Raw genomic sequence first — 57,671 nt, 5'->3', positions numbered from 1 at the left:
TCGTTCAGCACCGCCCGGCTGGGTCGGCTCTGGCAGGTCCTCACCCCGCTGACCAACGCCGCCGTCTACTACCTGATCTTCGGGGTGGTGCTGGGCACCAGCAGGGACGTGCAGAACTTCATCGCCTACCTCTGCACCGGACTGTTCGTGTTCATCTTCACACAGTCCGTGGTGAGCTCCGGGGTCTCGGCGATCACCGGCAACCTCGGCCTGATCAGGGCACTGCACTTCCCCCGGGCCTGCCTGCCGATCGCGATCACACTGACCCAGTTCCAGCAGCTCCTCGCGTCCATCGTCGTGCTGGCCGCCATCGTGTTGGTCGACGGCGAACCGCTGACCTTCGAATGGCTGCTGGTCGTGCCGGCGGTGGTCCTACAGTCGATCTTCAACGCCGGTTTGGCGATGGCGATGGCCCGGCTCGGCTCGAAGATCACCGACGTGAAGCAGATCGTCCCGTTCGTGATGCGCACCTGGATGTACGGCTCGGGCGTGCTCTACAGCGTTGCCTACTTCGAGAAGCACCTGCCGGAGGCGGTGGCCTGGCTGGTCCAGCTCAACCCGCTGCTGGTCTACATCGAGCTGATGCGGCACTCACTGATGGAGACGGCACCGGTCACCGCGCCGGCGACCCAGAGCTGGCTCCTCGCCGTCGGCTGGGCGGTCGTCGCCGGTGTCCTCGGATTCGTCTACTTCTGGCGGGGCGAAAGGGAGTATGGCCGTGGCTGAGTCAACGAACGTGCGGATCGACGCTTCGGCGTCCACCGCCGCCGACGGTTCCCGGATTCCCACCGTCGTCGTCGACGACGTACACGTGACCTACCGGGTGTACGGCGCCGGCGCGGGCGGCAGCGGCAATCCGGTCGCCGCACTGAAGCGGATGGTGACCGGCGGCAAGCCCGCCGCGATCCGCGAAGTGCACGCGGTCAAGGGCGTCAGCTTCACCGCGTACCGGGGAGAGGCCATCGGGCTGCTCGGCAGCAACGGCTCCGGCAAGTCGACCATGCTGCGGGCGATCGCCGGGCTGCTGCCCACCAGCCGGGGTGCGATCTACACCCAGGGCCAGCCCTCGCTGCTCGGGGTGAACGCGGCCCTGCTCAACGACCTCTCCGGGGAACGCAACGTCATGCTCGGCTGCTTGGCGATGGGTATGACCCCGGCCCAGGTGCGCGAACTCACCCCGGGAATCATCACGTTCTCCGGCATCAACGAGCGCGGTGACTTCGCCTCGCTGCCCATGCGGACGTACTCGTCCGGAATGGCCGCCCGGCTCCGGTTCTCCATCGCCGCCGCGAAGAAGCACGACGTACTGCTGATCGACGAGGCGCTCGCCACCGGTGACGCGCGGTTCCGGCGGCGCAGCGAGCGGCGGGTCCGGGAACTGCGCGCCGGGGCCGGCACGGTGTTCCTGGTGAGCCACAGCATCGGCTCGATCCGGGACACCTGTGAACGGTCGATCTGGCTGGAGTCAGGGCTGATCCGGGCGGACGGGCCGACCGCCGATGTGATCGCCGAGTACGAGAGCTTCATGAACCAGAAGTGACGCCCGGACCGTTCCGGGCGGCGATCGTCCGGCTCGCGCGAGTTACCCGGGCCGACCGCCCGCGCGCTAGGGTCCTAGAGGTCGTCGGCTCCGGTCGACCTCCCACCGGCCGGCCCGGAGGTCGACCGGTGGGACGGGTGGGGTGGCGGACGGTGACCGGTCCCGGCGGGCTGCGGTCAGCGCGCACCAGCCGGACGGCGACCGCTCCGGAGGTATCGGCATTCGACAGTTCCAGTCAGTGAGGATCGGCAATGGCACCTGACCCGGCGACGAAGCCGGACGCCGGCCCGGCCGTAGGCCCTCGCCCCGACGTCCGGGCGCCCTGGCGCCCGACCCGGACCGTGGCGGTGGTGCTGGCCGGGGGCACCGGGACCCGGGTCGGACTCGGCATTCCCAAGCAGCTCCTCAAGATCGCCGGCAAGCCGATCCTCGAACACACCATCACGGTCTTCGAGTCCGCGCCCGAGATCGACGAGATCATCGTGCTGATGGCACCCGGTTTCCTGGGCGAGGCGCGGCAGATCGTGGACAAGGCCCGCTTCCGCAAGGTCAGTCAGGTGATCGAGGGCGGTGACACCCGCAACGCCACCACCCGGCTGGCGCTGGCCGCGATCGGGCCGGACGACTGCAACGTCCTCTTCCACGACGCGGTCCGGCCGCTGCTGAGCCCCCGGATCGTCCGGGAGTGCGTCAACGCGCTCTGGACGCACTCCGCCGTCGACGTGGCGATCCCGTCCGCCGACACGATCATCCAGGTGGACGACGACGACTGCATCACCGACATCCCGGTACGGTCCCGGCTGCGCCGGGGGCAGACGCCGCAGGCGTTCCGGTCCAGCACCATCCGGGCCGCGTACGCGCTGGCCGCGCAGGACCCGGAGTTCAGCGCCACCGACGACTGCGGGGTGGTACTGCGCTACCTGCCCGAGGTGCCGATCAAGGTCATCGAGGGCTCGGACGAGAACATCAAGGTGACCCACCCGGTCGACGTACACCTGGCGGACAAGCTCTTCCAGCTCGCCGCCGCCCAGGCGCCCCGGCTGCGCGACGAGCGGGCGTACGTCGAGGAGTTGAGCGGCCGCACGGTGGTGGTCTTCGGCGGCAGCCACGGCATCGGAGCGCGGCTGGCCGAGGTCGCCCGGAGCTACGGCGCGGACGTGTTCCCGGTCAGCCGGTCGAGCACCGGCACCCACGTGGAGCGGGGCGAGGACGTCGCCGCCGCGTTGCGTGGCGCGTTCGAGGCGACGGGCCGGATCGACCACGTGGTGGTGACCGCCGGGGTGCTCCGGATGGGTGCGCTCGCCGAGATGGACGAGGCGACCATCGCGCACATGCTCCAGGTCAACCTGGTCGCCCCGGTGGACATCGCCCGGCAGGCGCTGCCCTACCTGCGGCAGACCCGGGGCCAACTGCTGCTCTACACCTCCAGCTCCTACACCCGGGGCCGGGCCCGGTACGCCCTCTACTCCGCCACCAAGGCCGCCGTGGTCAACCTCACCCAGGCGCTCGCGGACGAGTGGTCCGAGTTCGGCGTACGGGTGAACTGCGTCAACCCGGAGCGGACCGCGACCCCGATGCGGACCCGGGCGTTCGGGGAGGAGCCGGAGCACACCCTGCTGGCGGCCGACACGGTGGCCCGGGTCTCACTGGACGTGCTGCTCTCCGGGCTGACCGGCCAGGTGGTCGACGTCCGCCGCTCCCCCGGCGACCCGGCCGCCGAGCCCACCACCGGCCAGCCCACCGAGCCGAACGGGCAGCCGGGCAAGCGGAACGGCACCGCTCCGGACGGGCAGCCGGGCGAGCCGAGCGGCACCGCTCCGGACGGTTCGGGCCAGGACCCCGGGCTCGGCCGGATCGGCCGGCAACGCTCCACCGAACTGGTGCCGCCGCCCCGGGTCGGCACCGCCTAGCCCGGCCCCGCACGTCGGGGCACCATCCGGCGATCCGCCTCACGGAAGGAAGCGCATGCGTGGCGATCTGGTCAGGAAACTGACCGTCCGGTGTCTGAGTGCCGGCCTGGCCGTGCTGTCCTTCCTGGTCCTCGCCCTCACCTCGGCCGAGCTGCCGGGCCTCGCCCTGGCGGTGGCCGGTGCGGGCGCGGTCTGGCTGGAGCGCCGGATCAACCCGCGCGCCGACCTGGTCGCCGAGCCGGTTCTGCTGATCGCCGGGGTCCTGGTCGGATACGCCCACCAGGTGCCGGAGGCCCGGCTGAACTGGGTGGCGCTGGCGCTCACCGGAGCGGCTCTGCTCGGGCTGACCCTGGCCGAGCGGCCGCTGCGGGACGCCGCCGAGCTGGAGGTCCGCTCGGCCAACCTCGGCGTACGGTCGTCGCCACTGCTGGTCGCCGACCGGCTCGGCCCGGCGGTGCTGGTCCTACTGGTCGCACTCGCCGGCAGCGCGGCGCTGACCCTGCCGGTCTGGCCCGTCCTGGTGCTCACCGTGCTGGTCGGCGCGGCCGCCGCGATCGGTGCGGTCGGGCCGATCGCGCTGCGCCGGCTGCGGCCCTCCGGCGGGCAGAGTGCGGTCACCCAGGCGCTCCGCCGGCACCGGCCGGAGTTCCTGCTCTACTTCTCCGCGCCGCCCGGCTCGGAATACCAGGTCATGATGTGGCTGCCGTACCTGGAGCGGATCGGCCGGCCGTTCATGGTGCTGCTGCGGGAGCCGAACTTCCTGCCGACGATCTCGGCCGCGACCACGGCGCCGGTGGTGGTCTGCCCGACGCCGCGCTCGATCGACGAGGCGATCGTGCCGAGTCTGCGGGTGGCGTTCTACGTCAACCACGGCGCCAAGAACAGCCACTGCATCCGGTTCGCGCACCTCACGCACATCCAGTTGCACCACGGCGACAGCGACAAGGCGCCGAGCGCCAACCCGGTCTCCGCGATCTTCGACCGGATCTTCGTGGCCGGACAGGCGGCGATCGACCGGTACGCCCGCAACGGCGTGACGATTCCCCGGGAGAAGTTCGCCATCGTCGGCCGGCCACAGGTGGAGTCGATCGCGGTCAGTCGGGAGCCGATCCGGGACCGGGCCGACAAGGTGGTGCTCTACACGCCGACCTGGACCGGGCACAACGCCGACGTCGACCACTGCTCGCTGCCGGTCGGCGAGACCCTGGTCCGCCGGCTGCTGGACCGGGGCGTGACGGTGATCCTGCGGGCCCACCCCTACACCTCGCAGAATCCCGCGTCGGCCCGGCAGCTCGCCCGGATCGAGCAGCTCCTCGCCGAGCACCGGGCCAGCACGGGACGGCGGCACGTCTTCGGCGCCGAGGCGGCGAAGAAGATGAGCCTGGTCGACTGCGTCAACGCCTCCGACGCGCTGGTCTCGGACGTCTCTGCGGTGATCTCCGACTACCTCTACTCCGGCAAGCCGTACGCGGTCACCGACCGGGTCGGCGAGGGTGACCGGTTCGTCGCGGGGTTCCCGCTGGCCGGCTCGGGCTACGTGCTGGACTCGCAGATGTCCAATCTGGACGACGTACTGGACCGGCTGCTGGACAGCGATCCGCTGGCCGAGACCCGGTGGCGGACCCGTACCCGCTATCTCGGCGACTTCCCGGAGCAGCGGTACGCCGACGGGTTCCTCGACGAGGCCCGCCGGCAGTTGGACGGCGCCGCCACGCGGTCCGTGCCGTCGCCGCGCCCCGCGCCGGTCTCCTGAGCACGGTCGGCGGCTGTGCCATGATGCGCCGGTGACGATGATCAGGACCAGCCACGACCGGAACGAGTTGGCCGGCCTGCTGCGCCGCGACCCCCACCTGCACGCGTACGAACTCGGCGACCTCGACGACTTCTACTGGCCGTACACCACCTGGTACCGGCGCGACGATGCGGTGGCGCTGCTCTACCAGGGTGGACCCACTCCGGTGCTGCTGGCGCTGCACCGCTCTCCGGCGGTGCTCACCGAACTGCTCACCGGCCTCCTCCCGCTGCTGCCCCGGCACTTCGAGGCGCACCTCTCCCCCGGTGGCGCGGCGGTGCTGGCCCGGGAGTACCCGGTCAGGTCGCGCGGGGCGCACCTGAAGATGGCGCTCACCGACCCGGACCGGCTGGCCCGGGTGGCGCCCGGCGGCGAGGTGCTCACCGAGGCCGACGTACCGGAACTGACCGCGTTCTACCGGGCGGCGTATCCGGGCAACTGGTTCGACCCCCGGATGGTCGAGACCGGCCACTACGTGGGGATGCGCCGGGGCGGCGAACTGGTCGCCGTCGCCGGGGTGCACGTCTGGTCGCCGCGATACCGGGTCGGCGCGCTGGGCAACGTGGCGACGGCTCCGGCGTACCGGGGGCAGGGGCTGGCCAGCACGGTGGTGGCGACGCTCTGCCGGCGGCTGCTGGAGACCGTCGACACGGTGGCGCTGAACGTCGTCGCGGAGAACACCGCCGCGTACAAGCTGTACGACCGGCTCGGCTTCACCCCGGTCGCCGAGTACACCGAGTACGTCGTCGGCGAGCGGGCACCCGCACCCGGCGCGGACGACCGTCCTCTTTGAACCAGGTCACCACCACGTCCTCCGGGGAGGCGCCGCACCGGCCCGAACCGGTCCGACCCTTGTCAACGGTCGGCACCCCGGGCACCATGTCAACGTTCTCGAAAGCCGCCAGTCCGCCAGGCGTGGCGGACCTGCTCTCCGCCCGGTCCGTACGCCTGCCGTCCACCCCTTGCTTTCGCCAGCCGATCTGTCGCCGAGGAGGCGCCGGTGCTTGAGGAGTTCATGGGCATTCCCGCCCACCCCTTCCTGGTCCATGCCGCGGTGGTGTTCGTGCCACTGCTCGCGTTGGCCGCGGTCGGGTACGCGTTCGTTCCGTTCGTCCGACCGCACCTGCGCTGGGTGCTGGGACTGCTCGCGGTCGCCACCCCGCTGGCCGCGCTGATGGCCAAGCTCTCCGGTGACCGGTTCCTCGCCCGGCTGGAGTCCCGTAACCGGGTCAGCCCGGAGTACGTGCCGCGGCTGGCGGAGCACCAGGACCTCGGCACCAACACCCTGTACGCGACGATCGCGCTCGGGGTGCTGACCCTCGCGCTGGTCTTCCTGGTCAAGCCACGGGCCACCGCCGCACCGGTGACCGCCGGGACCGAGGGGAGCGGCGGGGACGGCCCGGCCGCCGCTGCTGCCAAGGGGTCGCCGGTGCTGACCCTGGTGCTCGGGGTGCTGTCCCTGGCGGCAGCCGGGATCACCCTGTACTACGTGTTCCGCACCGGCGACACGGGCGCCCAGGCGGTGTGGCAGGGCCAGTGATTCCCGCCTGAGCACGGGCACGCACGGCCGACGACACGACGACGCCGGCCCGCTCCACACCCCCGGTCGGCACGGGTCGTCCGGGTGGGTGGGTCGGGCCGGCGTCTCGTCGGGCCGGCGTCTCGTCGGGCCGGCGTCTCGTCGGGCCGGCGTCTCGTCGGTGCTACCGGCGGGCGGGGCGGGTCAGGACGAGTAGCCCCGGGTGGCCGCCCAGTTCGCCAGGTCGATGGTGGTCATCCAGTAGTTGCTGTCCTCGCCCGGGATGGCCGGGTCGGCGATCTTCACCGTACGGCCGTCGTCGCGGTAGCCGACCACGGTCAGGTAGTGCCCGCCGGGGTAGCTGTGCCAGCCGCCGTCGAGGTCGGTTGCCGAGCCGGCGATGTTGACGACCACGGCGTACCCGCTGGTGACGGCGTGCACGACGTCCGCCTGGAGCCGGTCCATCTGCGCCGGGGTGGCCGCACCGCCGGGGATGGCGGTGGTGCGGTAGAAGTCGGTCCCGGTGATCTTGTTGAGCACCCGGGTGGTGTCCTCGGCCGAGTTGGTGCCGCTCATCGTGGTGCCGAGGTCGGCGGCGACGGCGTCCTGGCTCGGCTGCTTGTCCCGGACGGTCAGCGCGATCCGGGTGGCGGCCGGGCCGCAGTACCAGCCGTTGATCTGGGCCTGGAACTGGTAGTCCAGCAGCTTCGACTCCGGCGGCGCCGGTGGCTTGCTCGGGGTGCTGGCCGGGGCCGCCTTCGCCGCCTTGGTGGCCGGCGCGGTGGTCGCCGGCTGCGCCGGGGTCGCCGGGGCGGTCGTCTCCGGCGCGGTGGTCTCCGGGGCGGTGGTGACAGCCGCTCCGGCCTGCCCCGCCGCCGGGATGCCGAGTTCGGCGACGGCGACGGCCGAGGTCTCCGGGGCCTCGGCCGAGCCGGTCGAGGTCAGGACGACCCCGGTGGACGCGGCAGCGGCGAGCACCGCGGCCGAGGCGAGCGCGAGCCGGTTGCGCCGGCCCGACATGGCGGTCCGGAACCGCCCGTTAATTGCGTGCTTCAACGTTATCCTCCAGGGGAAATGCGCGTCACCGCTACCGGGGGGCAAGGAATGACGCGGCGTTTCAGTCGCTGCCGGAATGTGACGCGAAATCGCACGGAATCGCACGGGACGAAATCGTCCGGGAGAGGCCCGCCGACGCATTCGGCGGAACGGGCCGACGGTACGGACGGACCGCCGGTTGCGCCGGCCGGTGGGAGCGCCGCTATCGGCGTACCGGCGGAATCAGCGCCACCACGATCCGTCGCGACCGGCCGGCGGCCTCACCGGGACCGCGACCAGTTGGCCGGCGGACCCGGCAGCGCCCGCGCGTCGACGACTTCCGCGTCACAGACCGCTATCGGGCCAGGTTCAGGTGCCGGCCTGGGGTCGGCCGGTCCGGGTTGGGACGGTCGCGGCGACCGGGAGCGGAGCCGCGACGCAGCGAGGGATCTGGGGGGACGGGCCGGGGCCCGGGTGGTGCGGCACGAACAGCTACTCCTTCCGACACCGCCTACCGGGTTAGCTGACGGATTCGGGCGGGAAGGCCGCCCTACCACGGGCCAGCGGCTCGCGGATTCACCCCAGATAACTGTGGGTCCCCGGTTCGTTACAGAACGACTCGGCGGGTCTGCTCCGGTGTCACCCAGATGGCGACCAAGGGGCCGGACCAGATCCGCCGAGATTACTGGCCGCCTTCCGCCGTTGCCAACCCCACTGAACAGCGAAAACAGCGTTTGAGAGCGCGATCGGGACGACCGGCGACCGGGCCCGGGGCGATGGACGGTCGCACAGATAAACCGGCATGATCATGTACGCGTACGGTATGACGGAAATGACCGGCTTGACGCGGTGGTCCGAGCATGGGACGAGGACTCCAGGAGGCTCCTTCCGATGACAACGGTGCACGAAGCGACCTACGACCTGCTCCGTTCCCTCGGCCTCACCACCCTCTTCGGCAACCCCGGCTCCACCGAGGAGCCATTCCTGAAGAACTTTCCGGCCGACTTCGCCTACGTTCTGGCCCTCCAGGAGGCCTCCGCGGTCGCGATGGCGGACGGCTACGCCCAGGTCACCGGCCGGCCGGTGCACGTCAACCTGCACACCGCACCCGGCACCGGAAACGGAATGGGCAGCCTCGTCACCGCCTGGCACAACAAGACACCCATGATCGTTACCGCCGGCCAGCAGACCCGGACGATGAATTTGTCCGAGCCGATGCTGACGAACGTGCGCCCGACCCAACTGCCAGAGCCGTACGTCAAATGGAGTCACGAGCCGCTGCGTGCGCAGGACATTCCCGAGGCGTTCATGCGGGCGCTCGCCACCGCCGTACAGCCGCCGGCCGGGCCGGTGTACCTCTCCCTGCCGCTGGACGACTGGGACGAGCCAGCCAACGGCACCGCGCAGGTACGCCGGGTGAGCACCCGGGTCGCGCCCGATCCGGCGGAACTGGATCGGTTCGCCGAGATCCTGGCGGCGAGCCGGAACCCCATGCTGGTGATCGGATCCGCGGTCGACCGCAGCGGCGGCTGGGCCGAGGCGGTCGCCCTCGCCGAGCGGAGCCGGGCACCGGTCTGGCAGCCGCCGTTCGCGGACCGGGTCGGCTTCCCCCAGGATCATCCCCAGTTCCAGGGACTGCTGCCGCCGGCGATCGGGCCGCTGGCCGAGAAACTTGTCGGCCACGACACCGTACTGGTGGTCGGTGCCCCGGTGTTCCGTTACTACCCGTACGTCCCCGGCCGGCGGGGTTATCTGCCGGATGGCACCCGGCTGCTGCACGTCACCGACGACCCGGCCGAGGCGGCCCGGGCACCGGTCGGCGACAGCCTGGTCGGCGACGTCACGCTGGCCTGCGCCGGGCTGGCCGAGCGGCTGCCGCCGAGCGACCGGCCGATGCCACCGCCCCGGGCCGGCGCGCCGGACGGGGCCGCCGGCACCCCGCTGAGCCCGGAGGCGCTCTTCGGCGCGCTCGCCGCAGAGTGGCCGGCGGACGGGATCGTGGTCCCCGAATCCCCCTCCAACCTCAGCGTGCTGCACCGGCAACTCACCATCACCCGACCAGGCTCATACTTCAAGATGGCCAGCGGCGGCCTGGGCTTCGGGCTGCCGGCGGCGGTCGGCATCGCGCTCGCCCAGCGCGACACCCGGCAGCACCGGCCGGTGGTGGCGGTGATCGGGGACGGCTCGTTCCAGTACTCGCCGCAGGCGCTCTGGACCGCCGCGCAGCACCGGCTGCCGGTCGTCTTCGTGGTACCGGTCAACCAGGAGTACGGCGTGCTGAAGGCCTTCGCCGAACTGGAGGACGCGCCGGGGGTACCCGGACTGGAACTCCCCGGTCTGGACATCCCCGGCATCGCCCGTGGCTACGGCTGCACCGCCCACCAGGTGGAGTCGGTGGACGAGTTCCGGGCGGCGTTCCGGTCCGCGCTCGGCACGGAGAGCCCGACCGTGCTGGCCGTACCGATCACCCGGGACGTCGCCCCGCTGCTCTGATCCGCCGCCCGGTCGCCGGGTGGTGGTGCCGCTGCTCTTATCGGCCGGCGGTCACGCAGGTGGTGGCCCGCCGACGGGTCAGCCGGCCATCACCCGCTGGTGCAGCGCGGTGACCACCGAGCGGGCCGAGACGAACGCGCCGTGCTGCCAGGCCACCTCGTGGCTCAGCCAGTCCCCGGCGAAGTAGACCCGGCCGGCGGGCCGGAGCAGCAGGTCGTAGCCGGCGGTGCCGTGTGGCGGCGAGGTCCAGGCGCCCTCCAGGTAGCGGGTCCGGTCCCAGGCGTGCGAGTACGCCGTCACCAGCTCGGAGCGGTACTTCTCGCCGTGGATCTTCACGCCCTGCATGACCGCCCGCTCCTGCCGCTGCATCGGGGTCAGCGCGCTGTACGCCCGCGCGTTCGCCCCGGTGTTGTAGTAGCCGACGATCAGGCCCCGCCGGCCGTGGAAGCCGTGCGACGGGTACCAGATGTGCGACAGGTCGAGGTCGGTCTCCGTGATGCCGCCGTAGATCCGCTGGTCAAGCTCCCACCAGCGGCTCCGGTACTCCAGACCGATCTTGCCGGAGGCGGTGGTCGGGAAGCTGCCGAGCGCCGCCGTCACGTCGGCGCCGAGGTTGTGCGGCACCCGGGCCATCAGGTGCGGCGGCAGCGTCGCCACGCAGAAGTCGGCCCGGACCAGGCGCTCCCGGCCACCCCGCCGGTAGGTCACCTCGACCTTGCCGCCCCGGTCGGTCACCCCGGTCACCTCGGCGCCGAGCTGGATCCGGTGCGTGCCGACCGCCTTCGCCAGCGCCCGGGGAATCTGGTCCATCCCGCCGACCGGCTGGAACATCAGCATCGCCTGGTCGTAACCCAGCTCAAAGGAGAAGTACCGGCCGACGTTGCTGGCGAAGACGTCGGACAGCGGCGGCGGGGCATCCAGCGGTACCCCCGCGTCGTTGCCCGCGCCGGGATAGCTGGCGTACCCCCGCCGGCTGGTGCCGGTGTACGCCCACCCGCTGGTGCGCCCGCCGATCGCGCCGTAGCTCTGTAGGAACGAGAGCAGCCGCTGCTTGTCGTCGCCGGTCAGCCGGTCGTCCAGCGCTCCCTGGTCGGTCGCCTTGGCCAGCAGCTCGGAGACGTACCCGTAGACGTCCGCCTTGGCGGTGCGGTAGCGGACCGGCGCGGTCATCCCGGCCGAGGAGTTGTAGATCCAGGCGTCCGCGTTCGCGTTGGTGAACACCTCCACCGGTACGCCCAGCTCGCGGCAGTAGTCCATGGTGACCATCCACTGCGCGATCCGGCCGGGGCCGGCGTTGAAGTAGACCCCGTCGGAGAACCTGGCCCGCTGGGTGTGCCCGTCCAGGTCGGTCTCCACGGTGCCGCCCCGGACGGTCAGGTTCCGGCCACCGGCCCGGGAGCGCGCCTCCAGCACCGTGCAGTCGTACCCCGCCTTGCCCAGCTCGTACGCGACGGCGAGGCCGGCGACGCCGCCGCCGAGCACCACCACCCGGGCACCGGACCGGCCGGTCAGGCTGAAGTCGGCGCGGGTCGGTGCCCGGAACGGCGGTACCGCCGAGGCGGCGGTCGGGGCGAGCCCGAGCGCGCCCATCGTGGCGAGCATCGCGCCCGCCCCGCCGCTGACGCCGACCGCGCGGAGAAAGCCCCGCCGGCTGACCGTGGACTGGTCCTGCTGGTTCATGCCGTCTCCTCGCCGCGCTCGTCGGCACGGCCACGGAGCCCGAGCTGCCTGAATCGCCCACCGCTCTCGCTCATGCCGTCCCCCTAGGAAGATCCGTGGGACGCCGAGTCTGTAAGGGGTGTGTTTCCGCAACGGAATAGAGGAGATTGCCGATTTGTTTCCGGACCGGCGCCGGCAGGACCGGCCCGGGCAGGCCGGAGGGGTCGAGCAACCGGTTCGGACATGTCCGTCCGGTTACCTCACCGTCCCGCCCGCACCGACCATCGTGGACCCCAGTGGGGACGGGTCGAGGACATCCGGTCCAGCCAGCACCGCGCCGCCTCCCGGACCCCGCATTGGGACGCGGCGTGGTCGGTCGCTAACGCGTCTGGTCGGCGAGCCGGACCAGCATCTTGCCGACGTTGCCGCCCCCGAGCATCTCCAGGAAGGCGCCCGGAGCCGCCTCGATCCCGTCCCGGACCGTGGTCGCGGTCCGCAGCGTGCCGTCGGCCAGCCAGCCCGCCGCCAGCGGAAGGTACTCGGCGAACCGGTCCAGGTGGTCGGTCACCAGCATGCCCCGCAGGCTGAGCCGCTTGGTCAGCGCCAGCACCAGGTTGGTCGGGCCGGGCACCGGCGCGGTCGCGTTGTAGACGCTGATCGCGCCGACCAGCGCGACCCGGCCACCGACGTGCAGCGCGGCCAGGGCGGCCGCCAGGTGGTCGGTACCGACGTTGTCCAGGTAGACGTCGATCCCGTCGGGCGCCGCCGCCGCCAACTGCGCACCGATCGAACCGGCCCGGTAGTCGATCGCCGCGTCGTAGCCGAACTCTTCGACCAGCCGCCTCGCCTTCTCCGGGCCGCCGGCCGAGCCGATCACCCGGGCCGCGCCGAGCTTGCGGGCGAACTGTCCGGCAACCGAGCCCACCGCACCTGCGGCGGCGGAGACGAAGACCACGTCCCCCGGACGGACCGGAGCGGTGTCGGTGAGCGCGACGTACGCGGTCAGCCCGGGCAGGCCGAGCACTCCGAGGTACGCCTCGGCGGGCGCGACCGAGGTGTCGACCACGGTGGCGGCGGCGGCGTCGAGTACGGCGTACTCGCGCCAGCCGAGCACGTGCGACACGGTCGCCCCGACCGGTACCGCCGGGGCCTCGGAGGCGACGACCTCGCCGATCGCGCCGCCGTCCAGGACGGCACCGACCCGGAACGGCGGCATGTACGACTTCCGGTTGTCCATCCGCCCCCGCATGTACGGGTCGACCGACATCCAGGTGTTCCGCACCAGGATCTGGCCCGGTCCGGGCGCCGGCACGGTGGTGCTGGCGAGTTCGAAATTCTCCGGGCCGGGTGCGCCGTGCGGCCGGGCGGCCAGCCGGACCTCCCGACTGATCAGCTCCGGGCCGGCGGATCCGGCCTCGCCACGGGTCTCCGGCTCTGCGCTGCTGACATCGCTCGACATGCTGGCTGTTCCCTTCGGTACGGCTCGTAGGTGCGCAATTGTTGCTCGGTCCGCCGGTAGCTCCGAACCCGGTTCCACCTACCCGTTCGGGATCGCACGCCCCGATCGGCGCAGCACCGGCGCCTGCTCCACCTCCTGTGCCGCACGGACGAAGCGCATCGGTGCACACGCTCTCGGCCGGACGCTCACCGGCATAGCTGACACGTCACCCTGGCCGGATCGGTTGTCGTCCCCTCCATCGGCGACAGCTTCGCGACCGTCTCGTTGCACGCCGTCCGCTTCGCGCCGGCCTTCTCGATCCGGTGCACCACCGTCCGCTCGTCCATACCGGTGATGCGGCGCAGCTCGGCGTCGGTCGGCGTCGACCGCAGGATCTTCACCGAGTCCGGCACCGCCTCATCCCCGACAACCTCCAACCAGGTGCCGGCGAGCTGAATTCGTCCGCAGTCCGGCAGCCCGCACGGCCGGCAGCCGTCGACCGTACGCGGCCAGTGCGCGATCATCACCTGCCGGGCCACCACCGTGACGAGCTGCCGCCGGTCCACGGGCACGATCCGGTCGGTGACGACGGCCCAGAGCGCCCACTCGGCGGTCGGACACCAGGTGCCCCGGCAGCCGCCGCAATGCCGCCCCTCCGCGTGCGTGGTGATCGTCGCCCACGCCCAGTCGACGGCCAGGCCGGGGGCGCTCTCCGGCACCATGCTCACCGGACCCGCTCCAGCGCCGCGCGTACGTCGCCAGCCGTTACCGCCGCCGGCAGCGTCCCGCCCAGCAGCACCCGGACCGCATGCTCCCGCCGGTGGATCTCGATCGCCCACGACCAGAGCGGGCAGCCGTCCGGCCCGCACCGCCCGCACCCCCGCAGCGCGTGCGTGCCCAGCACGAGACGGGCGAAGGCACACTCGATCGGTACCGGCCACTCCACGGTCAGCCAGCGTCGGACCAGCCGGATCACCATCCCCTCACCCCGGTCCGGGCGGTGAGGGCGGCGGCGAGGTCGACACGCGCCTGGCGGCGGCGGATGACCCGAAGCATCCGCATACAACCGCCCCGGGGTGCGCACTCCGCACACCGATGCCCGGCGAGATGCTCGGCCACCACCTGCTCGTCGGTCTGTTCGGTCTGCTGCTGGGTTTGCTGGTTCACCGTGCGGACCCTCCTGCGTGCCACGGCGCCCTGAGCACAGTCACGGTGCGCCACTCCGAACCTCATCCGGTGGGCTGGCCCGGAACTCCGGGGGACGGAGCCCCGGGCCAGCCGGGGCACACGGATGCAACCGGTACTCGACAGCACCGTCCGCGCGCCCATGCACGGAGACGGTAGGAGAGATCACAGCGAGCGACGGGGACAGAGTGTCCCAGTGGTACACCTACCCGCCGATGCCGATGGCTAGGGCAAGTTCACGGGCATCCTCGCCGATGGTGCCCTGGCGCCCGGATAGCTCGATCACGGCGACCCGAGCATCCGGTCGGTGCCGCACGGTGTCGACGCTCTCCCGCAACGCCCGGCCGAGCAGGTGCACGGTGGCGACCTCCTCGCGGCGGAGCAGGTGGGCCCGGGCAGCATCGACCAAGTGCGTCGCCCGGCGGGTCCGGGACGGCAGGGCCGAATAGTGCACCTGGTCGGCGCGGCGGACCGCCTCCCCCGGACGCACCAAATCGACCTCCACCGTGACGCCGTATGCGTCGACAGCGGTCGTCCCGAACATCAGCCAGGGGTGCACGTATCCGGCGCCAAGCCGGCCGGCGGTCTCATCGGCCAGGTCCCATGCCCGCCATGCCTGGCCGGCCCGGCCGATCTTAGCGTGCCCCAGCGCGAGCCCGAGCTGAAGCTGGCCCCACCGGGCTGCCACCTCGGTGCCGGTGGCCGGGTCGAGCAGCACGGCGGCATCGGTCAGCACCTGCTCGGCGGCGTCGACCTGGGCCGACGAACGGTAGACGTGCGCGTAGTACCAGGCGGCGACGGCAATGGCGGCCGGGTCGTCGGCATCCTGGGCGGCCTGCATCGCCCGGTCGGCGGCAAGCCACACCAGTTCCGGGTACGGCTGGTTCGCGACGTAGAGCTGCGCCAGGTGGTAGACGCGAGCCAACTCGACCAGCGCGGCCCGCCGGGCGGTCCCATCGAGTCGTCGCACCGACACCCGTGCCTCGTCGAGCAGATCGGGCAGCACGGCGGCGACCGCCGACCGCTCGGTGGTCGACCGGTGCCAGAGCGTCCACGCCTGGTCAACCCGGCCGCGCAGCAGGTCTGCTGAGGTCGGGTCTCCGGCGGGCAAATTGCTGCGCTGCATCGCGGCAGCGACCCGCTCCACGGCGGGGTGACCGGCCCGGGTCACGGAGGCGACGGGCATGGCCTGCTCGCCGGTCAGCTCGGCCAGGTCGCTGATGTCGAGCACCTCGGCGAGGCGCATCAACATCGGGAGCCTGGGGGTGAGTAGCCGGCCGTTCTCCAGGGCTTTCACCCAGTCGGCCGACCGGCCGACGAGTCCGCCGAGGACAGATCGGGTCTTTCCGGCGCGCTCGCGGTGGGCGCGGAGTCGGGCACCGAACGTCTCGGTCATCGCAGGCTCCCAGGTAGCGGTCTGGGTGGCGGGGCGCCGGCCGCTATTCCACCGCCCACCACCTTGGACGGTACACCCGATCGAGCACGCGGCTCTGCTGTGCGCCACGACGCGCGAGCTCTCGCACGATCCGGCCAGGGCCTCGCCCTGCCTCGGACACCTCGCGCTCCGCGCCATGGCCCGGCGGACGATCTTGGCGTACTCCATCTCCCGCTCGGGGCGGCCGACGCCCGGACGGCCCGACGGGACCGGGTCGGTGTTGGTCCGGCTACCCCCGCCCGGTCCGCCGGACCTGCCACGGCGCCGCCCGGCCGGCGGGTACGGTGACGCCATGTCCGCGATCACCGCCCTCACCTCGGCCGGTATCCCGCACCGGGTGATCCGGCACGGGCCGGTCCGCAGCGTCGCCGAGGCCGCCGAGGCGATCGGCGTCGAGGTCCCGGACGTGGTGAAGACCATCGTGGTACGCCGGGGCGCGCAGGACTTCGTCTTCGTCCTGGTACCCGGCGACCGGGTGATCTCCTGGCCGAAGCTGCGTACCCTGCTCGGGGTCAACCGGCTCGCCCTGCCGGACGCCGACGAGGCCAAGGCGGCGACCGGCTACGAGCGGGGCACCATCACCCCGTTCGGCTCCCGCACGGCCTGGCCGGTGGTGGCGGACGACCGGATCCGGGGCCGCACTATCACGCTCGGTACCGGCGAGCGGGGCACCGCCGTGGCGCTGGAGGCAGACGCGGCCGTCGCCGCCCTGGACGGCCGGGTCGCCGACGTCACCGAGCCGGAACCGCCGCGCTGACCCCGTCTCCCTGCCGGTTGTCGCCCGCGTTACCAGTTGAGCTGGAGTTGCTGCGAGGCCGCGCACCGGAAGGCTGTGCCCCCGGCCGCACAGGAGCGACGCTTACGGGACCGGGTGCCAAGATGGAGGCGTGTCGAAACGGAGGCTGGCGCTCTGGACCCTGCCGCTCGTCGCGGCGGCATCCTTGAGCGTGTGGGTCCTCCTCGATGACCCGGGGACGCGGCTCGGTGGCATGATCCTGCTGGCCGCCATGCTGGGATTCGCCGGGGTGTTCGTGATCCCCGTCCTCGTCATCGCCAACCTTGAGGGCCGGATCGCTACTTTCCGCGACGCACCCGGATGGGCGCTGCTCCTGGCCGGGATAGGTCTGACCGTCGGCGTACTGGCGTGCATGGGATGGTTCGAGCGCGGCGAGCCCGAATACGTCTGGAGGTACGGCGAGCCGGGGCAGGTCGAAGTGAACCCCAGGCTCTTCTGCACGCAGAGTCGTGAGTGCGACGGCTCCTGGACGTCTGACGGCACCAGAATGCCCATCACGATCCGTCTGTCGGACGAGGAGTTCGAGAGGCTCCGGGGCGACGGTGTCCGGTATGCCGGCGAGTCCGGCGAGCCGATCCCGGTGGACGCGCGGATCCTGGCCGACCGGGCCACCAGCGTCGGATTCGGCGCGCAGCCCGACAGCTCCGTGGCGCTCGGCAGGATCCCCGGATGGCTCGGCTGGGCTGGCGGCGGGATCGGGCTGGCGGGCTTCGTACTCGCCGCGGTGTACCCGCGCCGGCGCCACTACTGAAGCCGAGTTCGATCCCATCGCTGCTGAAGCCGAGTGTCCCGTCTCAGCCGAGTTGGCGCGGTGCAAGGGCGCTGACCTGGAGGACGACAACATCGGTGAGACGGCTTCGGGTGAATTCTCATCGAAGGTGGCGTGGTGACGCCGGATGCGGCACGTCGTCTCATTGAATCTGGCGGGCACCGGCCGGATCGCAGGCGAGGTTAAGGCTGGCGGTATGCGAAGAGGATCGCGCCTGGGACGCTCTGGTCGAGGTCGAGGATCATTTGGGCCTTGACCGTGAATCCGGCGTCGCGTAGCCACGCGGCCACTTGGTCAGGCTGGCGGCGGTGGACGTAGACCTTCATCGGGTGGCCGCCGTAGCCCTGCGTCTTCAACCGCGACTCGTCGCCAACGTGAAAGCCGAGCATTAGCGGTCCGCCGGGACGCATCACCCGATGGAAGTGCCCGAACACCGTGGGAACCGCGTAGTCGGGGATGTGGATCAACGACCAGAACGCGAGGAGTGCGGCGATCGAAGCGTCGGCGAGTTGCAGGTCCGTCATCGAGCCCACTTCGAACCGCAGGTCGGGGTGCTCACGCCGGGCCAGGTCGATCATCGCGGGTGACAGGTCGATGCCGAACATCTCGACGCCCAGGTTGTGCAGGTGGGCAGTGACGTGTCCTGGTCCGCAGCCAACGTCCGCCACTGGCCCACCATCGATGGCGTGGACCAGCTCGGCGAACAGCGCCAGAGCCGCGAGTAGGTAGGGCTGCTTAGCCAGAGCTTCACGTGTGTAGTCGGAGTAGCTGTCGGCGACTGTGTCGTAGGAGGTCCGGGTGCCTGCCAACCAGCCGTCCGCTGCCCTGCTCGGCGACCCGGATGGATTGGCGTCTCCGAGCGGTGCCTCGGTTTCCATCATGAGACACCCCCGTGCCCGCGAATAGGTTGCCCTCGTGGCTGACCGGCGTCGAGAGGCTCAGCTCAGCCGATGCGGCCGACGCCGCCGAACAGGTAGACCTCCGGCTCGTCCGACTCGGGGTCGGGGCGCCAGCGCGAGCACGTAACGACGCCGGGCTCCAGCAGATCCAAGCCGTCGAAGAAGCGTTCGAGCTCCATCTTCGTCCTGGCGCGGATTGGCGTGCCGCCGCGCTCGGTGGTTTCCCGCATCACGCGCAGCATCGGCTCGCCGTGGATCTCCGCGGTGGAGTGGGTGAGCACCAGGTAGCTACCGGCGGGCATCGCCTGCACCAGCTGCGCGACGGAGCCGTACGCCACGTCGTCGTCCATGAGGTGGTTGACGACGCCGAGGAGCATGAGCCCGATCGGCTGCGAGAAGTCGAGCGTCTGCCGCGCGGACGCGAGTATCGTGTCCGGCTGCCGCAGATCGGCTTCGACGTAGTCGCAGCTGCCGCCCGGTGCGCTGGTCAGGAGCGCACGCGCATGCACCATGACGAGCGGGTCGTTGTCGACGTAGACCACCCGGCAGCGCGGGTCGAGGGACTGCGCGACCTCGTGGGTGTTGTCCGCCGAGGGAAGCCCGGTGCCGACGTCGAGGAACTGACGGACGCCGGCATCCTCGACGAGAAACCTGACCACGCGCTTGAGGAACGCGCGCTCGGACTTGGCCCCGATGGGGATGTCCGGGATGTGTGCGATCACCTCATCGCCGGCGGCCCGGTCGACCGCGAAGTTGTCCTTGCCGCCGAGCCAGTAGTTCCAGATCCGCGCCGAGTGCGGAACCGTGGTGTCCAGTTTGGAGCCTGAGGGGAACTCACGGTCCTCGGTCATGGGGGCATTCTTCCGCACCGAAGGCGCGGTGACGCAACTGGGGCGGTGGTCCGACGGCTAGGTCGACCAGCAGCCGATCCCGATCATGGACCGGCGCCCAGCCCCTACGGGCCAGCCCGGCCGACATCGCCGCGATCAGCCCGGCCCGATCGGCGAGCATCCGCAGTGCCTCAGATACCCGAGACACGCAGCGGGACCGATGCCTCGTTGATCTCGGGTGTGCGCGGAGAAGACGCTCACTGCGCTCATCGCGAGGGACGTGCAGTGACGTTAAGACGTGATCATGAAAGCACCTGCGCGAGCCTCCGCCGCGGCAACGAAGAAGCCGACCAGGTCCTCGTAGTATTCCTTCAGGTAGTCGAGCTCGTCCGGGTCGTCAACAAGGTCCGGGTCGTCAACGAAGGTGGCCAGCCGGTCGAACGGCACGTCGCGGAGTTGTTCGGCGGTGTCAGCGACGTCGTCAACGCTCCAGACCATGACGAAGTCCGTGTCGTTGCCGTAGGGAAAGATCATTTCGCCGCCCAGTTCCAGGTCGACCTTGATGTCCGCTGCGACGAGGAGTTCCTGGATGTCTGGCAACGCCTTGTCGAGGTCCGCCATCTCCTCCGGGGGACGGCCTGACGTCCCTTCGAAGGTCGTCGGATCGGCGATTGCGCGCGTCAACTCCTCTTCGGTGGCCCGAACGAATATGTGGACTATGCCCATCGCTGTCCTCTCGGCTCCGCATAACTACTGGTGTCGATCATAGGACCTCCCTTCGGACGCGCTGATCTCGGCTTGAGCGGACGTGCCGGGTGGGCGATGCCCGCAGTTGTCGTTCTTTGAACTCGTCGTACGCCAGCGCGATCCGGTGCCGCCGGGCCACCGCGTCGAGCACCTGCCGGGCCGCCTCGGTCACCTCGACCCCGATGCCGTCACCGGGAATCACCGCGATGCGCCGCACCTCCGTACCGGACCCCGGGGCCGCCATCACGCCCCCAGCCGGACGAGCGCGACCATCAGCGGAAGGAGCAGCATGATCAGGATCGCGCCCCGGATGTCGAAGGAGAAGCCGGAGCGGATCATCCGGGTGATCGGTACGACGCCCGAGCCGTGGACCCGTCAAATTCTCTCGAGTACGGCGAACGGGTCGGTCGCCCCGCCGTTGTCCAGCGCCACGATCCGCCGCCGCAGCGTGAACGTCGCCCCCGGCTCCAGCGTCACCTGCCGCTGGCTCATCACCCAGTTGTACGCGGCGTACGCCGTGAACCCGGTGTCCTCGTAGCACAGTCCGTAGGTCTGCCGGTCCGAGCCGGTCATCCCGATCCAGGGCGCGGCCGGCGGATAGTCGGCCGGAGTGCCGCTGGTGATGATGCCGTGCCCGGGTACCCCGCTGCGCTGCCCGGCACCGTCGTGGTCGAGGGCGTCCCCGGTCCAGAACGTGCACGGCACCGCCCCGCCGTTGTGGAAGACGCTCTCCGCCGCCACCCACGGCTCACCCGGCCGGATGCTGTATGTGGTCACCACCGCGATGTCCGGCACGGCGGTGCTGACCCCGGTGACCCGGACCGCCGCCACCGGCCCGTCCAGCACCTCGACGGCGGTGGACCGGACGGTGCGCTGCTGCCAGGCGTCGCCGCCGCGCGGCTGGGCCGCCGAGGCGTACGGCAGGTTGATCCAGTCGAGCTGGTCGAGGTGGCCGACGGCGGCGAAGTCCAACGGCTTGCCGACCGTCACCCCGGACAGTTGCGGGTCGTCCGTACCGGCCGAGACGGCCAGCGCCACCAGGTCGTTGCCGAGCACCGGGTCGGTCACACCGGCCGAGGACTGCGGCCCGGGAACCGTCCGGCCCGTCCCGGCCCGGGCCGCCGCCCGGGTCAGCCGCAGGTCGAGCCGGGTCGGCGTACCGGCCCGGACGGCGACCTGCCGGGTCAGCGGCTCGTAGCCGACCCCGTTGACGGTGACCGTGTAGTCGCCGGGCGGCGCGAAGGCCAGCACCTCGCCGGAGGGATCGGTCGTGCTGGCCACCAGCCGGCCGCCGTCGGTGCGGAAGACCGCCACCTGCACGTTCGGCAGCGGGTCGCCGGTGTCCTGGTCGGCGACCCGGCCGACGATGCCGTCCCCGGCGTCGATCCGGCGCGCCCCCGGCACCCCGTCGCGCACCTCGAACGCCGCGATCGTGTACGCGGGCGAGGCCGGGTCACGGGCGTCCAGCACGATCCGCAGGTCGGCCCGCCAGCGCCGCTCGGTGACGTCGCAGATCACGTACCCCCGGTAGCTGCCGTTGTAGAACCGCACGTGCGGGTTGGCGGCCAGCCCGGCCCGGACGTCCGCGTCCCAGCCGGCACCGGAGGAGATCGAGGTGCCGACGAACTCGGTGGCGACGGTCCGGGAGCGCGGATCGGCGAAGTCGGTCTTGAGGTCGTTGACCCAGTGGGTGTGCCAGTCTCCACTCAGCACGACCGGGTTCGAGATCCGGTGCCGGGCGACGAAATCGAGGATCCGGGACCGGGCCGGCGGATAGCCGTCCCACTGGTCCAGGTTGACGATCCGCCCCGGCCCGAGGTCGTAGTCGAAGGCGGCCATGATGGTCTGCTGGGCGATGACGTTCCAGCGGGCCTTCGACCGGCGCAGCCCGTCCAGCAGCCAGCGCTCCTGCTCCGGGCCGGTCATCGTCCGGGTCGGGTCGAAGACCTCGCCGGTCGGCTCCTTGCGGCCGTCGCCGAGGGCCTGGTCGCTGCGGTACTGCCGGGTGTCCAGCACGCTGAACCGGGCCAGCCGGCCGAAATCGAACCGGCGGTAGAGCAGCATGTCCGGCCCGTCCGGCCGCTGCTCGGGGCGGAGCGGCAGGTGCTCGTGGTACGCCTGGTAGCCGTTCGCCCGGCGCTCCAGGAACGGCCGCCCGTCCCCGGCCGCCCCGGCGACCGGCCCGGCGTAGTTGTTCTGCACCTCGTGGTCGTCCCAGGTGAGGATGAACGGGAACCGGGCGTGCGCGGCGCGCAGGTCGGGCGAGGTCTTGTAGAGGGCGTGCAGCCGGCGGAACTCGGTCAGGCTGCCGTCGGTGGTCTCGTAGATGTAGTCGCCGAGGTGCACCACGAAGTCCAGCTCCTGCTCGGCCATGTCCCGGTAGGCCGGGTACGGGCCGCCGGCCCAGGACTGGCAGGAGGCGAAGGCGAACCGCAGGTGGTCGGCCTTCGCCCCGGGCGCCGGCAACGTCCGGGTACGCCCGATCCGGCTGGTGGCCTCGCCGACCCGGAAGCGATACCAGTACCAGCGGTCCGGGCTCAGGTGCGGCACCACCACGTGCACCGAGTGGGCCGACTCGGGCAGTGCGGTCACCTCACCGGTCCGGACCAGATGCCGGAACCCGGGGTCCCGGGCCACCTCCCAGCGCACCCGCACCGGCTCGGCCGGCATCCCGCCGTCGACCGCGTCCAGCGGGTCCGGGGCGAGCCGGGTCCAGAGCACCACGCTGTCGTGCTGCGGTTCGCCGGAGGCGACCCCGAGGGTGAACGGGGCGGCATCCAGCTCCGCCGCGTACGCCTCGGGCAGCTCGGCGACGAGTTGGCTCACCGCCACCACCGTGGCGGCGCCACCGGCGACCGTCAGGAACCGCCGCCTGCTGATCGGAAAGCCGTCCATCGCTGCCGCACCTGCCCTCACCACCGACGATGTCGTCGGCCAGTGTGGACAGGGCGGTCGCCCGGCTCTTGAAGATCATGTGAAGCCCGGCGGTACGCCGGATGGCGGATTCGGCCGTCGGCACACGTGCCCGCGTCGGCACACGTGCCCGTCCCGGGCCTCGCTGTGGCGAGACCCGGGACGGGAGTGTCACGGCTCAGCCGCGTTCGATCAGGTGGCCCACCTTGTCCGGGCCGAACATCGCCGCCCCGGAACCGTCCCGGCGCTGGTCCGGCTCGGGCAGCGCCATCGGCTCGCCACGCTTGCTGATGCCCACCGGTCGCGGCCCGATCCAGGCGACGACCAGCTTGGACTCGCCCTTGAGGAAGCGCTGGGCGCGTACCCCTCCGGTGGCCCGGCCCTTCGCCGGATAGAGCGCGAACGGGGTCACCTTCACGCCGCTGCCGGTCGAGGTGACCACCATCGGCTCGCCCTGCTCCGCCTCGTCGGTGCGGACCGCGCCGAAGAAGACCACCTCGGCACCGGAGCCGAGGTTGATCCCGGCCATGCCCCCGCCCTTGACACCCTGCGGCCGGACCAGCGTGGCCGGGAAGCGCAGCAGCGAGGCGTCCGAGGTGACGAAGGCGAGCGTCTCCGCGCCGTCGGTCAGCCAGGTCGCCCCGACCACCTCGTCACCGTCACGCAGCCCGATCACCTCGAACTCGTCCGAGCGGACCGGCCAGTCGGGAGCGCAGACCTTGACCACGCCCTGCCGGGTGCCGAGCGCCAGGCCGGGCGAACCGGCACCGCGCTCGCCGAGGGGCGCCAACCCGACGACCGTCTCCCCCGGCTCCAGCGGCACCAGTTCGGCGGTGGACATCCCGCCGGAGAGCGAGACCGTACCGGCCTGCTCCGGCAGCACCGGCAGCGGCAGCACGTCGGTCTTGAACGCCCGCCCCGCGCTGGTCACCAGCAGCACCTGACCCCGGGCGGTGGTGTGCACGACGGCGCGTACCGCGTCGTGCTTGGTCCGGCCGTTGCGGCGCCGCCCCTCGGCGGCCTCCTCCGACTCGGCGGCGGTCCGGGCGACCAGCCCGGTGGCGGAGAGGATCACCTGGCACGGGTCGTCGGCGACCTCCAGCGGCCCGGCCGGCGCCGAGGCCGCCAGCACCTCCTTGAGGTCCCCGTCGATCAGCGTGGTACGCCGCGGCGTGGCGAACTCGTCCACCACCGCGGCCAGCTCGTCGGAGACGACTCTGCGGAGCACCCGGTCGTCCTCCAGGATCTCGGTCAGCGCGGCGATCTCGTCGCGCAGCCGCTCCCGCTCCACCTCCAGCTCGATCCGGTCGAACTTGGTGAGCCGACGCAGCGGGGTGTCCAGGATGTAGGTGGCCTGGATCTCGGAGAGCCCGAACTGGCTCATCAGGCCGTCCTTGGCCGCCTGGGCATTCTCGCTGGCCCGAATCAGCCGGACCACCTCGTCGATGTCGAGCAGCGCCATCAGCAGGCCGTCGACCAGGTGCAGCCGGTCGGCCCGCTTCTGCCGGCGGAACGTCGTACGCCGGGTCACCACCTCGTAGCGGTGGGCCAGGAAGACCTCCAGCAGGCGCTTGAGCCCGAGGGTCTGCGGCTGGCCGTCCACCAGGACGAGATTGTTGACCCCGAAGGACTGCTCCAGCGGGGTGAGCCGGTAGAGGTCGGCGAGCAGCGCCTGCGGGTTGACCCCGACCTTGCACTCGATGACCAGCCGGGTACCGTTCTCCCGGTCGGTCAGGTCCTTGACGTCGGCGATGCCCTGGAGCCGGGCCGCCTGCCGCTGCCCCTTGCGCGGGCCGGAGGTGATCAGCTTGCCGCGTACCTCGTCGGTGATCGCTTCGATGATCTTCTCGGCGCCGACCCCGTACGGCAGCTCGACCACCGTGATCGCCTGCCGGCCCCGGCTCCCCTCCAGCGGACCGGTCTCCACCCGGGCCCGCATCCGCACCACGCCCCGGCCCGTCTCGTACGCCTTGCGCACCTCGTCCAGCCCCAGCAGCAGGCCACCGGTGGGCAGGTCGGGACCGGGTACGAACTCCATCAGCTTGTCCAGGTCAGCGTCCGGGTGGTCGATCAGCCAGCGGGCCGCCGCGACCACCTCGCCGAGGTTGTGCGGGATCATGTTGGTGGCCATCCCGACCGCGATGCCCGAGGTGCCGTTGACCAGCAGGTTCGGGAACGCGGCCGGCAGCACCGAGGGCTCGGTCAGCGAGCCGTCGTAGTTGGGCTTGAAGTCGACCGTCCCCTCGCCCAGCTCACCGACCAGCAGCATCGCCTCGCGGGACATTCGTGCTTCGGTGTAACGCGCCGCAGCCGGTCCATCGTCCGGGGATCCAAAATTTCCATGCCCGTCGATGAGCGGCGCGTTCAGCGAGAAGTCCTGGGCCAGCCGGACCATCGCGTCGTAGATCGCCCCGTCACCGTGGGGATGAAACTTACCCATTACATCGCCAATGACCCGGGCCGACTTCACGTGCGCCCGGTCGGGCCGGTGCCCCTGCTCGCTCATCGAGTAGAGGATGCGCCGGTGCACCGGCTTGAGGCCGTCCCGCGCGTCCGGGAGCGCGCGGGAGTGGATCACCGAGAAGGCGTACTCCAGGTAGGAGTCCTCGACCTCGGTGGCCAGTGGGTTGTCGAGGACCCGGGCCCCCGCCTGGTCGAAGGCGGACAGGTCGACCTTGGGTCCCTTACCCGTACGGCGTGCCATGACTTGAGCGCTCTCTTCCCTCGCCCGGCCGGTGCCCCGGCCGCTGTCGGTTCCGCGTGCCTGTCCGCCCGGCGGATCAGGCGTCGATCGCCTCCTGGTCGACCCGGTTCGCCGAGTCGATCAGCCAGTTCTTCCGGGGCTCGACCTTCTCGCCCATCAGCAGTTCGAGGACCTGCTCGGCCGCCTCGGCGTCGTCCATGGTGATCCGCCGGACCATCCGGCTGGCCGGGTTCATGGTGGTGTCCCAGAGCTCGTCGGCGTCCATCTCGCCGAGACCCTTGAACCGGGGAATCGGGGTGACCACCTGCTTCTTGGCCTTCTCCAGCCGGCCGACGGTGGCGACCATCTCCGCCTGGGTGTAGGTGTAGTGGGTCTCCGGGTTCTTCCCCTTGGTGCTGATCTTGTGCAGCGGTGGCACGGCGGCGTAGAGCCGGCCCGCCTCGATCACCGGCCGCATGTACTTGGCGAAGAGCGTGATCAGCAGGGTACGGATGTGCGAGCCGTCCACGTCCGCGTCGGCCATGATCAGGATGCGGCCGTACCGGAGCGAGGCCAGGTCGAAGGTGCGCCCGGAACCCGCCCCGAGCACCTGGATGATCGCCGAGCACTCGGCGTTGTCCAGCACCTGCTGGAGGCTCGCCTTCTGGACATTGAGGATCTTGCCCCGGATCGGCAGCAACGCCTGGTATTCACTAGAGCGGGCCAGCCGGGCGGTGCCGAGCGCGCTGTCCCCCTCGACGATGAACAACTCGCTGCGCTCGACCCCGGTGGAGCGGCAGTCGACCAGCTTCGGCGGCATCGCCGCGCCCTCCAGCGCGGTCTTGCGCCGGGCGGCGTCCTTCTGCTGCTTCTGGGTCAGCCGGACCCGGGCCGCGTCGACGATCTTCTGAAGCACCGTACGCGCCTCGGCCTTGGTCTTGCGGTCCTCCAGCCAGGCCTTGATGTGCTGCTCGACGACGGTCTGCACCACCTTGGTCACCGGGGCGGTGGAGAGCTCGTCCTTGGTCTGCGAGGTGAACTGCGGCTCCGGGATCCGGACGTGCACGACGGCGGTGAGGCCCTCGAGGATGTCGTCCAGGACCGGGGCGTCCTCCTTCGGCTTGAGCAGGCCGCGGGCGTTGCGGATCGCGTCGACCAGGGCCCGGGTGGCGCCCCGCTCGAAGCCCCGGCGGTGGGTGCCGCCGTGCACGTTGCGGATGGTGTTGGTGAAGCACTCGACGGTCCGCTCGTAGCCGGTGCCCCAGCGGAACGCCACCTCGACCTCGGCCCGGCGTTCGACGTTGCTGCGCATCACGCCGTTGGCGTCGGCGGCGTTCTCCCGGTAGGTGCCCTCGCCGGTGACCAGCAGGGTGCCGGAGACCGGCTTGTCGGCGGCCGGCGCGAGGTAGTCGACCATGTCGGCCAGGCCGTTCGGGAAGTGGAACGTCTCGGCGCTGATCGCCCCGCCGGTGGCGTCCCGCAGCACGTAGGTCACGCCGGGCACCAGGAACGCGGTGTGCCGGAGCTTGGTGCGGACCGCCTCGACGTCGAGGGTGGCCCCGGTCTCGAAGTAGCGCGCGTCGTGCCAGTAGCGGATCGACGTGCCGGTCGACTCGCCCCGCTTCATCTTGCCCAGCAGGCGCAGCCCCGGGTGCGCGGCGAAGGGCGCCCCGGCGCCGGCACCGTCGAATATTCCCGGTACGCCGTGCTGGAACGACATCTGGTGGATCTTGCCGTCCCGGCGCACCGTGACGTCGAACCGCCGGGAGAGGGCGTTGACCGCCGAGGCGCCCACCCCGTGCAGGCCGCCGGAGGTCTTGTAGCCGGAGTTGCCGAACTTTCCGCCCGCGTGCAGCCGGGTCAGCACCAGCTCGACGCCGGAGAGCCCGGACTTGGCGTGCACGTCGGTCGGGATCCCCCGGCCGTCGTCGTCGACCTGCACCGAGCCGTCGGCGTGCAGGGTGACCTCGACCCGGGTCGCGTGACCGGCGACACCCTCGTCGGTGGAGTTGTCCACGATCTCGTTGAACAGGTGACCCACGCCACGGCCGTCGGTCGACCCGATGTACATGCCGGGCCGCTTCCGGACCGCGTCCAGACCCTCAAGGTGGGTGAGGTCGTCGGCCCCGTACAGGATTTCAGGCTGTGCAGTCAACGAGGTGAACTCCCAGAGTCGCCGGTCGTGTGCCGCTGGTCGGCGGGCTGGGCGCCGGGGCGGGCCCCACGCCGGTAGCGAGCGTACCCACTGGGCCGGCCGGGGGCCGGCATAGTCCGGCCCGGCCGGGCCGCGTGGCGAGGAACATCACCCGATTGTCGCGGCCGGGTACGACAGGAGTTGTTCGAGGGCCCCCGCCCCCCGCCTGGCACGGCTGGTGCCGGCGGTGCCGGCGTGATCTGGGATGCGGCCGGGATCTCCGGTACGGCACGATGTCCGCCATGTCCAGGCGATCAACTGCTCCCCGGTTACCCGACGGGACCCAGGTGGTGCTCCGGCAGACCGCCGCCGACCTGGCGGGAATACGGGTGCAGCGCGGCGCCACCGGCCGGGTGCTCGGCTACGACCCGGCCGACGACGGCTACCTGGTCCAGCTCAGCGACGGTCGGCGGCTGCGCAGCCCGCGCGGGCAGCTCGCGCTGCGCAAGGCGTACCAGCGGAACCTGGCGGTCGAGGCGGGGACGGCGGCGGTCGAAGGCCCCGGCCTGGTCGCCCGGCACACCATCTACGCCGCGGTGGTCGGCTCCCGCGCCTTCGGACTGGCCACCGACGAGTCGGACACCGACGTCCGCGGTGTCTACGCCGCTCCCGCGACCGGCTTCTGGTCGCTGGCCAAGCCGCCCAGCCACCTGGACGGCCCCGAGCCGGAACGGTTCTCCTGGGAGGTGGAGCGCTTCTGCGAACTGGCTCTGAAGGCGAACCCGAACCTGCTGGAGGTGTTGCACTCCCGCACCGTGCTCACCGTCACCCCGGTCGGCGAGGAACTCCTGGAGCTGCGCCCGGCGTTCCTGTCCCAGCTCACCTACCAGACCTATTCCGGCTACGTGCTGAGCCAGTTCAAGAAGCTGGAGGCGGACCTGCGGCAGCGCGGCGAGCCGCGGTGGAAGCACGTCATGCACCTGCTCCGGCTGCTGATCGCCGCCGGTGACCTGCTCCGGAACGGCCGGCTGGAACTGGACGTGGGGCCGCACCGCGAACGGCTGCTGGCGGTACGCCGGGGCGAGGTCGGCTGGGCCGAGGTGGAACGGTGGCGGCTGGCCCTGCACGCCGACCTGGACGACGCCGTGACGCACACCCCGCTGCCGGCGGTGCCCGACACGGCCCGGGTCGACGCCTGGCTCTACTCGGTACGCGCCCGCAGCGCCCGGGAGGCACTCGGATGACCTACTCGCAAGCCACCCCGACGACCGGCGACACCGGCCGCACCCCCCAGGCACCCGACCTGACCCGGCTGGAGCCGGCCGCCCTGCGTGACGTGCTGGCCGACCAGCCCTACCCGCTGCTCTTCGCCACCGTCTCCGGGGCGCACCTGTACGGCTTCCCGTCCCGGGACTCCGACGTCGACCTGCGCGGCGCGCACCTGCTGCCGGCCGCCGAAGTGGTCGGGCTGCGGCACGGGCCGGCCACGGTGGACCGGAGCTGGACCCGGGACGGGGTCGAGATCGACCTGGTCACCCACGACGCGGCGAAGTTCGGCCAGCTGCTGCTGCGGCGCAACGGCTACGTACTGGAGCAGCTCCTCTCCCCGCTCGTCGTGCTGACCGGGGAGGCGCACGCCGAACTGGTCGCGCTGGCACCGGGCTGCCTCACCCGGCACCACGCGCACCACTACCGGGGTTTCGCGCACACCCAACGCCGGCTCTTCGACCGCACCGGGGAGCTGAAGCCGCTGCTCTACACGTTCCGGACCCTGCTCACCGGCATCCACCTGATCCGGACCGGCCGGCTGGTGGCCCACCTGCCTACCCTGGCGGCGGAACTGCCGGAGGCGCCGGACTACCTCGGCACGCTGGTCGCGGCCAAGGCGACCGGCGAGCACGACCTGCTCGCCGGGGTCTCCGACGCGCCCGGAGCCGACCTGCTGGACGCCGACCTCACGGCCCTGCACGCCGCGCTGGACGAGGCGGGGCAGGCATCCCGGCTGCCCGAGCGGCCGACCGCGGAGCCGGCCCTGCACGACCTGCTGGTCCGGATCCGGCTGGCCACCATCGTCTCCTCGGCTTAGTCCTCCGAGCCGGCCGGGACCAGGTCGCGGATCCGGTACGTCTCGACCAGGCGGTCGTGCAGCGCGTCCAGCCGGGCGTCGACCCGCTGCCGCGCCGGGTCGGCGTCGTACCAGGCGACGATCTCCCGGGCGCCCTGCGCGAAGGGCACGGTCGCCACGAAGTCCGGTACCAGCCGGCGCAGCTTGGTGTTGTCGAAGACCATCGAGTGCGTCTTGTCGCCGAGCAGCGCGGCACCCCACTCGGGATCCGCCGCCGCGATCGCATCCGACGGCACGTGCACGATCCGGGCCGGTACGCCGGCCGCCGACGCCAGCGCCTCGGCGATCTGGTTCCAGGTGAGCGCCTCGTCGGAGGTGATGTGGAAGACGTCGCCGATCGCGGCGGGATGCCCGAGCAGCGGTACGAATCCCCGGGCGAAGTCCGTGTGGTGGGTGAGCGTCCACAGTGACGTGCCGTCGCCGTGTACGACGATCTCCCTGCCCCGGCGCATCCGGTCGACCACGGTCCAGCCGCCGTCGAACGGCACCAGGGTCCGGTCGTAGGTGTGCGACGGGCGCACGATCGTGGCCGGGAAGCCGTCCTCGCGGTACGCCCGGACGAGCAGGTCCTCACAGGCGATCTTGTCCCGCGAGTACCGCCAGTAGGGGTTCCGCAGCGGTGTCGACTCCACGATCGGCAGCCGGGCCGGCGGGGTCTGGTAGGCCGACGCCGAGCTGATGAAGACGTACTGGCCGGTCCGGTCCCGGAACAACTCCACACTGGTCCGTACGTGTGCCGGGGTGAAGGCGATCCAGTCGACCACCGCGTCGAACTCCCGAGCGCCCAGGGCGGCCCGGACCGAGTCCGGATCGCGGATGTCGGCCCGGAGCACGGTGACCCCGGCCGGCAGCGGTCGTCGGGTGGTGGTGCCCCGGTTGAGCACCGTGAGCTCGATGCCGCGCTCGACGGCGAGCCGGGAACAGGCGGAGCTGATGATCCCACTGCCGCCGACGAAGAGAACCCTGCGGGCGCTGATGCCGCCACCTCCTGTGCTCGCCGCCGACCTTCCCGGAACGATGCCGCACCGGCCACCCGGAACGCGTGTCGGTCTCGCCATCGGCGGGAGGGTGTCAGTATGGCCGCTCACCGGTCCGGGCCACAACGCGCGGAGTCGCGGCGGTCTGGAGTCCGGTCAGGCGCAGTCGAACCGGTAGTCGAACGGGCGCTCCGGGCAGGACGGGCAGACGAAGAGATAGATGCCGCCGACGTCGCCGAGCATGATCCCGGCCGGGTTCTGCACCGCCCGCCACGGGTGGTCGTCGTCGCCGTCGAACGACCAGCCGGCCATCGCGGGCCGATCCTCGACCGGAATCCACCGCTTCTCGTCGCCACGGCTGAACTCCCAGCTCGCGATGGTGAGCAGGTGGGTCATTCCCGTACCGCAGCCGCACACCGGCCAGTCCGGGCTCTGGGTCCAGCCGGGATAGCCACCGACCTTGGTCCCGGACGCCTCCGACAGGTCGTACTCGTACTGCCAGCCGGTCTGCTCCGCCACCCGGCGTACGGCGTCGTCGATCTGCCGCCACACCTCTCGCGGCAGGTCGTGGCTGGGGTATTCGACGACCCGCTCGGGATCGACCGTGCAGGGATCCGGAATCATCGCCGGGTCGGCGTCCTCGTGCGGCGTGGGCATCGTCTCGCGGCGGGCACCGACGTCCGCGCGCCGCCGCCACCGCAGATGCGGCCGGGGCGAATACCACGGTTGGTGGTCGAAAGGGCACCAGAGGAGCTGCAACAGATCGGTCCCGGCGGGAAACGGCAGGTCTGGAACGTCGGCGGCGAAGAGCTGGAGCACCGGTACCAGCGGGCCTTGCGCGGGATCGTCCGGGCCGGCGTCGAGGTGGTCCTCGGGATGCTCGCCACCGCACCCGGGCCACGGTTCGTCGGCGGGCCACAGTAGCGGCCCGCCGACCGAACTCTGCTCGACGCCGGGTGACCCCTTGCGGGGGTGCAGCCGGGTCGCCACCCGCGCGAACGGCACGACCTGCGGAAACACCTCAGCCATCTTGATCGGGCTGGCGATGGTGGTGTGTCGGGCGGCGGTCACGACCGAGGATCGTAGCCGCCGGGACCGACCGTGCGGGGGCTCTGGCCGGGCCGCACGATCACGGCCGGCCCCTGAGGCGTAACGGGGCGCACGCTAACATGTCGAGGATCGGCGATCGGTGCCGTGCCGAGGCTCCGGTCCGCACCCGTCCGCACCGGCTGCCCGTCCCGCCGGCGGCCGTGGCACCGCCCGCCGGAGGTACCTTCTGATGCCCGATGGCACCGACGACCTCGATCCCGGCAGCGCCGAGACGTCGGCCGACCTCGTCGGAATGCTCCGGCAGTTGCGCAACCGGTCGGGGTTGAGTTTTCGGCGGATCGAGCGGGTGGCCCGAGCCGCCGGTGACAACCTGCCGGCGAGCACCCTCGCCACCATGCTGGGCCGCAACACCCTGCCGCGGGAGGAGTTGGTCCGGGCGCTGACCCGGGCCTGTGGGGAATCCCCGGAGTCGGTGGACCGGTGGCTGGCGGCGCGCCGACGTCTCGCGGACGCCGCCGCGACGCCGCCGACGGCCGAACCGGCGCCAGCCGAACCGGCCAAACCGGAGCCGGCCGACCCGCCCGGTCCGGCCGACCGGCGACCCCGCCCCGCCCTGCTGCTGCTGGCCGCCGCGACCGGTGCGGTGGTCGCGATCGCCGCCGTCCTGACCGGCTGGTGGCTGTCGCGACCGGCCGACCGGGACGGCACCGCCCGGCCGGATCCGACCGTGACCAGCCAATCCGCTCCGACCGGCGGCGACCCGGGAACCCAGGTCGCCGGCGGGCAGGGCGCGACCCGGATCCGGGTGGCGCACTCCGGGCTCTGCCTCTCCGAACGCCCGGAACGCGATGACGGACAGGTCTTCCAGGCGGACTGCGCCGTGGCGTTTCCGGTGCGGAGCCTGAGCCCGCCCACCACCGCCGCGGGTGGCGATACCAGGTATCTGATCCTGACCGACCATCCCGAGTTCAAGCTCGGCTGCATGGGCATCCGGGAGGGCAGCCGGAAGGTGGGCGCCCGGGTCGAGGACGACCACTGCGGTCAGGAGGGGGCCGGCGAGGAGTTCCACCTGGACCCGGTCGGGTCGCCCAGCCAGGGCTTCCGGCTCCGTCTCGTGCACAGCGGGCTCTGCGTCACCGTCGACGACGTCGACACCGAGTGGGCCGAAGTGGTCCAGTTGCCCTGCGATCCGGGGCACCCCGGTCAGGTGTTCCTGGTCGAACCGGCACCGCCGGAGAGCCGGCCCGCACCGCTGCCCTGACCCCGAAGCGTCGATCCGCCCGTTCGACCCGTTCGGAACGCATCCGAACAGCCTCGAACGGGGCCAGACCTGGCGTCTCCGGCCGCACCGTCCTTTGCTAACTGAAGCGGACGGGGCGCGGTCGGGGCGGTAGCCCGTGGGCAGGCTCTCCGGCCGTACACCGCGCGGCAGCAGTGGGTGCCGGTCGGCGCGGTGGCGCGATCCGACGGCCACCCCGGGAGGTACCGATGACTTCGATCCTGCTCACCGGCGCGTCCGGGGTGGTCGGTGCCGCGCTGCTGCACCGGCTGGCCGGGCACCGGGTGACCGCCCTGACCTACCGGGCGGAGGTACCCGGCCGGGCGGTACGCGGCGACGTCACCCGGCCCTGGCTCGGCCTGCACCGCAGCCGGTACGCGGAGCTGGCCTCCAGCGTCGACGTGGTACTGCACTGCGCCGGTGTCACCGACTTCACCGCGGACGACGACACGATGCGCACGCAGAACGTCCGGGGCACCGAACAGATCGTCCGGTTCGCCGCCGATGCCGGGGCGAGGCTGGTGTTCTCCTCGACCGCGTTCGTGGCCCGGCACGAGCTGGCCCGGCCGGCCCGGACCGAGGAACCGGGCGGCACGGTGGACCCCCGGCGGTACCTGGCCAGCAAGCTCGCCGCCGAGGAGGTCGTACGCCGCAGCGGCCTGCCGGCCGCGATCGCCCGGATCTCGGTGGTGATCGGCGACTCGGCCGGTGGCGAGACCAGCCGGTTCCAGGGCCTGCACAGCACCACCTCGGCGATCATGCGGAGCCTGCTGCCGGTGCTGCCGTTCAGCCCGGGCGCCACCGTCGATGTGCTGCCCCGGGACCTGGTGGCGGAGGCGCTGGTCGCCCTCGCCCTCCCCCCGACGCCGTCCACCGGGCCGGCCGCCGAGTACTGGATCACGGCGGGGGCCGCGGCGCCGACCGTGCAGCGGCTGGTGGACCTGGTCGTCGCCCGGTGCGGCGAACTCGGCCTGCCGGTGTCGCTGCCCCGGTTCGCGCCGCCGGCCATGGTGGAACGGGTCATCCGGCCGGTCTTCATCGACCCGCTGCCGGCGAAGCAGCGCCGCCGGTTCGCCAACCTGATGGCCCTGGCCAGCCTCTTCGACGGCGCCGGCCCTTTTCCGACCGGGCTGGGCACGATCCCGGGCGGGCCGCCCGCGCCGACCGCCGCCCTGATCGAACGGGCCTTCGTCGCCTCGGTGGACTACCAGGCGCGGACCGAGGGGCTGATAACCGCTGCACAGATTCCGGAGCAAGGAGGTCTCGAGGATGGGAAACCGATGGTGCTGAAGGCGGACCCGGCATGACCGGGCCATACGTGGCGGCTGCTCCCCCGACCGAACACGACGGGATCACCGGCGCCCAGGCGCCGCTGTCGTACGCGCAGCAACTGCTGGCCGCGTTCGCGGTGCACGAGGGCGGCAGCGTGTTCGGCCCGAACTTCGTCAACTGGTGCGCACACTGGCTCACCGGACCGGTCGACGTCGACGTGCTGCGCCAGGCGCTCGACGACGTCGTACGGCGCCAGGGCGCGCTGCGTACCGTCGTGGTGCGCGAGGAGGGCTTTCCGTTCCAGCGGGTACGCCCACCCGCCCCGGTGCCGCTCACCGTGCTCGACCGGCACGAAACCGCGCCGGACGACCGGGACGCGGAGGTAGCCCGGATCACCGCCCGGGCCCTCGCCGAGGGGCAGCCCAGCGACCGGGTACCGCTGCTCGCGGCGTACCTGGCCCGGTTCGGGGACGCCTCGGCACTGGTGCTGGTGATCCACCGTACGGCGGCCGACGGCTGGACGATGCAGCTCGCTATCCGGGACGTGATGGCCGGCTACGAGCGCCGGCTGCGCGGCGAGCCGCCGGACCGCACCCCGCTGCCGCAGTACGTCGAGTGCGCCCTCGCCGACGGCTCGGCCGAGCGGGAGAAGCAGATCCGGGCGGCCCTGCCGTACTGGGAACGGACCCTCGGCGACCTGCCGGTGGTGGGCATCCCGGCCGACCACCCCCGCCCGCTCGACGGCACCGGCGGGGTACGCGCCCTGCACACCTTCGAGCTGTCCGACCGGACGGTGCAGGAGGTACGCCGGGCCGCCCGGGCCGCCCGGACCTCCTTCTTCACGATGCTGCTCACCGCGTACGCGCTCAGCCTCACCTGGCGGACCGGCGGCAGCGAGATCGCGATCCCGGTGCTCGGGGCCGGCCGGAGCCGGCAGCAGTGGGACACCGTCGGCTTCTTCGTCAACGGCCACGTACTGCGGCTCGGCGTGCCCGCCGAGCAGACCCTCGCGACCGTGCTCGCCCGGGCGCACCGGGCGGGGATCGCCGCGCAGACCAACGACGTACCCCTGATCCGGGTGCTGGAGGCGCTGCCGAACATCGCCGCCTCGGCCTTCGACAGCACCACAGTGGTACCGACGCCGATCCAGCTCTGCCAGCCGATCCCGGACTTCGCCGACGACCGTGCGACCGTGCGCTACCAGCGGATGAAGCTGCCGCCCGAGGTGGTCGCGGAGCAGCCGGTGATGCCGGTGGACTTCCTCTGGGTGATGGAGCCGTACACCTCGTTCGTGGTCCGGGTGATGTACAACCCCCGGATGTTCGACGAGGCCAGCGTCGCCCGGCTGGCCGAGGACTTCCAGCGGGCGCTCTGGCTGCTGGTCACCACGCCGCGGATCAGCGTCCGGACCGCCCGCGCCGCGATGGAGGTGGCACGGTGACCGCGACGGTTTCCCGGGACGAGCTGGAGATGGCCTCGGAGTACGTGCCACCGCGCACCGAGTTGGAGCGGCGGCTGATCCGGATGTGGAGCGCCAAGCTGGGTGTGGCGCCGATCGGGGTGCACGACGACTTCTTCGAACTCGGCGGCGACTCGCTGCTCGCCGCCGACCTGCAACTCGACATCGACACCGAACTCGGCGTGGAGGCGACCACCGGCACCCTGTTCCTGCTGCCCACCGTCGCCGCCCTCGCCGAGGCACTCGGCCCGCTGCACGGGAGCGGCGGGCATGGTTGACGAACTGTCCACGATCGACCTGGCGGACCCGGGCCTGCACGCGGACGGCGACCCGCACGCGGTCTGGCGGATCCTCCGGGAACGCAGCCCGGTGCACTGGCAGCCGGTGTCCCGGCCCGGGCTCCCGGCCGACCTCGGCTTCTGGGCGGTGACCCGGTATCCGGACGTGGCCCGGGTACTCGCCGAACACGAGTCGTTCAGCTCCGAGCAGGGCACCCTGCTCAACCTGCTCGGCCGGGGCGACCCGGCCAGCGGCCAGCAACTGGCGGCCACCGACCCGCCCCGGCACGACCGGATGCGGGCCCCGCTGTACCGCGCGATGAACGCCCGACCGGTGGAGGCGCACGCCGGGCGGATCCGGGCCGGCGTGACCGAACTGCTCGCCCCCGGTGCCGGCGGCGAGCAGTTCGACCTGGCCGCCGCGCTGACCGGCCTGCCGCTGGTGGCGATCGGCCCGCTGCTCGGCCTGCCGGCCGGGGACTGGCCGGAGCTGTCCCGGCTGGCGATGATGTGCACCGCCGAGGACGATCCCGACTACCAACTGCCGGCCGGCAGTGCGAGCACGCTCGACCAGGCGCACCGGGCACTCTTCGGCTACTTCTCCGAGGTGGTCCGGCAGCGGACCCGCTCGCCCGGCGACGACCTGGTCAGCCTGCTGCTCGGGATACGGACCGACGGCGAGCGGGCTCGGCCGGGCGCGGTGGTCTCCAACTGCTACAGCCTGCTACTCGGGGCCAGCGTCACGCTGCCGCACGTACCGGCCACCGCGCTGGTCGAGCTGGCCGGCACCGACCGGTACGCCGACTGGGCCGACCGCCCCGACCTGCTCGACCCGGGGGTGGAGGAGGCGCTGCGCTGGGCGTCCCCGGCGAGCCACTTCATGCGGGTCACCCGCCGGCCGGTGTCGCTGCACGGCCGCACTATCCCGGCCGGCGCCGCGGTGGTGGCCTGGCTCGGTGCCGCCAACCGCGATCCGGCGGTCTTCGCCGATCCGGACGCCTTCGACATCCGCCGCCGGCCCAACCGGCACCTCGCGTTCGGCAGCGGCCGGCACTACTGCATCGGTTCGCACCTGGCCCGGCTCACTCTCCGGCTGCTCTTCGCCGAACTGTTCCGGATGTTCCGGTCGGTGGCGGTCGTCGGCGAGCCGGTCCGGGTCCGGTCGACATTCCTGGCGGGGATCAAGCGGCTGCCCGTGGCCGGGCAGCCACGGAGGGAGCGGTGATGACGGCGGTCGAGGAAGCGCCACTGACGTACGCGCTGGAGCTGCTGACCGAGATCGACGGGTGGCTGCCCGGTCAGGTGCTGAATCCGCGGTTCCTGGTGCACGCCGCGTTCGAGGTGGACGGGCCGGTCGAGGTGCCGGTGCTGCGGGCCGCGCTGGACGACGTGGTGGCCCGGCACGGCGCGCTGCGTACCGTGCTGGCCCGGGACACCGACGGGCGGCGGTACCAGCGGGTGCTGCCGCCGATGCCGGCCCGGCTCGCCGTCCGCGACCTGGACCCGGGGACGCCGGCCGCGGAGTTCGTCACCGAGGTCTGCGACCGGGACCACCCCGACGACGCCGCGCCGCTGCTCTGGGCACACCTCGGCCGGCGTGGTCCGCAGCGGGCGCTGCTGGTGCTGGTCGCCCAGCACGTGGCGGCGGACGCCTGGTCGATGACCGTGCTGGCCCGGGACATCGCGGTGGCGTACACCGCCCGGCTGGCCGGGCGGGCGCCGTGGAGCGAGCCGGTCATGCAGTACTCCGCGATCGCCGAGGACGACCGGTCGGCGAAGTGGCAGGCCCGGATCAGGCAGGTACAGCCGTACTGGCGGGAGCGGCTGGCCGGGGCGACCGGGTTGGGCGTACCGGCCGAGACGCCGGGGCGGCCGGGCAGCTCCGGGACGATTGCCACGGTGCACTTCACGGTGGAGGACGAGTTGCGGCGGGCGGTCACCGAGGCGGCACGGCGGGCCCGGACCACCCCGTTCAGCCTGCTGCTCACCGCCTTCACCGCCGCGATGTACCCGCCGGACGGGTCGGATCCGGGTGACGCACTGGTACCGGTGATCACCGCCGGGCGGATCCCGAGCGAGTGGGAGACGGTCGGCTTCCTGCTGAACACGCTGCTGATCCGGGTGGACCGCTCCGGCGGGCCGGACCTGGCCGAGCTGCGCCGACGGGTGGACGGGACCTGCCGGCAGGCGTACGCGAACGACATCCCGCTGCTGACCGTGCTGCGTGCCGTACCCGAGCTGTTCGAGATGCTGCCCCGCCGGGACCGGATCCTGCCGCTCTTCCAGCTCATCCCGCGTACGCCGGTGAAGCCGCCGCCCGACCCGACGGCGCTGGCGCTCACCCCGGTCGCCACCGACCGGCGGGCACCGGCGGTCATCCCCGGGCCACTGCTCTGGACGATGTACTCGGACGACTCGTTGACCGGTCTGGTCGCCTACGACACCGAACTGTTCGGCGAGAGCTGGGTGCGGCAGCGGGCGGCCACCTTCCGGCAGTGCCTGCGGACCCTGGCGGCGGTCCGGTGACGGCTCGGTGGCCGGACCTGACCGGGCCGGAGCTGACGTACCCGGAGCACATCCTCGACCTGCTCGAACCGCGGCTGGCCGGTGCCGGGCCGGCGGTCGTCGACCGGGACGGCGGGCTCGACTATCCGGAGCTGCGCGAGTGGTCCGGCGCGGTCGCGGCGGCGCTGCGGGACCGGGGCGCACGCCGGGACGAGCCGGTGCTGGTGCACACCCGGCTGTCCCGGTGGGCGGTGGTCGGCATGCTCGGGGTGCTCCGGGCCGGCGCCCGGTACGTCGCGGTCGACGCCGCCTTTCCGCTGCGGCGGCAGCATCAGCTCGCCGGGTCCTCCGGTGCCCGGGTGGCGCTGGCGCAGCCCGGCCTGCCGCCGCTGCCGGGCCGGCACGACACGCTCGGGCTGGACGCGCTTCCCACTCCGTCCGCCGGCCCTGCGTCGACGCGCGGAACGCTCGCCTACACCTGTTTCACCAGTGGCTCGACCGGGCGCCCGAAGGGGGTGACGATCTCCACGGCCGCGCTGGCCTACTCCACCGCGGCCCGGCTCGGCTACTACCCGGAGCCGGTGACGGCGTTCCTGCTCTGCTCCTCGATCTCGTTCGACAGCTCGGTCGCCGGGATCTACTGGACGCTGGCCTGCGGCGGCACCCTGGTTGTACCCAGCGACCGCCCCACCGACCTGGTCGCGGTCGGCCAGGCCGCGAGCCGGTACGCCGCCTCGCACCTGCTGATGGTCCCGTCGCTGTACGGCGTCGCGCTGCGCGGCGGGCTGGCCCGGCAGCTCGGCTCGCTGCGTACCGTCATCGTGGCCGGAGAGTCCTGTCCGCCCGAGTTGGTCGCCCGGCACCTGGCGGCGCTGCCGCAGGCCCGCCTCTACAACGAGTACGGCCCGACCGAGTGCACGGTGTGGAGCACCGTGCACGCCTGCCGGCCGGCGGACGCGGAGGGCCGGTCCGTACCGATCGGCGGCCCGATTCCGGGCACCCGGGTCTACGTCTGTGGCGAGGACGGCGGGCCGGTCCCGGCCGGCGAGATCGGCGAGCTGTGTATCGGCGGTCCCGGGCTGGCGGTCTCCCGCGACCCGGACGGCGACCCGGCCGACCGCACCGACGCCGACGACCCGGACGGCGACCGTACCGGCCCTGCCTGCGCCGGCGACCAGGCACCGTTCGGTGTGCTGGGCGGTGAGCGGGTGTACCGGACCGGTGACCTGGTGTCGGTCCGGGCCGACGGTGCACTCGACTTCCACGGCCGGGCCGACTTCCAGCTCAAGCTCGGCGGGGTACGGATGGAGCGCGCCGAGATCGCACACGCGCTGGGTACGGCGGACGGGGTGCGGGCGGCCGGGGTCGGGGTGGTCTCCGATCCGGAGCCCGGCGGCCGGGGCGGGCGGCACCGGCTGGTCGGCTTCGTCGTGCCGGCGGCCGACCCGCTCGACCGGCGACGGCTGCGGGAACACCTGCTCGCGCTCCTACCGGCGGCCGCGCTGCCGGCCCGGATCGAGCTGGTGGCGGCACTGCCCCGGCTGCCGAACGGCAAGATCGACAACACCGAACTGGACCGGCGGGGGCGAGCGCTACTGGCCGGATGAGCGCACCCTCTCGGGAGCGTCCGCGTCCCGGTGCACCGCCGCGCGGTCGGCATGCAGGCTCACTTCGCTGGCATGAGCGGCATCTCGGGAGGGTCCGCGTCCCGGTGCACCGCCGCGCGGTCGGCATGCAGGCTCGCCTCAGTGACAGCGGGGACGCCACCGGGAACCGCGGCCACCACCCTCGCGGAGCCCGGACCGGGTTGCCGCACCGGAGGTGCGGACCCGAGTCAGTGCTGCTTCGCCAGGCTGACGAACGCCCGCCACGCGGCCGGCCCGAAGGTCAGCGTTCCGCCGTCCCGGTCCTTCGTGTCCCTGACCAGCACCCGGCCGGGGAGGTTGTCGGCCACCTCGACGCAGTTCCCGCCGTTCGTGTTGCTGCGGGTCGACTTCCGCCACTTGGGGGTCATAGCTCTTTCACCATCCTCATTAGCAAGTCCCGAGACATGTCCCGGGGTAGTGCTACCGAGCGTATCGCGTCCCAGGCTCGCACCAACGCGGCAACCCGATCCGGGTCGGTGATCACTCGACCCGCTGCCTGGTCTTCGAGGTACGCCACGTCGTTCCCGCCTGGCAGGGACGCCAGGACCAGCGGCCCGGTTTGTCCAACATATAACCCGGCCGATCGCGGTACGACGTGCACGAAGATCAGCGGTTCCATGGACCGCTCGACCAGGCGCTCTAGCTGGTCTTTCATCAGGTCGGCGGGGCCGCGCATCAGCGCCGTCTCGTCCACGATGAACGTGCAGACCGGGGGGCGTTCACGGTTGAACACGGCCGTCTGGCGTTCCAGCCGGAGCGCTAGCTGCTCCTCCGCCTCGTCTCCGTTGAGGAGCCCGGCCCGCAAGAACTTCAGGATCAGTGGAAGATCATTGTTACTCACTATTCCCGATCTTTCCTGCCAGCCGTCCACGCCTGAGTGTTCGGTGCTCCACGCCTCCCATCTTTCGCTGACCGGGGTCGACAGTCCAGGGTGGAGGGCAGACGGAAACGCCATTACAGCGGCCCGCTTCACCATTCCGGGGGCGTGGCCCGCAAGATCCGCCCCGATGGTGGGTCGCCCTTTCCGTCAACGGGGGGCGGTCGCTCGTACGGGACACGGGCGCCGCCCCCTTTCCTGTTGTTTACCGGAACGGGAGGGCAAAAGAATGAGACAGGTACGAGGGAGCAGACTTCGCCATCGTCGGGCCTGGTGGCGCTTGTGGCGCTATTGCTGGTGCGGACACCGATGGATCTGCCCCGATTCGGATCCCGGCGTGTGCTCCTACTACCCCCGGCGGGGTAGTAGGAGCACACGATCGGCGGGTGCCGACACCGCACTCGCCGAGAGTGCGTCAATGACCGGCGCCGAGTTCCGCCGGGCGGTCCGGGTCGCCACGACCGATGTCAGGATTGCCCGGGAAGAACGGGCCGGGCACGAAGAAGCGCCGCCACCGCCGCTCCCGGCACCCCCGCGGCCGGAGGAGTCGCAGCGCCCCTGCGTCGACTTCCCCAACTTCCGCAATGCGGGCCGGTATGACGGGTGGAACGGGCCGACCCGGGCCTACCTGGCCAACGGCCGGGCGGGCGACCTGACCCCAGCCCAGCAGCACCGAGCCCGGCACGCCGAGCGGGTGTAGACCCGTGATCGGGCCATGGGCGCGATGGGAGCGGCATGTCGCCCGACGGCGGGCGCGGGTGCACGAGCGCCAGGCGACCGGGCAGCACCTCCCCACGGACAGGTACGCCTGTCGAGACTGCGAACACGACTGGCCCTGCCACGACGCCCGCCTGGCCCTGCTGATCGGGTTCGACGGTGACCGGGTGGGACTGATGATGTACCTCGCCCGCGCCCTGGAGGCGCTGCCCGACCGGCATCCCGCACTGATCGTCGGCCAGATCATCTACTGGGTTCCGCGCCGACGATGACCAGCTTGCCTCATCACCCAACACCCACCCCGGGCCGCCAGTTCTTCCCCTGTAGCGGTGGCGGCCCGGGGTGGGCCGCTGTCCTGACCGGAACGCCCCGGCCGGGCGCGCTGGTCGAATGGTCCGCCGGGCCGGTCGATTCCACCCCTCACCGATTGGAGTCCACCGTGATCAGTCCGACCGCACCCGACAACCGGGCCAGCGCAGCCGCCCGAAGAGCGGCACCGGCTCTCGCCACCGGACGGTCCGGACCCGGATGGCGGTGCCACCCAGGCCCGGACCGTCCCTCATCGGTTCAGCAGGTGGCGGTCAGGCCGGCCCAGTCGGCGCGGTCGTTGTAGCCGCCGTCGCCCGCGTCGCCGACCACCAGGTCGAGGACCCGTACCCCGGTCAGGTCGACGTCGACCTGGCGCGGGTCGTCCCGGGTCAGCACGCCGCTGTCGTACCGGACCTGGCCGTCGCCGATCACCTGGAAGGTCGCCGTCGCGCCCTCGGGTCCGACGTTGCGGACCGCGTCGTCCAGCCCGACCAGCGCGGAGAGCCGGGTGCATCGGCCACCGAGGTAGTAGCGGACCGTGGAGGGCGAGGCGACGCCGATCCCGGTCGGGTAGACCTGGCCGACCACGCTGATCGGGGAGCCGCCGCCGACGCTGGCGTCGACCGTCGGGCTCATCCAACCGCTGGTGGCGCTGATCCAGTCGTGGTGCGAGAGCACCGCCTCACCTGCCGGCGGCGCCGGGGCGACCGTCAGGGTGCCGACCGTCGCCTGCCGCAACCGGCCGTGCCCGGGCACCTGGTAGGAGGTGGTGGCGGTCAGGCTGGCGGCACCGGGGGCAGCACCGGCCGGCAGGGTCACCGTGAAGCCGAAGGTGCTGCTCAGCCCGGCGGCTAGCAGCGGTACCGTCGACGGGCCCTGCGGCCGGACCGTCCAGCCGGCGGGTGCCGCCAGGGTCACCTGCGGCATCAGCACCGGCAGCAGGCCGTCGTTGCGGACGGCGACCTCGACCCGGGCCTGGTCCCCGCCGGCGGCGACCGGCGCCGAACCGTCCGGCGTGGCGACGCCGCCGACCTGGGTCACCTGCGGCAGGCCGGCGGTGACGTGCGGTACGCCCGGCAGCCCCCGGTGCGTCCCGACCCGGAACAGCGCCGCGCCGTGCGCCGGCACCGCCGCGCTGATCGTGCCGGCGCTCTCGGTGACCTGGTTCGTCCAGGCGTTCTCGACCGCGAACCGGTCGCCGGTCAGGCCGACCGCCTTCGCCGTGGTGGTCAGGGTCTTCGGGCTGTCGCCCCGGTTCAGCAGCACCACCGCCCGGTCACCGTCGGCGAGCCGCTTGACCCAGGTCTCCGTGCTGCCAGCCGGGCCGACCCGGACCGCCTGCACCCCGGCCGGGTCCTGGTTGATCGCCAGCACCTCCGGGTCGGTGAGGATCTCCACGGAGGTCTGGCTGATCTTGCGTACGTCGCTGGCGATCACCAGCGGCGCGGCGGCCACGGTCCAGAGGGTCATCTGGGTCCGGAACTCCTCGTCGGTCATCCCGAGTTCCGGCCCGAGGTAGTCCGGGTCGTTGAAGTGCCCCGGTCCGGCGACCTCCGGATGCCGCGCGTTCGCGTCGAAGTTGCGCAGCACGTCCTTGTACTTGACCTCGCCGACGAAGCCCACGTCGGTGTACGTCCGCCAGGACTGCGCGATCGCCGGAGCGTAGCTCCAGGAGTACGTCGACTGCTGCTCCTCCGGGTAGTTGCCCCAGTCCGGGGAGGTCACCGGGTTGCAGAGGTTGAAGATGATCGGCCGCTTACTGGCGTTGTTGCGCAGCGCGGCGGCGAACTCCGTGTAGACGGTCTTCGGGTCCAGGTCGGCGGCGATCCCGCAGAGGTAGTCCACCTTGACCGCGTCGAACTCCCAGGCGGCGAACTGGTCCGCGTCGCGCTGGTAGTAGCCGTGGCTGCCGAGCCCGCACTTACCCGGGATGTACGGCCCGGCGTCGGTGTAGATGCCGGCCCGCAGCCCCAAGCCATGGATGTAGTCGACCAGCGGCTTCAGCCCGTTGGGGAACCGGGTCCGGTCGGCCTGGAGGTCGCCGGCCGCGGTACGCGGCTCCGGGTCCTGCCAGCCGCCGTCGAGCCAGACGATGTCGTAGCCGGCCGCGGCGAAACCCCGGTCGACCAGGGCGTCGGCAACCTGCTTCACGGACTCCTCGGAGAACTCCCCGCCGAGCCCGTAGTAGGTGTTCCAGCCCTGGTAGGGGGTGGGGCTGAGCACCTGCCCGGCGGCCGGTGCCGCGCCGAGCGGTTCGGCGGCGAGGGGCTGGGCCTGGGCGGGGACGGGTGCGACCAGCAGGCCGCCGGCGAGGGCGAGTACGCCGACGAGCGCATGTCGTCTCACATCGTTTCCTTCACTGTCGGGGAACGGGGGTGGTGGATCAGGCGCGCCGGAGGACGACGAGTTCCGCGTCGTGGTCGGGCGTCCACCGGACCGGCAGACCGACGGTGGTCAGGTGACTGCCGGAGTAGCGCCGTTCGTCGTGTCGGTAGGCGGCGGCCGGGTCGAGACCGGCCAGCGGGAGCCGGACCGGGCGGGACGGCAGCAGGCCGGGGCCGTCGAGCCGGCCGGTGTGCCAGGCGAGGACCACGACCGTCTCCTCGTCGGGCGCGGTGTACTGCACGGCGCAGCGCGGCTGGTCCGGGCCGCCGATCAGGTGCACGGTGCCGTGCGTGACGACGTCCCGGATCTCCTTGTACCGGGCGATCCAGCCGGCCGCCTCGCGGCGCTGCTCCGGCGTCCAGTGCCGGATGTCGGCACCGATGCCGAGCACGCCGGCCATCGCCAGCACGAACCGGAAGGCCAGCGACCGGGGGCGCTGGTCGAACAGCCCGGGCGAGTCGGTCACCCAGGAACTGAGCAGGTGCGGGGCGTTGGCATGCAGGAATCCGTGCTGGATGGCGAGCCGGTCCAGCGGGCCGGTGTTGTCGCTCGGCCAGAAGACGTCGGCCCGGGCCGCCATGCCGAGGTCGGTCCGCGCCCCGCCGCCGGCACAGGCTTCGAGCAGTACGTGCGGGTGGTCGCGGCGCAGCCGCTCGTAGATCCGGTGCAGGTTGGCCACGTGCGCGCCGTCGAGGTCGACCCGCCCGGCCGCACCGGTCGCCGCGGCGAAGCTCCGGCCCGGCTCGGTACGCGGCCGGTTGAAGTCCCACTTCAGATAGCCGATGTCGTACCGCCGGAGCAGCCCGTCCACGGTGGAGTGCACGAACTCGGCCACCTCCGGGCGGCCCAGATCCAGCAGGTACTGGTTGCGGATCGGGGTCAGTGGCCGGCCCTGCACCTGGTAGACCCAGTCCGGGTGTTCGGCGTAGAGCGTCGAGCGCGGGTTGACGCACTCCGGCTCCACCCAGAGCCCGAAGTTCATCCCGAGGCCGCGGATCTCGGTGACGAAGGCGTCGAAGCCGGCCGGGAACTTCGCCGGGTCCGGGGTCCAGTCCCCCAGGCCGGCGGTGTCGTCGTCGCGGCCGACGAACCAGCCGTCGTCGACCACGAAGGTCTCGACGCCGAGGTCCGCGGCGATCCGGGCCAGCGCGAGCTGGTTCTCCGCGTCGACCGCGAAGTAGGTCGCCTCCCACGAGTTGTAGAGCACCGGCCGGGGCGTGAGCCGGTCGGCGGCGAGCCGGCGCTGGTAGTCGTGCCAGACCCGGGCCAGCCCGCCGAGCCCGTCCGGGCTGTAGGCACCGGTGACCGCCGGCAGGGCCAGCCGCGCCCCGGCGGGCAGGTCGAGCGGGCCGTCGACGAGGCGCCGGCCGGCGCGTACCCGGGTCAGCCCGCCGGTGTCCCGGGTCGCGGCGATCTCCCACGAGCCGGTCCAGTCCACCGCCACCGCCCAGGCGGAGCCGTCCGGCTCGGCCTGGTCCCGGACGACGAGCCACGGGACGTACGCGTGCCCCGGTACGCCCTGCGCGCTGCCGATGGTGAACTCGCCGTGCCCGAGGTCGACGTGGTCGAGTTGGAACTCCTGCGCCCACTGCCCCCACTGGTAGCTCAGCCGTGCCCCGTGCGGCGTGGGTACGCAGAAGCCGGCCGAGTCGGCCCGGTGCAGCCGCAGCGGCTCCGGGCCGGTGTTGGTCAGTTCGACCCACCGGCGCAGCACGTCGGTGCCGTCCGGAATCTCGTAGTGCAGGGCGGCGCGCAGCCCGGTGACCGGGTCGGCGAAGGTCACCACCAGCCGGCTCGGGGCACTCTCCGCCCCGACGTAGTCGAAGCCGACCCGACGGTCTCCGCCGGCGGTCTCCACCACCAGGTCGGCCCCGGTGAACGGCCGGGCGGCGTCGGTGGCGTACTCGATCGGCGCGGCGTCCCCGGCGGTGAGGAACGGCACCGGGCCGCCGTATTCCACCGGCGACGGCCCCTCGTTCACCCCGTGCGGCCCCCACGCCACCAGTTCGAGCCAGCGCCCGTGCCCGGGCACCGCCACCGTGTACTCGGTACGCGCGCCGCGCAGCGTCCACCGCCTCGGCTCAGAAGCGTTCACTTGACGGCTCCGATCGCGAGGCCGGACACGAAGTGCCGCTGGAAGCGGAGGAAGACCAGCACGGTCGGCACCGCCGCGATCACCGTGCCGGCGGCGATGACGTTCCACGAGGAGACGAACTGACCCTGTAGGCCCAGCAGGGCCGGGGTGACCGGCATCCGGTCGTCGGTGCGCAGCACCGTGATGGCCCAGAGCAGGTCGTTGAAGATCCAGGTGAAGGAGAGTGCGCCGAGGGCGGCCAGCGCCGGCCGGGTCAGCGGCAGGATCACCCGGGCGAAAATCTGCCCGACTCCGGCGCCGTCGATCAGCGCCGCCTCCTGGATCTCACCCGGCAGGTCGCGCATGAAACCGTGCAGTACAAACGTGTAGAAGCCGAGCCCGAAGCCGACCTGGACCGCGATCAGTGCCCAGAGGGTGTCGTAGAGACCGATCAGCTCGCTGAACTTGTTCACCGGAATGAGCAGGATCTGCGGTGGCAGCAGGTTGCCGGCGAGCATCAGCAGCAGGATGGTGCGCCGGCCGGGGATCCGGAACCGGGCCAGCGCGAAGGCCGCGACCGCGGCCAGCGCCAGGCTGAGCAGTACCGACGGTACGGTCACCAGCAGGCTGTTGACCAGCGCCCGCATCTGGCCGCCGTCGGTCCACGCCTGGCGGTAGGTATCCAGGGTGAACGAGCGCGGCAGGCTGCCCACCCCGTTCGCGGCGATGTCGTCGAAGGAGCGGACCGACATGCTGACGACCCAGAGGATCGGGCCGAGCCAGAGCAGCGCCACCAGGCTCATCCCGAGGTGGAAGCCGCCGGTGCGGAGCTTGCGAATCATCAGTCGTCCTCCCGGAAGGCGCGGACGAGGTAGCCGAGGATGACCGCCAGCGCCAGCACGAAGATCACGACGGCGATCGCCGAGCCGTAGCCGAGCCGCAGGCTCTGGAACGCGGTCGAGTACATGTAGGTGCTGAGCAGCTCCGACGAGTGGTACGGCCCGCCTCGGGTCAGTGCCCAGACGATGTCGAACGAGCGGAGCGAGTCGATCACGATGACCGAGAGCACCACCGCATTGACCCCGCGTAGCTGTGGGATGGTGACATTCCGGAGCCGCTGCCAGCGGTTGGCGCCGTCCATCCGGGCCGCCTCGTGCAGCGCCGGGTCGATGGCCTTGAGACCGGCCAGGTAGAGCACCATGACGTACCCGATCTGTCGCCAGAGTGCGGGCAGGATGACCGCGTAGAGCGCGGTCTGCGGGTCGGCCAGCCAGGGGCGGATCAGGTGTTCCAGGCCGACCGCCTGGAGCACCTGGTCGGCGAGCCCGTCGGGCTGGTAGAAGACCCGCCAGACCAGCCCGGTCACCACCAGCGAGAAGACCACCGGGGTGAAGAGCGCGGCCCGGTAGAAGCCGACGCCGCGCCGCTCCTTCTGCAACAGCAGCGCCATGCCGAACCCGCCGAGGACCGAGAGTCCGCCGAAGAGCACCAGCCAGATCACGGTGTTGAGCAGGGCGCCCCGGAAGACCGAGTCGCCGGCCAGCTCGGCGTAGTTGTCGAGGCCGATGAACTGTGGCGGTTCGAGCCCGTCCCAGCGGGTGAGCGAGAAGTAGAAGCCCTGTAGGGCCGGCCAGAAGACCCAGATGCTCTCCACCGCGAAGGGTACGAGCACGAAGGCCACCAGCAGCGGCGACAGGCGCCGGGCCGGTCGCCGCCGAGACGGCTTCCGGTCCGGTGCCCGCCGCTGCCGGGGGCTCTCGGTCGGGGCGAGTGCGGTCATCAGCCCTTGAAGACCTTTTCCGCGCCCGCCTGCCACTCGCGCAGGATCGCGTCGATCTGGTCTGGCTTGTCGATGAACTTGGTCAGCGCGGTGTCGGCGGTCGGCTGGAGCGCGTCGCTGGAGTCGCGGTTGAAGAACTGGGTCAGCTCCTGCGCGCTCTCCAGCATCGCCTTGCCCTTGGCGACCAGCGGGGAGTCGGCCGGCTTGGCCTTCGGGTTGGCCGGCAGCACGAGCCCGGAGCTGTGCCTGATGTACTCCTCCTGGGCCTCGACCGAGGCCAGGTAGCTCAGCAGTGCCCTGGTGCCGGTCGGGTTACCGGTCTTGGCGCTGGCGAAGAAGCCGTCGGTCGGGCCCTCCTCGGCGACCGGCACCGCCGGGTCGATGATCGGGAACCGGAAGAAGTCAAGGTCGCCGAGGGCGTCCTTCGGGGCGGCGTCGGCGAAGAAGGCGCCGATCAGGAACATCCCGGTCTTGCCCGCCAGCAGCGCGGCGGTGGCCTCCTGGAACGGGTACGCCTTGCCCTTCGGGTCGAAGTACGGCAGCACCTCGCGCCACCGGGTGAAGACCGCCTTCACCTTCGGGTCGTCGAAGCGCTGCTTGCCGGCGAGGAGTTCGCGGTGGAACGGCGCCCCGTTGATCCGGATGTTCAGGTAGTCGAACCAGGCCGACGCCACCCACGGGGTGTCGCCGAGGCCGATGCCGATCGGCGGGACGCCCTTGCCCTTGAGGGTCTCGCAGAGCGCGACGAACTCGGTCCAGGTCTTCGGCTCCTGCACGCCCCACTTCGCGAAGTTGGACTTGCGGTAGAAGAAGCCCCACCAGTAGTTGGTCATCGGCACGAAGACCTTCTTGCCGGAGGCGTCGGTGGAGATGGTGCGCAGCGCCTCGGGGTAGTCGGTCAGCCCCTGCCAGACGTCCGAGACGTCCAGCAGCAGGCCCTTGCTGGCGTAGTCGTTGGCGACCGAGCCCGCGTACCAGGTGTAGAGGTCCGGCGGGTTCGCCGAGGTCAGGTACGTCGGAAGCTGGGTGCGGTAGGTCTCGGCGGCGATGGTGTTCAGCGTCGCGCTGCCCTTGCCCTGCTTGTTGAAGGTCTCGATGATCTTCTCCATCGCGACCTTCGCCTGCGGGGAGGAGAGGTTGGACTGCACGGTGACCGGGCCGTTGCTCCCGCCGCCCCCCGAGGAGGTGCTGGCGGAACTGGCGCAACCGAGCAGGCTGCCGGCGCCGAGCGCGCCGAGGCCGGCGAGCCCGAGGTGGCCGAGGAACCGGCGACGACCGGGGTCGAAGTCGCTCACGGGGAGTATCCCTTCCTCATCGACCCGGGGGCCGGGTCGCGGGTGTATCGCTCAGGTAAACGGTGTGATCCAGAAGGTTGCATCCAGGGGTCGCGCCTGTCAAGATTTCTTCCTAATTAATGTTTTGATCTACGGACGGCGACGGGTGGTGAGCCAGCAAATGCGTCGACTGGACGGCAAGGTTGCCCTGGTCACGGGAGCTTACGGTGGCATCGGTGCGGCCACCGCGCGACGGCTCGCCGCCGAGGGCGCGGCGGTCGGCCTGGTCGACCTCCGGGCACCGGAGCAGGTCGCCGAGGAGATCGCCGCAGCCGGTGGCCGGGCCTGTCCGATCGTCGCCGACGTCTCCGACGAGACCGACTGGGCCGGCGCGACGACCACCCTCCGTGACCGGTTCGGCCCGGTGGACATCCTGGTCAGCAACGCCTACTTCAGCGAGGTCGCCCCGGCGCACGAGACCAGCCGGCAGTCCTGGGACCGGCAGCTCGCGGTGAGCCTCACCGGCACCTTCCTCGGCCTCAAGGCGTGCCTGGCCGACCTGCGCGCCGGCCGGGGCGCCGCCGTCCTCGTCTCCTCCGTGCACGCGATGGTCGGGCTGCCCGGCCACCCGGCGTACGCCGCCGCCAAGGGCGGGCTGGTCGCGCTCGGCCGCCAGCTCGCCGTCGAGTACGGCCCCGAGGTGCGGGTCAACACCGTCCTGCCCGGCCCGATCCTCACCGCCGCCTGGGACAGGGTGTCCGAAGTAGACCGGCAGCGCAGCGTCGCGGAGACTGTGGCCGGCCGGTTCGGCACCCCCGACGAAGTGGCGGCGGCCATCGCCTTCCTCGCCTCGCCGGACGCCGGCTACGTCACCGGCACCACCCTGGTGGTGGACGGCGGTTGGACCGCGGTGAAAGCCTCGGCCTGACACAGACCACCATCGGACGAACGAGAAGGCGCGGAGAGCATTGGCACAGTACGCACGTCGCGGTGTCCACGGTCAGACCGTCGAGGTCATCGCCCGGCGCATCCTCGCCGGTGAGATCGCCGAGGGCGCCACCCTGAACCTGGCCGCACTCCAGCAGGAGCTCGACGTCAGCCTCACCGCGCTGCGCGAGGCGCTCAAGGTCCTCACCGCCAAGGGCATCGTGGACGCCCGGCAGAAGCGGGGCACCTTCGTACGCCCCCGGTCGGACTGGCACCTGCTCGACGGTGACGTGATCCGGTGGCAGTTCGCCGAGGGTGCCGGGCAGCACCTGCTCGACCAACTGCACGAGGTGCGTACCATCGTCGAGCCGGCCGCCGCGCGGCTCGCCGCCGATCGCGCCACCGGCGCCGACCTGGCCGCCCTCGACGAGGCGCTGGCCGAGATGTCCGCCGCCACCGATCCGGTCACCGCCGTCCGCGCCGACCTGGGCTTCCACCGTGCGCTGCTGGCCGCCACCCACAACGAGCTGGTGCAGCGCATGGAGGTGGTGATGGAGACCGGACTGGCCGAACGGGACCGCCTGGTGCACGGTGTGGCACCCGAGGACGACCCGGTGCCCAGCCACCGCGCGGTGGTGGACGCGATCCGGCGCACCGACGCGACCGGCGCCGAGCAGGCCATGCGCGACCTGCTGGACAAGGCCATCCGGGACGTCCAGAAGGTACGCCGGCACCGGGGCGACCGCGAGTGAGCAGCACTGCCCGACGGTGCGCGAGCACGGGCTGAGCCATTACAGAGAGGCGTCTAGTGAAGATCGTCCGAATCGAGACCTTCCTCGTCCCACCCCGGTGGCTCTTCTGCCGGGTGGAGACCGACGAGGGGCTGGTCGGCTGGGGTGAGCCGGTGGTGGAGGGCCGGGCCGAAGTGGTCCGCGCCGCCGTCGAGGTGCTCTCCGAGTATCTGCTCGGGGAGGATCCGCTGCGGATCGAGCAGCACTGGCAGATACTCACCAAGGGCGGCTTCTACCGGGGCGGCCCGGTACTCTCCAGCGCGGTCGCCGGCCTCGACCAGGCACTCTGGGACATCGCCGGCCAGGCGTACGGCGCACCCGTGCACGCGCTGCTCGGCGGTCCGGTCCGGGAGCGGGTCCGGATCTACTCCTGGATCGGCGGCGACGAGCCGGCCGAACTCGCCGACGCCGCCGCCGCGCAGGTCGAGGCCGGCATGACGGCGATCAAGATGAACGCCTTCGGCCTGCTCGCCGCCATCCCCAGCGCCACCGAGGTGGCGGCCGTGGTGCGCCGGGTCGCCGCCGCCCGGGAGGTGCTCGGCGACGACCGGGACATCGCGCTGGACTTCCACGGCCGGGCAAGCCCGGCGGCGGCCCGCCGCGTCCTGCCGGAACTCGCCCCGCTGCGACCGCTCTTCGTGGAGGAACCGGTACTCCCCGAGCACAACCACCAACTCGGCGATCTCGTCAACGCCTCGCCGGTGCCGATCGCGACCGGCGAGCGGCTCTTCGCCCGGCACGAATTCCTGGGGCCGCTGCGCGCGGGCGTGGCGGTGGTGCAGCCCGACCTCTCGCATGCCGGCGGCATCTCCGAGGTACGCCGGATCGCCGCGCTGGCCGAGACGTACGGCGCGGTGCTGGCCCCGCACTGCCCGCTCGGACCGATCTCGCTCGCCGCCAGCCTCCAGGTCGCCTTCGCCACGCCGAACTTCCTGATCCAGGAGCAGAGCATCGGCATCCACTACCACTCCGGCTCGGAACTGCTCGACTACGTGCTGGACCGGGAGCCGTTCCGGTTCGTCGACGGGCACCTGCGCCGGCCGGAGGCGCCCGGGCTCGGCATCACCGTCGACGAGCAGGCCGTTCGCGCCGCCGCCCGGCGGGGGCACGCCTGGCGCAACCCGGTCTGGCGGCACGACGACGGCTCCTTCGCGGAATGGTGAGCCGGGACGAGGCGCGGCGAGCCCGCGCAGTGGGACGAGCAGCCGGCGGGACGGAATGCTGAGCCGGCTGGCCGGGCCCGCACCGGTCGCCGTGCCGCTGCGGGTCACCCTCGACCACCGGCACGGTGGACGGTGGACCAGCCTGGCCGGTGGCGGACGCGAGTGGCTCTGGCGGGGCGGCGCGACCGGCCGGGACCGGGTCGCCCCGGGCGACGCGTTCGTCGACGCGGGCGGCCTGGAGGAGTGCGTGCCGACCGTACGCGGCATCCCGGACCACGGCGACGCCTGGTCCCGCCCCTGGCGGACCACCGGTCCGGGCAGCGCGGTCGTCGACTGTGCCGAGTTCACTCTCGCCCGCCGGGTCACCGGGCAGGCGGGCGCGGTGCTGGCCCGCTACCGACTGGCCGCCGAGCCGGGCTACCGGTTCGTCTGGGCCGCGCACGCCCTGCTCGACCTGTCACCGTCGGCCCGGCTGGTCGCCCCGCCGGGCACCCCCACCCGGCTCTATCCGGAGGCCGCCGACCTGCTGCCGCCCGGGACGTGGCGGACCGGCGACCGGTGGCACACCGGCGCCTGGCCCGACCCGGCCGGATTGCCGCTGGACCGGTTCGGTCCGGACGACGGCACCGCGCTCGGTGCCGTCCTGGTCGGAGCCGACGACGTACGGGTGGTGGACGGCGCCGATCTGCTCCGGCTGCGCCTGCACTGTCCGGACCAGCCCCGCGCCACCGCGCTCTGGCGCAACCTGCGGGGCTGGCCGGCTGCGGCACCGTACCGGAGCATCGGGGTCGAGCCGATGCTCGGCCAGGTCTTCGACCTGGCCGAGGCGGACCTCGACACCACGCCCGGCGGGAACGCCGCGGTGGTACCGGCCAGCGGTGAGGTCGAGTGGGAGTTGGTCCTCACGGCTCACCGCTCGCCCCGCGCCGACCGCTGACGACCTCGAATGAGCCTGTTCAACCTGGACCGCGCGACGCTACGCACCGCGTCCTACCTTGCGGTCTGTCGGCCCGCACGGGGAGGTTGAAAAGGTTCGATGTTCTGGCCGGGTCCGGCGCTCCGGCGGACCCGGCCAGAACAGGTTGTTCAGCTACAGGCGGTGCCATTGAGGGTGAAGCCGCCCGGTGGGGCGCTGTTGCCGTTGTGGCTGGCTTGGAAGCCGATGGTGGTTGAGCCTCCCGGCGGGATGGATGCGTTGTAGCTGACGTTCGTTGCGGTCACCTGACCACTGGCTGGTGAGTACGTGGCGTTCCAGCCGGAGGTGATGGTCTGTCCGGATCCGAGGGTGAATCTCAGCGACCAGCCGTTGATGGCGCTCGTGCCGGTGTTGGTGATGGTGATGGTGCCGGCCAGGCCGGTGTTCCAGGCACTGATCGAATTGGTCACCTGGCAGCCTCCAGCGCCCGTGGGCGGGGTGGTCGGCGGGGTGGTCGGCGGGGTGGTCGGCGGGGTGGTCGGCGGGGTGGTCGGCGGGGTGGTGGCGGCGGGACCCTCGCTGACGGTGATCGTGGAGATGCTCCGCGCAGGGATGTTGACAGTCACCTGTCCGCCGCTCACATTGGCCGGCTGTGACTGCGCGCTCAGGTTCTGTGAAGTGACGGAGTACTCGGCCTTCGAGATGTTCTGCGGGACCTGGACGACGGCATTGTCGACCGCGCTGTTCGAGCGGTTGAGAATCACCAGCGTGACCTTGCCCTCGCCCTGGTAGGCCGTGACCTCCAGCGAAGAGGCTCTTGAGCTCTTCGAGAGGGCGACCCGCTTGTCGCCGGGCCGGACGTGCTTTGAGTACTGTGAAAATGCGTAGCCGCGCTTGAGGACCGCGCCCTTCGTGGTCCCGTACTGCGAATCGCCGTCACCGATGAAGGAGTAGAAGCGGCGGCCGTACCACCAGATGTACGCGCTCCAACCGGACTCCATCGACCGGTGCACGGTCCGCATGATGTCGTCCAGCGTCTCGTTCCAGACAGCCGCGTTGCTGGGATTCCCCCAGATGTTCGAACCGCTCCCGTCGGCCGCGTGCAGGTTCCACTCGGTCATCCACTGGTTCTTGCCGTACTGCGCCGCCAGCGGATAGGGGGACAGGTTTCCACTGTTCTCGGCGTCGTACAGGTGGCCGCCGACATAGCCGATGTTGTTGCGCGCGGTGGCATCCTGCAGCGTGGGGTCGGAGTACGCGCGGTTGAATCTCAAGGATTCGGCAACCATGAGCTTGGTGTCCCTGACCTTGGCGCCCTGGTCCCGGACGAAGTTCCGCAACTCGGTGCCGGTCCAGTCCATCGAATCGTAGTCAGGGTGCCAATCCGGCTCGTTCTGCACCGAGGTCACGTCGATCGTGACGCCCTGGCTCTTCATGTACTGCACGTAACTGTTGAGGTGCTCGGCATAGTCGTCGTAGTAGTCGGTCCTGAGCTTGCCGCCGCCGACCCTGCTGTTGTTCGTCTTGAAGTGGGCGGGGGCGGTCCAGGGCGAAGCAAGAATCTTGACATCGGAGCCGTACGACTTTGCCGTCTGCAGGCTGCTCGCGTACAAGCCCCACTCGCTCGACACCGGCGACACCACGGTCCGAACGATCGACATGCCGAGCTGCCCCTGGCCCATGCCGACGAGCGTCTGGGTCTCGCTGGTCGTCCACGGGCTACCGGAACCACCGAAGATCGGGGTCGCCGCCCCGAACCCATCGATCGTCTGGTACGACGAGGCGGTATTGACGGTGATATCAGGCGTTGCGGCCAACAGAGGCGGGGCGGTCAGGACTCCCGCCACGGTGACCAACGCGGTCGCCGCGGCCACCACCAGAATCGGGGATTTTTTCACGGTTTACTCCACTAGCTCGTGCGGCAACAGCCGGGGCGGTGTCGATGGGCATGGCGCGCTCCTGATCGCCGACAGCTCTCGCTGTCATGGTTGATCCATTCGATACCAATCGCCGTTGAGCCGCCGCGGTGTATATATGGGTTGCGGCAGGTCGAAGTGATATCCGCCAGAGACAATCTGCCGAGTCGCTGGCGTCAGCCGGCGGTGCAGGACCTGATTTGTGGTCGGGCTGAACTGTTGCCGTTCGTCATGGTGGTGAAGCCGAACGTGTTGCCGCTGCCATTGGCGCGTACGGTCATCACGTTTCCGCTGCTGTCCCAGCTGAAGCTGCCGCTCCAGGTGGTCGTGACCCGCTGCGGCGAGGTGATCGCGACAACGACCGTCCAGGTGCTGGCTCCGCTGACGGTCACCGAGGTGTTGTACCGGTCACCCCAGACCGTGCCGGGGGTCATCGACGCGGTGCAGCCGTCTCCGGTCGGCGGGGGCGTGGTCGGCGGCGGAGCGGTCGGTTGTCCGGTCGGCGGCGGGGTGCTGGGCTGACCGGTCGGCGGCGGGGTGCTCGGGCCGTCGGTGAGGGTCGGCGTCTGCCAGTCCCGCCACTGCGCCAGGTTGCCGGCCGCCCGGCTCGAAATCCTCATCGCACCCGGGGCGTTGCCCGTCTTCAACAGGTACTTCTGGATGTGCTGCTGCAACGGGGTCCGCCATTCGGCCCGGTTGGCACAGTGGCTGCCGTCCTGGACGTCGGACCAGTAGGTGATGTTGTCGCCCGCGCCGAGGGCCTGGTAGACCTCCGCTCCGCCCAGCGCCGCGACGCTGGCCGACCGGGGGCCCAGGTTGGCGATGTGCGGGTTGTCCATGATGAACAGCCCGCGCGGGGCGATCATCGCGACGATCTCGTGGGTGTCCACCGGCAGGTTGTTCGGGTTGCTCGTGAACGAGCCGAAGGCGTCGCCGAGCCACGGCTGCTCGCCGTACGCGCTGCTCAGACTCTGCGCACCCTCGCCGGGGATGCCACGGAAGATGGGGACACCGGCGCTGCCGGACTCGATCGGCATCGTCAACGCGATGCGCTGGTCCAGCGCGCCGACCGCGAACGCGCCCTTGCCGAACCGGGAGCAACCCGTGACGCCGATGTCGGTGCGCAGGATGTTGCCGCCGGAGGACTCGATGACGTCGATGATCCGGCTGACCCCCCACGACCAGGCGGCCAGCAGCCCGGTGCTGCTCGTGTTGCCGTAAACGCTGTAGAAAGCGCCCTGCTTGTTGTTCCGGGGCGTACCCTCCCGACCCACCGCGTACGGGTCGTAGTTGATGACCGCCGCGCCGGCGGAGCGGATGGCGGCGGTGTCCGCGCCGAAGCCGCCCAGGACCACGACGGCCGGGAAAGGGCCGGTGCCGCTGGGCAGTTGGACACTGGCCGAGAAGCTGGAACTCCTGCCGTTGTGCGACACGTTCACCGTGATGTTGCTGTTCGACACGGTACCCGTGACACTTGCCGGCTTCGCCGGCTTGTCGCCGTAGACGTAACGCTCGACCAACTCCTTGAGCTGCGCGCGCTGGCACCGCCAGTCGGCCTTGCCGGAGATACGCGTGCCGTCCAGCCTGCGGAACGGGTCGGGCAGCCGGGAGTTCGCGGTCAGCGAACCGGGCAACGAGACCGAACAGTCGGCGCCCTCGTCCTCGACGGGCGAGGCCGCCGCGCGAGCGGGCGTGGTGGTGTGCGCCACGACGGTTGCCGCGGCCCCGACGGCGAGCGCCGCTACCGCCAGCGCGATGGCCGTCGAACGGAACCTGGAGCGACCTGAGCGGACGACCATCTGGCCTCTCCTCTCATCAGGGGTGGTGGGAAGGTGGGCGACCGCATCCGACGGAGCAGAGTGCCCGTTGGCGAGACACATTGGCGTTGGTCGATGTGATCGCCAACATAACCTCACCTTCACGTGCCCGCAACCCTCGCTCCCGGGCCGGCACGGCGGCAAATCTCGGCGGAATCCGTCGCCGCCAACCCGAAAGCGGGCATACCGTCCGAGCGGCGGCGCGGAAGGCGCAAGCGGCGGGCCTGAGGGTGACCAGGCGGCATCGGATGGAAAGCTGAGCGCCTGCCCGGAGGAGGCAGATCGTGAAGTTGTCCAAGAGGCGACGGCGGTTCGACGTGCCACTGTGGCCGTACCACTGAACCCTTTCAACCTCCC

At 71.7% G+C, this 57,671-nt stretch carries 48 protein-coding genes, 1 pseudogene and 1 riboswitch (1 of these 50 running past the window's edge); of the genes and pseudogenes, 24 read left to right on the top strand and 25 right to left on the bottom strand.

The window, feature by feature from the left end:
- From AAH979_RS14315 to AAH979_RS14290, 6 genes and pseudogenes are all read left to right on the top strand, one after another.
- A protein-coding gene (locus AAH979_RS14315) for an ABC transporter permease (protein ID WP_346258574.1) crosses the window boundary here: on the top strand, positions 1-726 show its 3' portion. Its footprint begins 171 nt before the window's first position; only the last 726 of its 897 coding nucleotides appear in the window; the start codon falls outside the window, past its left edge; its stop codon occupies positions 724-726.
- Positions 719-1,540, top strand: coding sequence for an ABC transporter ATP-binding protein (locus tag AAH979_RS14310; protein WP_346258573.1), 822 nt, complete (start codon positions 719-721; stop codon positions 1,538-1,540). The genes AAH979_RS14315 and AAH979_RS14310 overlap by 8 nt, the downstream gene beginning before the upstream one ends.
- A gap of 251 nt (positions 1,541-1,791) precedes the next feature.
- Positions 1,792-3,237: pseudogene (locus tag AAH979_RS14305) on the top strand (bifunctional cytidylyltransferase/SDR family oxidoreductase); the annotation flags it as partial.
- A gap of 268 nt (positions 3,238-3,505) precedes the next feature.
- A complete protein-coding gene (locus AAH979_RS14300; RefSeq protein ID WP_346258572.1) occupies positions 3,506-5,203 on the top strand; it encodes a CDP-glycerol glycerophosphotransferase family protein in 1,698 nt (565 codons plus the stop codon).
- 37 nt (positions 5,204-5,240) lie between these two features.
- The gene (locus AAH979_RS14295) at positions 5,241-6,035 is read left to right on the top strand and encodes a GNAT family N-acetyltransferase (RefSeq protein WP_346258680.1); all 795 of its coding nucleotides are present in this window, start codon (positions 5,241-5,243) and stop codon (positions 6,033-6,035) included.
- 207 nt (positions 6,036-6,242) lie between these two features.
- Complete coding sequence (locus AAH979_RS14290; RefSeq protein ID WP_346258571.1) at positions 6,243-6,782, top strand: hypothetical protein; 540 nt, start codon at positions 6,243-6,245, stop codon at positions 6,780-6,782.
- Positions 6,783-6,965: 183 nt separating this feature from the next.
- On the opposite strand, the gene AAH979_RS14285 is transcribed toward AAH979_RS14290, so the two are convergent.
- A complete protein-coding gene (locus AAH979_RS14285) occupies positions 6,966-7,817 on the bottom strand; it encodes a C39 family peptidase (protein ID WP_346258570.1) in 852 nt (283 codons plus the stop codon).
- 472 nt (positions 7,818-8,289) lie between these two features.
- Positions 8,290-8,431, bottom strand: a riboswitch (cyclic di-AMP (ydaO/yuaA leader).
- Between the two features lie 256 nt (positions 8,432-8,687).
- Between AAH979_RS14285 and mdlC the strand changes: the two genes are divergently transcribed.
- On the top strand, positions 8,688-10,289 hold the full coding sequence (gene mdlC / locus AAH979_RS14280; RefSeq protein WP_346258569.1) for a benzoylformate decarboxylase: 1,602 nt from the start codon (positions 8,688-8,690) through the stop codon (positions 10,287-10,289).
- Between the two features lie 78 nt (positions 10,290-10,367).
- Here mdlC and AAH979_RS14275 read toward each other — a convergent pair whose 3' ends face one another.
- The 6 genes from AAH979_RS14275 to AAH979_RS14250 all read right to left on the bottom strand — a co-directional run bounded on the left by AAH979_RS14275 (position 10,368) and on the right by AAH979_RS14250 (position 15,967).
- Positions 10,368-11,969, bottom strand: coding sequence for an FAD-dependent oxidoreductase (locus AAH979_RS14275; RefSeq protein ID WP_346258568.1), 1,602 nt, complete (start codon positions 11,967-11,969; stop codon positions 10,368-10,370).
- Positions 11,970-12,327: 358 nt separating this feature from the next.
- On the bottom strand, positions 12,328-13,407 hold the full coding sequence (locus AAH979_RS14270; RefSeq protein ID WP_346258567.1) for an NADP-dependent oxidoreductase: 1,080 nt from the start codon (positions 13,405-13,407) through the stop codon (positions 12,328-12,330).
- Positions 13,408-13,592: 185 nt separating this feature from the next.
- Complete coding sequence (locus AAH979_RS14265) at positions 13,593-14,114, bottom strand: hypothetical protein (RefSeq protein ID WP_346258566.1); 522 nt, start codon at positions 14,112-14,114, stop codon at positions 13,593-13,595.
- Positions 14,111-14,365: a hypothetical protein gene (locus AAH979_RS14260; RefSeq protein WP_346258565.1), complete on the bottom strand. Its 255-nt coding sequence runs from the start codon at positions 14,363-14,365 to the stop codon at positions 14,111-14,113. The genes AAH979_RS14265 and AAH979_RS14260 overlap by 4 nt, the downstream gene beginning before the upstream one ends.
- Positions 14,359-14,553 carry a hypothetical protein gene (locus AAH979_RS14255; RefSeq protein WP_346258564.1) on the bottom strand — a complete coding sequence of 65 codons (195 nt, stop codon included), beginning with the start codon at positions 14,551-14,553 and terminating at the stop codon, positions 14,359-14,361. Before AAH979_RS14255 ends, AAH979_RS14260 begins: the two co-directional genes overlap by 7 nt.
- Positions 14,554-14,776: 223 nt before the next feature.
- Positions 14,777-15,967 carry a helix-turn-helix transcriptional regulator gene (locus AAH979_RS14250; protein WP_346258563.1) on the bottom strand — a complete coding sequence of 397 codons (1,191 nt, stop codon included), beginning with the start codon at positions 15,965-15,967 and terminating at the stop codon, positions 14,777-14,779.
- Between the two features lie 331 nt (positions 15,968-16,298).
- Between AAH979_RS14250 and AAH979_RS14245 the strand changes: the two genes are divergently transcribed.
- Together AAH979_RS14245 and AAH979_RS14240 are read left to right on the top strand one after the other, a co-directional pair.
- A complete protein-coding gene (locus tag AAH979_RS14245; protein WP_346258562.1) occupies positions 16,299-16,763 on the top strand; it encodes a YbaK/EbsC family protein in 465 nt (154 codons plus the stop codon).
- Positions 16,764-16,893: 130 nt separating this feature from the next.
- Complete coding sequence (locus tag AAH979_RS14240) at positions 16,894-17,553, top strand: hypothetical protein (protein WP_346258561.1); 660 nt, start codon at positions 16,894-16,896, stop codon at positions 17,551-17,553.
- A 200-nt stretch (positions 17,554-17,753) separates the two neighbouring features.
- Here the strand turns inward: AAH979_RS14240 and AAH979_RS14235 are convergent, their stop codons facing one another.
- The 7 genes from AAH979_RS14235 to AAH979_RS14205 form a co-directional block, all read right to left on the bottom strand.
- Positions 17,754-18,449, bottom strand: coding sequence for a class I SAM-dependent methyltransferase (locus tag AAH979_RS14235; protein WP_346258679.1), 696 nt, complete (start codon positions 18,447-18,449; stop codon positions 17,754-17,756).
- 65 nt (positions 18,450-18,514) lie between these two features.
- Positions 18,515-19,321 carry an SAM-dependent methyltransferase gene (locus AAH979_RS14230; protein WP_346258560.1) on the bottom strand — a complete coding sequence of 269 codons (807 nt, stop codon included), beginning with the start codon at positions 19,319-19,321 and terminating at the stop codon, positions 18,515-18,517.
- A gap of 270 nt (positions 19,322-19,591) precedes the next feature.
- Positions 19,592-20,026 carry a DUF1877 family protein gene (locus AAH979_RS14225; RefSeq protein WP_346258559.1) on the bottom strand — a complete coding sequence of 145 codons (435 nt, stop codon included), beginning with the start codon at positions 20,024-20,026 and terminating at the stop codon, positions 19,592-19,594.
- A gap of 37 nt (positions 20,027-20,063) precedes the next feature.
- The gene (locus AAH979_RS14220; protein WP_346258558.1) at positions 20,064-20,264 is read right to left on the bottom strand and encodes a hypothetical protein; all 201 of its coding nucleotides are present in this window, start codon (positions 20,262-20,264) and stop codon (positions 20,064-20,066) included.
- A 158-nt stretch (positions 20,265-20,422) separates the two neighbouring features.
- Complete coding sequence (locus AAH979_RS14215; RefSeq protein WP_346258557.1) at positions 20,423-22,942, bottom strand: alkaline phosphatase D family protein; 2,520 nt, start codon at positions 22,940-22,942, stop codon at positions 20,423-20,425.
- Between the two features lie 196 nt (positions 22,943-23,138).
- Complete coding sequence (locus AAH979_RS14210; protein WP_346258556.1) at positions 23,139-25,664, bottom strand: DNA topoisomerase IV subunit A; 2,526 nt, start codon at positions 25,662-25,664, stop codon at positions 23,139-23,141.
- A 76-nt stretch (positions 25,665-25,740) separates the two neighbouring features.
- On the bottom strand, positions 25,741-27,798 hold the full coding sequence (locus AAH979_RS14205) for a DNA topoisomerase IV subunit B (RefSeq protein WP_346258555.1): 2,058 nt from the start codon (positions 27,796-27,798) through the stop codon (positions 25,741-25,743).
- A gap of 281 nt (positions 27,799-28,079) precedes the next feature.
- Between AAH979_RS14205 and AAH979_RS14200 the strand changes: the two genes are divergently transcribed.
- Positions 28,080-29,021: a nucleotidyltransferase domain-containing protein gene (locus AAH979_RS14200; RefSeq protein ID WP_346258554.1), complete on the top strand. Its 942-nt coding sequence runs from the start codon at positions 28,080-28,082 to the stop codon at positions 29,019-29,021.
- Positions 29,018-29,863: a nucleotidyltransferase domain-containing protein gene (locus AAH979_RS14195; RefSeq protein ID WP_346258553.1), complete on the top strand. Its 846-nt coding sequence runs from the start codon at positions 29,018-29,020 to the stop codon at positions 29,861-29,863. Before AAH979_RS14200 ends, AAH979_RS14195 begins: the two co-directional genes overlap by 4 nt.
- On the opposite strand, the gene AAH979_RS14190 is transcribed toward AAH979_RS14195, so the two are convergent.
- Positions 29,860-30,960: an SDR family oxidoreductase gene (locus tag AAH979_RS14190; RefSeq protein ID WP_346258552.1), complete on the bottom strand. Its 1,101-nt coding sequence runs from the start codon at positions 30,958-30,960 to the stop codon at positions 29,860-29,862. The genes AAH979_RS14195 and AAH979_RS14190 overlap by 4 nt on opposite strands.
- Positions 30,961-31,035: 75 nt before the next feature.
- Positions 31,036-31,950 (bottom strand): hypothetical protein, encoded by a 915-nt coding sequence (locus AAH979_RS14185; RefSeq protein ID WP_346258551.1) that lies wholly within the window; start codon positions 31,948-31,950, stop codon positions 31,036-31,038.
- Between the two features lie 208 nt (positions 31,951-32,158).
- Between AAH979_RS14185 and AAH979_RS14180 the strand changes: the two genes are divergently transcribed.
- The 7 genes from AAH979_RS14180 (at position 32,159) to AAH979_RS14150 (ending at position 40,329) form a co-directional block, all read left to right on the top strand.
- On the top strand, positions 32,159-33,190 hold the full coding sequence (locus AAH979_RS14180; RefSeq protein ID WP_346258550.1) for a helix-turn-helix domain-containing protein: 1,032 nt from the start codon (positions 32,159-32,161) through the stop codon (positions 33,188-33,190).
- Positions 33,191-33,417: 227 nt separating this feature from the next.
- Positions 33,418-34,515: an SDR family oxidoreductase gene (locus AAH979_RS14175; RefSeq protein WP_346258549.1), complete on the top strand. Its 1,098-nt coding sequence runs from the start codon at positions 33,418-33,420 to the stop codon at positions 34,513-34,515.
- Entirely contained in the window at positions 34,512-35,921 is a 1,410-nt protein-coding gene (locus AAH979_RS14170; RefSeq protein ID WP_346258548.1) for a condensation domain-containing protein, read from the top strand. The genes AAH979_RS14175 and AAH979_RS14170 overlap by 4 nt, the downstream gene beginning before the upstream one ends.
- Positions 35,918-36,217, top strand: a complete 300-nt coding sequence (locus AAH979_RS14165; RefSeq protein WP_346258547.1) for a phosphopantetheine-binding protein — start codon at positions 35,918-35,920, stop codon at positions 36,215-36,217. Before AAH979_RS14170 ends, AAH979_RS14165 begins: the two co-directional genes overlap by 4 nt.
- Positions 36,210-37,442 carry a cytochrome P450 gene (locus AAH979_RS14160; protein ID WP_346258546.1) on the top strand — a complete coding sequence of 411 codons (1,233 nt, stop codon included), beginning with the start codon at positions 36,210-36,212 and terminating at the stop codon, positions 37,440-37,442. The genes AAH979_RS14165 and AAH979_RS14160 overlap by 8 nt, the downstream gene beginning before the upstream one ends.
- Positions 37,442-38,743, top strand: coding sequence for a condensation domain-containing protein (locus tag AAH979_RS14155; protein ID WP_346258545.1), 1,302 nt, complete (start codon positions 37,442-37,444; stop codon positions 38,741-38,743). The genes AAH979_RS14160 and AAH979_RS14155 overlap by 1 nt, the downstream gene beginning before the upstream one ends.
- On the top strand, positions 38,740-40,329 hold the full coding sequence (locus AAH979_RS14150; RefSeq protein WP_346258544.1) for an amino acid adenylation domain-containing protein: 1,590 nt from the start codon (positions 38,740-38,742) through the stop codon (positions 40,327-40,329). Before AAH979_RS14155 ends, AAH979_RS14150 begins: the two co-directional genes overlap by 4 nt.
- 227 nt (positions 40,330-40,556) lie before the next feature.
- Here the strand turns inward: AAH979_RS14150 and AAH979_RS14145 are convergent, their stop codons facing one another.
- Entirely contained in the window at positions 40,557-40,736 is a 180-nt protein-coding gene (locus tag AAH979_RS14145; RefSeq protein ID WP_346258543.1) for a DUF397 domain-containing protein, read from the bottom strand.
- Entirely contained in the window at positions 40,733-41,239 is a 507-nt protein-coding gene (locus AAH979_RS14140; RefSeq protein WP_346258542.1) for a DUF5753 domain-containing protein, read from the bottom strand. Before AAH979_RS14140 ends, AAH979_RS14145 begins: the two co-directional genes overlap by 4 nt.
- Positions 41,240-41,663: 424 nt before the next feature.
- Here AAH979_RS14140 and AAH979_RS14135 point away from each other — a divergent pair, with 424 nt between their 5' ends.
- Together AAH979_RS14135 and AAH979_RS14130 are read left to right on the top strand one after the other, a co-directional pair.
- On the top strand, positions 41,664-41,945 hold the full coding sequence (locus AAH979_RS14135) for a hypothetical protein (protein ID WP_346258541.1): 282 nt from the start codon (positions 41,664-41,666) through the stop codon (positions 41,943-41,945).
- 4 nt (positions 41,946-41,949) lie between these two features.
- Complete coding sequence (locus AAH979_RS14130) at positions 41,950-42,234, top strand: hypothetical protein (RefSeq protein ID WP_346258540.1); 285 nt, start codon at positions 41,950-41,952, stop codon at positions 42,232-42,234.
- Between the two features lie 295 nt (positions 42,235-42,529).
- Here AAH979_RS14130 and AAH979_RS14125 read toward each other — a convergent pair whose 3' ends face one another.
- From AAH979_RS14125 to AAH979_RS14105, 5 genes are read right to left on the bottom strand one after another with little or no spacing between them, the layout of a single operon-like run.
- Complete coding sequence (locus AAH979_RS14125) at positions 42,530-44,617, bottom strand: NPCBM/NEW2 domain-containing protein (RefSeq protein WP_346258539.1); 2,088 nt, start codon at positions 44,615-44,617, stop codon at positions 42,530-42,532.
- A gap of 37 nt (positions 44,618-44,654) precedes the next feature.
- Positions 44,655-46,751, bottom strand: coding sequence for an alpha-galactosidase (locus AAH979_RS14120; RefSeq protein WP_346258538.1), 2,097 nt, complete (start codon positions 46,749-46,751; stop codon positions 44,655-44,657).
- The gene (locus AAH979_RS14115) at positions 46,748-47,572 is read right to left on the bottom strand and encodes a carbohydrate ABC transporter permease (RefSeq protein ID WP_346258537.1); all 825 of its coding nucleotides are present in this window, start codon (positions 47,570-47,572) and stop codon (positions 46,748-46,750) included. The genes AAH979_RS14120 and AAH979_RS14115 overlap by 4 nt, the downstream gene beginning before the upstream one ends.
- Entirely contained in the window at positions 47,572-48,510 is a 939-nt protein-coding gene (locus AAH979_RS14110; RefSeq protein ID WP_346258536.1) for a sugar ABC transporter permease, read from the bottom strand. Before AAH979_RS14110 ends, AAH979_RS14115 begins: the two co-directional genes overlap by 1 nt.
- Positions 48,510-49,805, bottom strand: coding sequence for an extracellular solute-binding protein (locus AAH979_RS14105; protein ID WP_346258535.1), 1,296 nt, complete (start codon positions 49,803-49,805; stop codon positions 48,510-48,512). Before AAH979_RS14105 ends, AAH979_RS14110 begins: the two co-directional genes overlap by 1 nt.
- A 160-nt stretch (positions 49,806-49,965) precedes the next feature.
- Here AAH979_RS14105 and AAH979_RS14100 point away from each other — a divergent pair, with 160 nt between their 5' ends.
- Genes AAH979_RS14100 through AAH979_RS14085 form a run of 4 tightly spaced genes read left to right on the top strand, consistent with a single transcriptional unit; the run spans position 49,966 to position 53,602 of the window.
- Positions 49,966-50,712: an SDR family NAD(P)-dependent oxidoreductase gene (locus tag AAH979_RS14100; protein ID WP_346258534.1), complete on the top strand. Its 747-nt coding sequence runs from the start codon at positions 49,966-49,968 to the stop codon at positions 50,710-50,712.
- 40 nt (positions 50,713-50,752) lie between these two features.
- On the top strand, positions 50,753-51,463 hold the full coding sequence (locus tag AAH979_RS14095; RefSeq protein WP_346258533.1) for an FCD domain-containing protein: 711 nt from the start codon (positions 50,753-50,755) through the stop codon (positions 51,461-51,463).
- 56 nt (positions 51,464-51,519) lie between these two features.
- Complete coding sequence (gene dgoD, locus AAH979_RS14090; RefSeq protein WP_346258532.1) at positions 51,520-52,665, top strand: galactonate dehydratase; 1,146 nt, start codon at positions 51,520-51,522, stop codon at positions 52,663-52,665.
- 55 nt (positions 52,666-52,720) lie between these two features.
- Positions 52,721-53,602 (top strand): hypothetical protein, encoded by an 882-nt coding sequence (locus tag AAH979_RS14085; RefSeq protein ID WP_346258531.1) that lies wholly within the window; start codon positions 52,721-52,723, stop codon positions 53,600-53,602.
- 149 nt (positions 53,603-53,751) lie between these two features.
- Here the strand turns inward: AAH979_RS14085 and AAH979_RS14080 are convergent, their stop codons facing one another.
- Complete coding sequence (locus AAH979_RS14080) at positions 53,752-55,479, bottom strand: cellulose binding domain-containing protein (protein ID WP_346258530.1); 1,728 nt, start codon at positions 55,477-55,479, stop codon at positions 53,752-53,754.
- 194 nt (positions 55,480-55,673) lie between these two features.
- Positions 55,674-57,296: a cellulose-binding protein gene (locus tag AAH979_RS14075; protein WP_346258529.1), complete on the bottom strand. Its 1,623-nt coding sequence runs from the start codon at positions 57,294-57,296 to the stop codon at positions 55,674-55,676.
- Positions 57,297-57,671 lie beyond the last annotated feature (375 nt).

The sequence above is a fragment of the Plantactinospora sp. ZYX-F-223 genome (assembly GCF_039649625.1).
In the GTDB taxonomy this organism is placed as follows: Bacteria; Actinomycetota; Actinomycetes; order Mycobacteriales; family Micromonosporaceae; genus Plantactinospora.
This window is presented reverse-complemented; position numbering and strand designations above follow the sequence as displayed.

Coding starts and splice junctions, on each gene's coding strand:
- AAH979_RS14300 (WP_346258572.1), top strand. CDS start 3,506: ATGCGTGGCGATCTGGTCAGGAAACTGACCGTCCGGTGTCTGAGTGCC.
- AAH979_RS14295 (WP_346258680.1), top strand. CDS start 5,241: ATGATCAGGACCAGCCACGACCGGAACGAGTTGGCCGGCCTGCTGCGC.
- mdlC (WP_346258569.1), top strand. CDS start 8,688: ATGACAACGGTGCACGAAGCGACCTACGACCTGCTCCGTTCCCTCGGC.
- AAH979_RS14275 (WP_346258568.1), bottom strand. CDS start 11,969: ATGAACCAGCAGGACCAGTCCACGGTCAGCCGGCGGGGCTTTCTCCGC.
- AAH979_RS14270 (WP_346258567.1), bottom strand. CDS start 13,407: ATGTCGAGCGATGTCAGCAGCGCAGAGCCGGAGACCCGTGGCGAGGCC.
- AAH979_RS14260 (WP_346258565.1), bottom strand. CDS start 14,365: ATGGTGATCCGGCTGGTCCGACGCTGGCTGACCGTGGAGTGGCCGGTA.
- AAH979_RS14250 (WP_346258563.1), bottom strand. CDS start 15,967: ATGACCGAGACGTTCGGTGCCCGACTCCGCGCCCACCGCGAGCGCGCC.
- AAH979_RS14245 (WP_346258562.1), top strand. CDS start 16,299: ATGTCCGCGATCACCGCCCTCACCTCGGCCGGTATCCCGCACCGGGTG.
- AAH979_RS14235 (WP_346258679.1), bottom strand. CDS start 18,449: ATGGAAACCGAGGCACCGCTCGGAGACGCCAATCCATCCGGGTCGCCG.
- AAH979_RS14230 (WP_346258560.1), bottom strand. CDS start 19,321: ATGACCGAGGACCGTGAGTTCCCCTCAGGCTCCAAACTGGACACCACG.
- AAH979_RS14225 (WP_346258559.1), bottom strand. CDS start 20,026: ATGGGCATAGTCCACATATTCGTTCGGGCCACCGAAGAGGAGTTGACG.
- AAH979_RS14215 (WP_346258557.1), bottom strand. CDS start 22,942: ATGGACGGCTTTCCGATCAGCAGGCGGCGGTTCCTGACGGTCGCCGGT.
- AAH979_RS14210 (WP_346258556.1), bottom strand. CDS start 25,664: ATGGCACGCCGTACGGGTAAGGGACCCAAGGTCGACCTGTCCGCCTTC.
- AAH979_RS14200 (WP_346258554.1), top strand. CDS start 28,080: ATGTCCAGGCGATCAACTGCTCCCCGGTTACCCGACGGGACCCAGGTG.
- AAH979_RS14195 (WP_346258553.1), top strand. CDS start 29,018: ATGACCTACTCGCAAGCCACCCCGACGACCGGCGACACCGGCCGCACC.
- AAH979_RS14190 (WP_346258552.1), bottom strand. CDS start 30,960: ATGGCGAGACCGACACGCGTTCCGGGTGGCCGGTGCGGCATCGTTCCG.
- AAH979_RS14180 (WP_346258550.1), top strand. CDS start 32,159: ATGCCCGATGGCACCGACGACCTCGATCCCGGCAGCGCCGAGACGTCG.
- AAH979_RS14175 (WP_346258549.1), top strand. CDS start 33,418: ATGACTTCGATCCTGCTCACCGGCGCGTCCGGGGTGGTCGGTGCCGCG.
- AAH979_RS14170 (WP_346258548.1), top strand. CDS start 34,512: ATGACCGGGCCATACGTGGCGGCTGCTCCCCCGACCGAACACGACGGG.
- AAH979_RS14160 (WP_346258546.1), top strand. CDS start 36,210: ATGGTTGACGAACTGTCCACGATCGACCTGGCGGACCCGGGCCTGCAC.
- AAH979_RS14155 (WP_346258545.1), top strand. CDS start 37,442: ATGACGGCGGTCGAGGAAGCGCCACTGACGTACGCGCTGGAGCTGCTG.
- AAH979_RS14145 (WP_346258543.1), bottom strand. CDS start 40,736: ATGACCCCCAAGTGGCGGAAGTCGACCCGCAGCAACACGAACGGCGGG.
- AAH979_RS14135 (WP_346258541.1), top strand. CDS start 41,664: ATGACCGGCGCCGAGTTCCGCCGGGCGGTCCGGGTCGCCACGACCGAT.
- AAH979_RS14115 (WP_346258537.1), bottom strand. CDS start 47,572: ATGATTCGCAAGCTCCGCACCGGCGGCTTCCACCTCGGGATGAGCCTG.
- AAH979_RS14110 (WP_346258536.1), bottom strand. CDS start 48,510: ATGACCGCACTCGCCCCGACCGAGAGCCCCCGGCAGCGGCGGGCACCG.
- AAH979_RS14100 (WP_346258534.1), top strand. CDS start 49,966: ATGCGTCGACTGGACGGCAAGGTTGCCCTGGTCACGGGAGCTTACGGT.
- AAH979_RS14085 (WP_346258531.1), top strand. CDS start 52,721: ATGCTGAGCCGGCTGGCCGGGCCCGCACCGGTCGCCGTGCCGCTGCGG.
- AAH979_RS14075 (WP_346258529.1), bottom strand. CDS start 57,296: ATGGTCGTCCGCTCAGGTCGCTCCAGGTTCCGTTCGACGGCCATCGCG.